Genomic DNA, 47,180 nt, shown 5'->3' on the forward strand with positions numbered 1-47,180 from the left:
AGGGCGGGCTGCGGGAAGCGACCGAGCGCGGTGGACGTCCACGCGTCCGCGCGTCCGAGGAAATGCTCCTCGGCGTCGTGGCGGCGATCGCGGTCCACGTGCGCGTTGCCGTCCTGCCAGCGCTGCCACGCGGCCTCCGTGGCGCGCGTCAGTGCGGTTCCGGTGCCGAGGGGCTGCCAGCCCGCTGCGGTCCGCGCCCACGCCTCGCAGTCGCCCGCGCGGACGACCTCCACCCGGCCGTCCGGGAAGACGTCCGCGGCGGTCACGCAGGTCTGGGCCTGGTCACGGGAGCGGGCGACCGCGGGATCGTGCAAGTGGCGGTTCGCCGCCAGCACCCCGTCGGTCAGCCCGCTCCCCGCGCGTTGGAGGGCGACGCGCGTGACGGCCGCCGCATACATCGGACCGGGCACACCGACCACCTCGTGGCAGCGCCGGGTCGGCGTTACGCCGTCGAGCACCGCGACGCGCAGGCGCGCCGCGGAGGGGTCGGGCCACACGAGCTGCGCGTCCTGGGACGCGTCGGAGCCCGAGGGTTGCTCCCAGGTCTCGACGAGCCAGCCCATGCTGGTCGTGACGGTCCGATGTAGTCGCGACGTCATCGCGGTGAGCTTCGTCTTCGCTGCCGCGCTCGCCGCCCGCCCGGACGGGCTGCGTGGTCCGTCCGTTGGAGCGGTCTCGGCGCCGGTGGAAGGATGCGGCGGGGCGGATCGATTTGTAGCTAATCAGCCGCCGGCGCAGGGGGGTTGACATCGTCGACGTAGAGGTCGACGGAGAGCTCGGCGCCTTCGACCAGGTCGTACCTGGACAGGTCGGTCAAGCCGGTTTCGATCAGGACGTCCTCGCAGAGGAATGTGTTGCCGGTGCACGCGCGGCTGTCGCGGGTGAGGATCTCGTAGGCCGAGTCGGCGTAGATCTCGGGCCGCCGTGAGCGCCGCATGGCTTCGTCGCCGCCGAGCAGGTTCTGCACCGCCGCGGTCGCGACGAGCGTCCGAGGCCAGAGCGCATTCGAAGCGATGCCGGCCTCGCGGAGCTCTTCCGCCCAGCCGAGAGCCAGCAGCGACATCCCGTACTTGGCCAGTGTGTACGCGATGTGGCCGCCGAGCCACTTGCGGTCCAGGGTGAGCGGCGGTGAGAGCGTGAGGATGTGCGGGTTGGCGGCGTGGCGCAGATGCGGCAGGCAGGCCTTGGTGAGGACGAACGACCCTCGCACGTTGATCTGGTGCATGAGATCGAAGCCCTTGACCTCGAGCTGCTCGGTCCGCGCGAGATTGATCGCCGAGGCGTTGTTGACCACGATGTCGATGCCACCGAACCGCTCCACGGCCTGGGTGACCGCCATCTCCACTGCCGCCTCGTCACGGATGTCCCCGACGATCGGCAGGGCCGCTCCGCCGGCGGCTTCGATCTGCTCGGCGGCCGTGTAGATCGTTCCCTCCAGCCTGGGGTGCGGTTCGGCCGTCTTCGCGACGAGCGCGACGTTCGCGCCATCGCGCGCCGCGCGCACGGCGATGGCGAGGCCAATGCCGCGGCTTGCGCCCGAGATGAACATGGTCTTGCCGTCGAGCGTCATGGCGCTGCTTTCGGACCGCGATCCGCCGCGCTGTCACTCAACAGGGAGCGCGGCACCCTGGTGGTGCGTGCACGCAGCCATTCGCCGAGCGCTTTTGCCTGCGAGTCCAGCCGCAGCGTCGACGTCGCGCCGGACCCGAGGAGTCCGCGGACGAGGAAGTTGACCGCGCCGAGGTTGGGAAGCTCATAGCGCGAGATCGCCAGGTCGCGCGTCTCGGGCAGAAGCCGTCGCAGCTCATCGACGGTGAGGGCCGATTGCAGCCACTCCCACGCTTGACGGTCGCGCACCCAGACGCCGAGGTTCGCGTCGCCGCCCTTGTCCCCGGAGCGCGCGTGCACGATCTCGCCGAGCGGCGCGAAGACAAGGTCCTCGGGCGGTGGAGCTCCCAGCGCCGGCGCGGGCGACGAAGCGTTCTGCCGGGATATCTCGCCGGCCGCCGGCGGGGCGATCGTCTCCGTCGTGCCGTCGGCGTGGTGGACCGTGTGGGCGAGCGCCGCCTGGTCGAGCAGCGCTGGCCGGTAGACGCCGAACGCCGACCCGGGCTGCGGAGGGTCGAGGGCGTAGAGCCCCGGGTAGCTGGAGAGCGCCAGCTCGATCATCCGCGACGAGAACGCGCGCCCGGCGGCCTCCTTCGTCCCCTGAACCGCGATCCTGAGAAGCTGGGTGCCTGAGTTCTGGCTCTCGGGATCGCGCCGGGCCTCGCCGATACGGTCGATCGTCAATGCGGAAAGCCCGTCGACCTCAGCGACGGAGCGGCGTAGGGAACGTTCGACGAGGGCCGCCTTCGCGTCGAGGTCGGGACCCGTCAGCGCGAGGATCATGCTGTTCTGCCATCCCCCGACCGCGGTGATCGCGACCTTGGCCGTCGCGGGTGGCGCCGAACCTCGCACGCCGCGGATCTGGACCCGGTCGTCGCCGAGGTCGGTCAGCTCGGCGGTGTCGAGATGCGCGACCACGTCGGGATTGACATAGGCCGGCTCACCGATCTCGTAGATCAGCTGCGCGGTGACGGTGTCCGTGGTGACGGCTCCGCCGGTGCCCTGGTGCTTGGTGATGACCGACGATCCGTCGACGGCGATCTCGGCAATCGGGAAGCCTGGCTGGACGAGGTCGGCGATGGCGCGGAACCCGGAGAAGTTGCCGCCGGTCGCCTGCGGCCCGCATTCGATGACGTGCCCTGCACAGACGGCGCCGGCGAGGGCGTCGTGGTCGTGGGGGCTCCATCCCCACCACCAGGCGGCGGGGCCGATGACGAGCGCGGCGTCGGCGATGCGCCCGGTGATCACGATGTCAGCACCTTGCTCGAGCGCGCGCGCGATGCCGAACCCGCCCAGGTACGCGTTGGCCGTCAGCGGCGCGTGTGGCCACGACGACAGCGGCTCACCGCTCGTCAGGTGCGGCAGCGAGTGGCCGGATCGCTGGAGGGCGTCGAGGCGGTCGAACACGTCGTCGCCTTCGATGTGGGAGACCCGGAGGTCGTAGCCGTGGCGTGCGATCAGCTCGCGGGTGGCGACGGCCAGCCCGGCGGGGTTGAGTCCGCCCGCATTGACGACGAGCCGGATCCCGTTCGCGACGAGGGGCTCGAGGGCCGCGTCGAGGTGCTGTAGGAACGTGGTCGCGTAGCCCTTGCTGCTGTCCTTGGCGCGCGCCTTGCCGAGGATCAGCATCGTCACTTCGGCGAGGTAGTCGCCGGTGAGGACGTCGATCCCACCGGCGCGGGCCATGTCGGCCATGGCCGAGGCGCGGTCGCCGTAGAAGCCGGAGCAGTTCCCGATGTGGATGGGGCGCTCTCCGGTCATGCTCGCTCCGCCGCGGTCTTCGTCACGCGCACCGTTCCTTCGAAGCCCACCTCGCTGGACGGCTGCTCCTCGATGAGCTCGAGGGTCATGCCGTCGTCTTCGACGGTCCTCACGCGGGCGGTGTAGACCAGTTCGACCGGCGCGTAGATGGGCCTGCGCAGCCGGTAGGCGACGTTCGCGACCTGCCACTCCGGGCCGAGGCCCTCGGTGACGCAGCGCAAGGCGAGCGCCGCCCGGAGGTGGGAGTGCAGCGCGACGCCGGCGTGCCCCTCCTCGCGCGCGTAGCGCGCGTCGAAGTGGATACGGTGGGGATTCCAGGTCACGGCGCTGTACCGGAACAGCTGCAGGGGTGTCGCCGTGTGCCTGAGCCGAGGCAGCACGTCGCCGACTTCGAACGTCGTGGACATCACGACTCCTCCAAGGGGTCGAGCAACACGACGGTGCGCCGGTTGCGGTTGAGAACGGCGCCCTCGGCCGACATGAAGCTGTTCACCGTGGTGACGAACACGCAGGTGCCGGCACGCGTCTGCTTGGGCGTTATCGACTCGAGGGTCGTCTCGAGCACGATCGTCGTGCCGGCGACCGCTGGGTTGTGGAGCTCCATCTCTTCGCCGGCACCCATCACGCGGAGTCCATCTCCGAGAGGGATCTCACCGTCGTGGGGCGTTCCGTCGGACCCGAGCTCGGCCTCGGGGGTGCCGACACCCCATTCGACCATCGCGGCGAGCAGGTTCGGCGGAGCCACGACATCCGCGTAACCCGCCGACCGCGCAGCCGCGGCGTCGTAGTGGCATGGATCGGCGGCGCCGATGGTCAGCGCGTAACGGCCGATCGTCACGGCGTCCAGCGTGCCGAGGCTGCGCCGCGAAAGGACGGCGCCGGTCCGCGGCTGCGTCTCGGCGTAATATGCCGCCAGGGGCGTGCCGGCTTCAGGAGTGAAGGACATGCTCGGGCTCCGTGTCGGCTCCGTCTGCGGGACTTTCGTGGCCGGCGAGCTCGGCGAGGATCGCCTCGGTCGACTGGCCCAGCGGCGGGGCGGCGCGCAGCGGTCCCACCGGCGAGTCGCTGAGCCTCAGCGCGCACCCGGGGACCGGCACCCGTCCGCGCGCGGCGTGCTCGACGTAGCGGATCATGCCGCGTTCGACCAGGTGCTCGTCCTTGTCGATCTCCCGGATCGACTTGACCGGCGCGGAGGGAACCCCTGCGGCCTGGAGGTCCCGGACGAGCTCGCCGCGCGTCCGGGTTCTGGTGTGGGCGGACACCTCCTCGTCGACCGCGTCGATGTTGGCGACCCTGTCCTTCGCGGTGCGGAACCTGGGATCGTCGATCAGCTCGGGCCGGCCCAGTGCGGTGGCCAGGCCGCGCCAGTGCCGCTCGGACATGCAGATGATCGCCAGCCAGCCATCGCTGGTGTCGTAGATGTTGTACGGCGCCACGGCCATCCCGGTGTGCCGGTTCCCGGTGCGCTCCGGCAGCTCTCGAGCGGGGTTGTTGTGCAGGCCGCCCAGGCTCGAGGCCAGCATCGGATAGACGGTGTCGTGCATCGAGACCTCGACGATCTGCCCCCGGCCGGTGCGCTCGCGCTGGAACAGGGCCGCGGTGATCGCCGCGAACAGGTGGATCCCGCCGGAGAAGTCCACGAACGCGGCGCCGGACTTGGTCGGCGGCCCGTCGGGCTGCCCGGTGGCCGCGGCGGCGCCGGACATCGCCTGCACGGTGATGTCCATGGCCGACATGTGGGCGTACGGGCCGGTGGTCCCGTAGCCCTTGCCGGAGGCCACGACCAGGCGCGGGTTGTGCTCGAGAAGTCGCGCCGGGCCGAGCTGCAGGCGCTCCATGACGCCCGGCGCGAAGTTCTCGATGAGCACGTCGGCGGTCTCGACTAGGTCGAGCAGCGCCTGATGACCGGCCTCGGACTTGAGGTCGAGCATCACGCTGCGCTTGTTGGAGTTGAGCATCACGAACTCGTGCGACTCGATCGGATCGTGCGCGCGGAAGCGCAGGGGCTCACCGCCGGGAGGCTCGACCTTGATGACCTCGGCGCCCATCTGCGCGAACAGGAGCCCGCAGTACGGGCCGAGGTAGACCTGGCCCAGTTCGAGGACCCGGAGGCCGTGAAATGCCGCCGTCATGAGTGCTCACTCCTTCCAGGTCAGGAGTTGGCGACAGCGGCGGCACCGCCGGCGAAGATGTACGGAACCGGGCCGGTGTCCTGCTCGACGGACAACTTCTCGGTGATGTACTGGATGGCGGTGGCGTCGTTGATCGAGACGAGCTTGCCGTCCTCGTCGAAGTTGATCTGCGCGCCTTCCATCCACAGCAGCACGACGGTGTCCTCGGTGTTGTCCTCGGGGCAGAAGAACGTGTGCACCGAGCCGCCCGGCTCGTAGAGATAGGAGCCCGCCACCTGCGGCTGGTCGGAGTACTCGCGGTACTCCCAGCGGCCACTGAACGTGTACACCTCGGCCGTCCCGGTGTGGTAGTGGATCGGCAGCTCGCAGCCGGGCGCCATGGTGGCCATGAGGACCGCCTGCCCGTGGTCGGGATCCAGGCGCAGCGGCTTGATGTGGATGCCGGGCGCGATGGCGTCCTCGAGGAGCGGGATGTCGTTGACGTTGACGGTCAGCAGGTCGTCCTGGGGCTGCGCGACGAGCGGCAGCGGGGCGCCGCTGCTGGTGGTCTTGGGGCCGGGGGAAGGGATTGCGGTCATGGTGGAAACCTTTCTCCTGCATACGTAGATATGGATTAGAAAACGGATATACGTACGCTGCTGGCAAGGTAGTGGCCATGTCGTCGCTTGTCAAGACCATCCGGGCTCGTCGCCGCTGGTTGCTAGCGTCGACCACATGCCCGCGCGTCCGCACCGCACCGTCGACCGAGTGGTCCAGATCCTCGACACCGTGTCGTTGAGCCCGCGCGGCGTGACCCTTGCGGAGCTGGCAGGCGTCCTCAACGCGGCGAAGAGCTCCGTACAGGAGCTCACCAATGGGCTTCTCGCGCGCGGTTACCTCATCGAGGAGGAGCATCGGTTCCACCTCGGGCCAGGGCCGTTCATCCTCGCCGGGCGCGCCAACAAGCTGGCTGCGCTGTCGCTCGATCACCAGTTCGTGGTCGAGCTCGCCGAGGCCCTCGGTTGCACCGTCCTCGTGGGGGTACGCGTCGGGGACGCCATCGTCTTCGTCGACCACGTGGGCGAAGAGTCACCCAGCCTCACGTTCGTCGCGCGTGCCCAAGCCCGCCGCCCCCTCTACACGAGCGCCGCCGGCAAGACCCTGCTCGCCAACGTCCCCGACGACGAGATGTACCGCCTCCTCGACCTCGCCGGCCCCGAGCAGGCCGGTGAGGTGCGCCAGTTCCTCGCCGAGCTCCCCGAGATCCGTGCGCGCCGGCTGGCCTTCAACCGCGGCGTCACGCTCGCGGACGCGTTCGCCGTGGCGACACCCCTGCTGGCGGCGGACGCCGCTCTGATCGCGTCGATTACCGCGGGCGTCGGCCCCGAAGCGGCGGATCGACTCGACGAGCTCGGCGAACAGCTCAGGAACGCCGTCGCCGCTCTCGGCCCCAGGTACGGCCTGGGCCTTCGTCGAGCAGGCTAAGGGGGCCGCGCGGGCGCTCGGACGCGCTCGCCGAGTGCACGGTCGTCGCCGCCTAACGTCTCAGATGCGCTTCGGGCTCGTTGAGCTGCGGGCGTCGCAGCAGCGACGCTTCGACGAGCGAGCGCTGCGACCGCCGGCCGGCGACGGGCCGTCCGGTCCGGAACGCGCCGTTCGGAACGATCTCGACGACATGAGGAAACTGGAAGCGGCGATTCATCTCTCTACCTCGTGTGGTGCGGGGGACGAGACGATCGTCCGCCCGCGACCGGTGATTCGTCGTCACCTGCCTTCGATGATCGTGGCCGAGTCGTGCGGTCGGTGTGACGATCGCTCACACCGGGCGCGGCGATGCTGCGTGGCCACTCGAACGAAGGAGAGCCATGCAAGCCGCATCCAAGCCACGGAACGTGGTCAGCCGCCAAAACGTCATCAGCCTCATCACCGGCCTCAGCGCCTGGCTCGGGGGCGTGGCGTTCTGCATCGGCTTCGGCGTCAACGCGCCCGTGTGGGTCGCGGGCATCGTGACCGTGCTCAGCATCGCGTTCGGCCGGATAGGCACACGGGCGCAGCGCAGCTCCGGCCGGCTCCGCGGACGCGGGGCGTCATCGCCCGCTACGGACTGACCCCGTCGTCCGAGGCCGACACCGCACGGCCGCGGTGCGACGCCCGATGCGTCGGCCGCGGCCATGCCGGCAACCAGTCGTCGAACTCGGCCGCCCGCAGGCCGTCAGCGCGACGCTGCTGCGGCAGCGGCGTTCCAGCGTTCCTCGATACGCGCGAAGCGCCAGACGGCGAGCGCGAGTATCCAGGTGATGAGGAAGAGGCCGACTATCGCGTAGCCGACGACGTTGAGGTCGAGGTTGGCCGCGAAGCCCCAGATGCCGCCGGTCAGCTTGAGCTTGTCGGCGAGCACGGAGAGCAGTTCCAGCCCGCCGATCAGCAGCGCGACGGCGACCGACAGGCCCGTGATCGTGAGGTTGAAGAAGATCTTGCGCACCGGCTGGGCGAACGCCCAGCCGTAGGCGAAGTTCATGAAGGCGCCGTCGATGGTGTCGAACAGCGACATGCCCGCGGCGAAGAGGATCGGCAAGCAGACGATCGCGTAGAAGGGCAGGCCGCCGGCGGCGGCCCCGCCGGCGAGGACGAGCAGCGCGACCTCGGTGGCGGTGTCGAACCCCAGGCCGAACAGGCAGCCCAGCGGGTACATGTGCCAGGGCTTCTTCACGGCGCGGGTGGCGCGCCCGTAGAAGCGGTTCATGACGCCGCGGTGGTTGAGCTGCTCCTCGAGTTCAGCCTCGTCGAAGTGGCCGTGGCGCATCCTGCGGAAGATTCCGAGGATGCTGACCAGGACGATGAGGTTGAGGATCCCGATCAGCAACAGGAACGAGCCCGAGACCACAGGTCCGAGGAGCCCGGTGGCCTTGTGGAGGGTCGAGCTGCGGTCCGCGACCGCGCCGTCGAGGCCGCGTACGCCGATGGTGACGAGCACGCCGAGCGCGAAGACGATCGAGGAGTGCCCGAGCGAGAAGAAGAACCCGACGCTGAGCGGTCGCTGGCCTTCGTTCATGAGCTTGCGCGTGGTGTTGTCGATCGCGGCGATGTGGTCGGCATCGAAGGCGTGGCGGAGGCCCAGCGTGTAGGCCGTGATCCCCACCCCGAGACCGAACACGCCGCCGGCACCGACGCGGTAGTGGTGCGGCACCACGACGACCAGCAGCAGGAAGAAGCCGACGACGTGCAGGCCGACGACGATCGCGGCGAGCACCGCCGCTCGCCGCCACTCCGCCGGCGTCAGCGACGCTTTGATGCGCCCCCAGCGTGAGCGGCAGATCGTCAGGGTCGAGAGCGCTTTCATTGCGAACACGCTCCCGCCGGCCGGTGTGAGTAGGCACCGCACCGGCGGTGTGATCGCCTCGCGCAGGCCGGCGGCGAATCACACCGGACGGGGGACGGTGGATCACACCGCCCGGGCGCACACTCGGGACACAAGGACCGGCAGCGCATGGCGCGCCGGTCGACTCACCACCTCGGGAGATCCAACCCTTATGAGTGCCCCAACTTCCTCGGGGAATCTGACCGGCGCTGACCTCAAGGACCACCTCCACGACATCCAGGACAACGTCGTGGAGCCGATCCTGATGAGGTACGGACGCCACATCTTCCTGAAATTCCACGATGGCGCCAACGCGCGCACATGGTTGCGAGCTCTGTACAAGCGCGTCAACGGGCGCTCACAAGAGCACCAGGCCAGAAAATTCACGGTTAACATCGGTTTCACCTACGAAGGGCTGAAGGCGCTCGGACTCTCTCAGCGTTCGCTGGACAGCTTCCCCGAGGCGTTCCGGGCCGGCATGCGAGGCCGTGCAGCTGAGGTCAGCGATGTCGGGCCGCATGCGCCGGAACACTGGGAGGGCGGCCTCGGCGGCCCCGACATCCACGCGATGGCCTGGATTCGCACCGACTCAGACAAGGGCCGCGAGGAGGCGATGCAGATCCTTCGCGCCGAGCTGGAGGCGGTCGGCGGCATCGAGATCCGGTTCGTCCAGGACACGAAGGCGCTCGCGCACGAGAACGGGATCGGGTCCGAGGGCCAGCACTTCGGTTATGCCGATCCGATCTCGCAGCCGGCGATCGAGGGAGGGCCTGCCCCGCACTATCCCGGCGATGGGGTGCTGGAGGCGGACAACACGTGGCGTCCGGTGAAGCCCGGCGAGTTCCTGCTGGGTTACGAGGACGAAGTCGGCCCGGAGGGTACGCAGGCGCCCGAGCCGCTGGAGCTGAGACTGAACGGAACCTATCTGGTCTTCCGCAAGCTCTATCAAGACGTCGCCGCGTTCCGGCGCTTCCTGGTGACGGCCGCGAGGTCGCTCTACGGCTCCGATGGGGAGTACCACCAGGAGCTCGTGGCCGCCAAGCTGCTCGGTCGCTGGCGCAGCGGATGTCCGCTGGATCTCTCGCCCGACGCCGACGATCCCGAGATCGCGGCGGATCCCGAGCGTCGCAATGACTTCACCTATGAGGGCGACGACGCGGGCCTGCGCTGTCCGCTTGGCGCGCACCTGCGGCGCAGCAATCCGCGCGCCACCCCGCTGACACACGCGACCGCGGTGAGGCGGCACCGGCTGCTCCGGCGCGGCGTCGAGTATGGCCCGCTGCTCCCGGACGGGGCGCTTGAGGACGACGGCGTCGACCGCGGGCTGATCAACATGTTCATCAACGCCGATATCGAACGGCAGTTCGAGTTCGTGCAGAACGAGTGGATGAAGGGCGGCGAGTTCATCGGCCTCGATCCGGACGAGCAGGACCCGCTCAATGGTGTCGGCGGCGAAGGCTCGATGCTGTCAGTCCCCGGGGCCAAGCGACCGTTCGTGTTCGATCTCCCCACTTTCGTCACCGTCAAGGGCGGGGAATACCTGTTCGTCCCGGGGCTGAACGCGCTCGACGGCTTGATCGAGCGGAGGTTCTGAACATGAGGTCAAATCCGTTGGAGGGAAGAGGCGCGGTGGTGACAGGCGCCGCATCCGGGATCGGCAACGCGATCGCGACGGCGTTCATCGCCGCCGGCGCGCGCGTGGTGCTCTGCGACGTCAATGCCGACGGGCTCGAGGCCGCCGCGCACGCGCTCGGCGATCATGCCATCGCGCGCATCGCGGACGTCTCGGACGAGCGTCAGGTCGAACGCGCGATGCGTGCGGCGCGTGACGCGTTCGGGTCGCTGGACATCGTGGTCAACGTCGCGGGCTTTGGCTTCATTTCACCACTCACCGAGCTGCCGGCCGAGAAGTGGAAGTCGGTCCACGCGGTGAGTCTGGACGGAGTCTTCTACGGCGTCAAGCACGGCGCCCGGCAGATGCTCGAGCAGGGCCGCCCCGGCGTCATCATCAATATCTCGTCGGTCAACGCACAGCAGCCGGGCGAGGGGCAGGTCGCCTACTGCGCGGCGAAGGCCGGGGTGGACATGGTGACCCGCTGCGGCGCACTGGAGCTCAGCGGTCGCGGTATCCGTGTCGTCGGAATAGCGCCAGGGCTCGTGGAGACACCGTTGACGCGCAATGAGCTGAATGACCCGGCCACGCGCGAGCTCTTCATGAGCATCATCCCGACGAATCGGGCGGTCAAACCCCAAGAGATCGCTGCTGCCGCCGTCTTCCTCGCGTCGGACGAAGCTGGTTCGATCACCGGTCACACGATCGCCATCGATGGCGGTTCGCTGACTCGGGGCTATCCGGCGCTGCTGACCGGCCTGCACAGTAAGTGAATCACACCGGACGGACGAGGGGATTTCACACCGTCCGGACGTACAACTCGACTCGCAAGAACCGGCCGCGATTGGAGCGTCGGTTAACCCACCACCAAAGGAGTACTAGTGTCGCAAATCGACGTGGCTGGACCCAGCTCGAGCGGCGACGCCTGGGGAATGCGCTACCCGGGCCTCACCATGCAGACGACCGGGCGCAACACCGTCAAGGAGTTCACCGGCATGTGGCCGCTGAAGGCCGACGCCGACCTCGAGGTGCTGCAGGCGGGATTGGTGCCGGGCGGCTGGACGCCGCCGGACTCGAATTTCGCGGAGGCGACCACGGCGCTGGGGCTGATCCGCACGGCGCGCTGGTTCGTGGCCAAGACCCAGGACTTCGATGGCTGGTCCCTGTTCTTCGTCACGCAGTTCGACGGCAGCCTGCCGAAGTACTTCGACGACTTCGTCCTGAACGGCAAGGTCAACCTGCTGAAGGTCTGGGGCCAGTGCGTCGGGTGCCCGGACGGCCCCGATACGACGGCGGCCGAGGTCGTGGAGTACATCGCACGCGGTCAGCTCAAGACCCTGGCCTGCTACGACTTCGTCCCGAACCTCAGCAACAGCCAGATCTTCAAGAACGCGGACTGGTACGAGAAGGCGCTGAAGTTCCAGCGTGCGGTCGCCAAGGGCGACGGCGACCTCGAGGCCAAGGTCGACGCCTACCTCAAGGAGCTGGCCGAGCCGTCTCCGTCCGTGCCCAGCGCCGCCGTCATCAATCCCGATGCGGCGCACGACTGGCAGTACGAGGACGTCGCGGAGTACCTGTCGAGCTAACCGTCGCGGCCGTTTCGGCGCACACACTCGACTCACATGGACCGGCCGCCTCAGGCGGCCGGTCGACTCTTGACCTAAAGGAAGCAAATGTCTGATCACTTCTCGGGGCCCCGGGCGCTCGCCGGCCCAGCGGGCGACATCACCGACATCTGGGTATTCCCCAGCCCGCAGCGGCCGGATCACCTGGTGCTGGCGATGGGCGTGCAGCCCGCCGCCACGCCCGGCGCACACTTCTCGGAGGCCATCACCTGCCGCTTCCGGCTGCGGCCGCTCACCATCTCGGGGGCATCCTTCCCCTTCGCGCCGGAGGCCGAGGAGCTCGTGATCGACTGCGGGTTCGACGCTCCCAGGCCCGCCGGCTCGAACGGCACCGTGGTGCAGGACGGGTGGTGCAAGGCCCCCTCCGGCGAGACCGTCCGGTTCGTCGTCGGCGATGCGCAGGGCGCGAGCGGCGACGGCGTGCGGGTCTACGCCGGCGAGCGGGCCGACCCGTTCTTCCTCGACGTGTCGGCGTGGCTCGAGTCGGTGCAGGCGGGACAGCTCAAGTTCAACGAGCGCGGGACGAACGCCGTGGCCGGCCTCAACCTCCTTGGGATCGTCGTCGAAATCGACACGCGACCGTGGGTCCAGGCCGGCCGCGGGCCGCTATTCGGCGTCGTCGCCGAGACGATCGCCGCCGGCCCGCTCCCCATCCGCATCGAGCGCTTCGGCCGCCCGGAGATCAAGAACTTCCTTCTGGCGCAGAAGGGCTTCGACAAGGTCAACCTGGAGATCGAGCTGCGCGACCTCTACAACCTCGAGGACGCATTCCACATGAGCGGCGACTACCGTCCCGCCTACGCGGCGCGGATCGACGCCAACCTCGCGGTCTACGATCGGCTGGACGGCAAGACGGATTGGGAGCTCGGTCCTGACGGGCGCCATCTCCTCACCGATCTGCTGCTCGACGACTACATGGTGGTGGACGTCAGCAAGCCGTTCGCCACCGACAGCTACTTCGAGATCGAGAACGCTGCGCTGGCCGGCCGTGCGCACCAGACGTGCGGGGGCCGGTGGCTCGACGACGACGCGATGGACACGATGTTCACGTTCATGCTCGGCGGCGTCGACGGCGCGCGGATCAGCGACGGCGTGGACGCGCCGTGGTCGCCGGCCTCGACCACGTTCCCCTACTTCGCGTCGCCGAACCCGAATCCGCCGGCGGGCGTGGCGGTGCCGGTCGCACCGGAGCACGTGGCCTGATGACCCTCGAACCGACCGTAGCCGACGTCGCCATCGTCGGCTACGGCCCGGTCGGGCAGGCGCTGAGCGCGCTGCTCGCGGGCCACGGCCATCGTGTCTGCGTGGTCGAGCGGCACACGCAGCTCTACGCGCTGCCGCGCGCGTTCCGGTTCGACGGCGAGGCCATGCGGATCTTCCAGCGGCTCGGCATCGCGGACGAGCTCCGCGAGGATCTCGGCGAGATCGACCATGTCGCCTGGATCGGGGCCGACGGTGAGCCGACCGTCGAGATCGACACGTCGTCTCCGCACCCCTCGGGCTGGCGCCGCGACTACCTCTTCTACCAGCCCGCGCTCGAGCGGGCCCTCGATCGCGCGGCGCGCTCGCAGCCGACGCTCGAGCTGCGCCGCGGGTGGGCCTGCGAGCGCGTCGTGCAGCACGACGATCGCGTCGCGCTCACGATCCGGCGCGGGTCCGAGCCGACGCCAGGCCACTGGGTGGCGAGCGACGAGACCGCGACGGTGCTCGCGCGCTATGTCATCGGCGCTGACGGCGCGCATTCCATCGTGCGGGACGCGTCCGGCATCGGGCAGGTCGACCTCGGGTTCTCCGAGGACTGGCTGGTGATGGACGTCCGGCCGCACGACATGGCAACGGTCGCCCACCTGCCGGTCGCGGCGGAGTATGGCGATCCGCGCCGGCCCCACATCTTCGTGCACAACGGCACCCGCTACGTGCGCTGGGAGTTCATGCTCCTTGACGGCGACGATCGCGCGGCCTACGCCTCCGATCCCGCGCTCGCCTGGGCCCTCATCGAGGACCACCTCACGCCCGACGAGGGCGAGCTGGTGCGCCAGACCGTCTACGAGTTCGGCTCGGCCGTGACCGAGACGATGCGCTCCGGCCGCGCCCTACTGGCCGGCGACTCGGCGCATCTCATGCCCCCGTTCATGGGCGAGGGTCTGTGCGCCGGCCTGCGCGACGCCGACAGCCTCGCGTGGCGGCTCGACCTGGTGCTGCGCGGCGTCGCCGGCGACGATCTGCTCGACAGCTACACACTCGAGCGCCGCTATCAGAACCGGACCTCGATCGGGGCCTCGATGCTGATGGGCATGCTCACGTCGACGCTCGACCCGAACGATGCGGCCGCGCGTGACCGGGCGTTCCGCAGCGGCGCCCAACCACCGGCGCGGGTGATGCCGGGCATCGGCCGCGACGGCTGCGTCGCCCCGTCGCCGATCGCTCTTCTGGCTGGGGAGCGTGCGGTCCAGGGCGTCGTGGAGGTCGCCGGGAGGACCGGCCGCTTCGATGACGTGGTGGGCCGCGGGTTCGTGTTGCTCATCGATGGGGGAGACCCGGACGAGGTGCTCGAGCCTCAGCTGATCGCCTACGTGACCGATGAGCTGGGCGGCGTCGTCGTGTCCCTGAACCCGTCGATCCCGCGCGGGGTCAAGGACGCCGACGGCGCGCTCACCGCCTGGCTGCACGAGAACCGCGTGGCCGCGGTGCTCATCCGCCCCGACGCCTACGTCTTCGGCGCGGCGCACCAGCCGGCGGGCGCCGCGGAGCTCGTCCGCGCGCTTCGACACGCCCTGAGTGGCCGCACCACCGGCGCGGCTGGACTCGAGCGAGCCGCTTGACCGCTCAGGGGCGGAATCGGTAGCCCACGCCGTGAACCGTCTCGAGCCACCGCGGCCGTGACGGGTCGCGCTCGAGGCGCAGGCGCAGCCGGCGGACATGCACCGTCACGGTGGAGGGGTCCACGCCGGCCGGGGCGCGCCAGACCTGGGCGATCAGCTCGTCGCGCGTGAAGACCTCGCCGGGGTGGCGCGCCAGAAACCGCAGGAGGTCGAACTCGCGCCGGCGCACGTCGACCACCCGCCCGGCGACCTCGACCCGCCGCCGGGCGATGTCGATCGTCAACTCGCCGTAGGACAGTGGCGGCTCCGGAGTCTCAGACGGTGCGCGGCAGCGCGCGTGGATCGCGCGCAGTCGCGCGGCGAGTTCCTCGAGCGCGAGCGGCTTGAGCATCTCGTCGTCGGCACCGGCGGCGAAGCCACTCAGCCGATCGGCTTCGCCGGCGGCGACGAGGATGCCGATCCGCGGGCCTGGCAGCGCGCGCACGCGCCGCACGACCTCGAGCCCCGACAGCTGGTTGAGCCGCGCATCGACGACGAGCAACTCCGGCTGGAAGGCGCTGATCGCCGCGAGCGCCTCGTGACCATCACGCGCCACGCCGGGCGTAAGCCCGAACTCCCGCAGGCCGAGGGCCAGCAGTTCGGCGAGCGGCGGCTCGTCGTCGACGATCAGGACACGCCGCTCGACGGGCTCCAACTCAGGCCGCCTCGGCGCGGTCCGGCCCGCCGCGGCGGCTCTCGTGCAGGGCCTGCAGGCGCAGCGCCGGGCTGGTGCCGGGCGGCAGGTCACGAGGACGCAGCCGGCGGTGCATCCGCTCGAGTGCCTCGCTCTCGAGTTGCTGCACGCGCGCCCGTGTGATCCCGAGCGCGAGCGCGATCGCGTCCGGAGACGCCGCGTCGCTCCCGCCCAGGCCGAAGCGGCGAACGATCACCTGTCGCTGTCGCGGCGAGAGCGCGTCGAGCAGCGCCTGGACCGATCGGCCGTCGCCGAGGGCCTCGAAGGGATCGTGAGCGTTGGCGTCCCGCAGCACATCGCGCAGCGGTGCGCCGCCGTCGGCGGCGGGCTCGTCGAGCGATGCGACCGGGGCGGCGATTTGGCGCAGATGCTCGACGTCGGCTCGCGTCATGTCGAGTGACGCGGCGAGCTCCGCGCTCGTCGGCGCTCGGCCGATCTGCGCCCGGAGATCGCGCTCGAGCCGCTGCAGGCGCCGTAGGCGGGCGTTGGCGTCAGCCGGCAGGCGCACGAGCCGCGACTTCTCGGCCACCGCGCGCGCCACGTACTGGCGGATCAGGAAGACGGCATAGGTCGAGAACCGGTTTCCGCGCCGGTGGTCGAACTTCTCCACGGCGCGGATCAGGCCGATCGTCCCCTCTTGGATCAGATCCGCGAGCGGTATGCCGGGATGGCGATAGCGCTTGGCCACGGATACGACGAGCAGGAGATTGGCCTCGATCATGTGCTCCCTGGCGCGCGCGTCGCCGCGTTCGATGCGGCGGGCGAGGTCGCGCTCCTCGGCGGCGGTCAACAGCCGCGTGCATGCGGCGCGGCGCAGGAACTGGCCGAGCCCGTCCCCATCGTGCGACTCAGCCATCGGCTGCGACCGGAGCGGGTTGGGGGCGGGGATGTACGCCGGCGGCGAAGGCCACGGCCGCGGCCTCGGCTCGCGTCCGGACGCCGAGCTTCTCGAGGATCTTCGCGACGTGAAACTTGACCGTGTGCATGCTGAGGGTCAGCTCCGAAGCGATCTCGCGGTTGCGGTGACCCACGGCGAGCAGCCGCAGGACCTCGAACTCGCGGTCGCCGAGGGTCCTGACGAGTGCGCTCGCGGACTCGTCGACGCCGGCGACGCTGCCGGCGTGCAGCCGCAGATGCGCTTGCAGGTGCGTGCCCCACTCGGCCACCGACTCGACGTGCAGCGATCCGCTGAGCGTCTCGGCGCGGCGGCGCAGCGCGGACAGGCCGCCACCCCCGACGCGCCGCGCGTCGAAGCCGCGACCGTCGTCGACGACCGAGACCGCGAGCTCGTCGCCGGTCACCGACCACGCGACGCGCACGCGCGTGGCGTGCGCATGTTCGAGCGCGTTCAGGAGGCCGGCATGCGTGATCCGCGACGCGGCCTCGAGCACGGTGTCGGCGACCACCCGCTGCGGCGGGCCGGCAAGCGTGCACTCGAGCTGGACCCCGGCCGTGCGGGCAAGCGGGCCGATCGCGCTCTCGACCAGGGCGAAAGCCTCGTCGACCCGTCGGGCCTGCTGCCACAGCGTCCGTCGCTCGCGCAGGTCGGCGAGTGCGCGCGACGCTCCGGCCTTGGCCCGATGGAGGCGCTCCGCGTGGTCGGATGCCGCGTCGTCGCGCAGAAGACCGAGAATCGTCTCCAGGTGCTGCGTGAAGTGGTCCGTCAACTCGCGTGTAAGCCGGTCCCGTTCGATGGCGATGGCGTGTGCGATCGATAGGGGCGCCGTGTCCGTCGCCGGTGGCGTCCGGCCCGCACGCGCGGCGACGACCCGGGCCAGGGCGTGCAGCACGCGCTCCGTGCCGGGCGCCAGGGGCGATTGACCCGGTCGAAGGACGACCGTAATCGTGACGCCCGACGAGGCCGCCACCCCGCTCGTCGCCACGACCGGGCGTCCGGGCGCAAGCGCCCGGACGGAATCGGCCGAAGACCAGCGGATCCCCGCGGGGAGCTCGAACATCGGGCTACTCCACTGCGAGAGCGGCTCGCTCGAGCCCTTCGCGGTGACCGCGACGGCGTCGTGGGGGGCGTGCTGGCGCAGCCAGCGATGAACGACCGATGCGCTCGTGTCGAGCTCGCAGCACGACAGCTCCGCGCTCGCCGCAAGCGCCGTGAAGTCACCGGCTCGCGCTGCCAAGGCTTCCCTCATGCCAGCACTGCACCAGCGCCGAGGGTGACCGTCCATCGCACCGTCTGCGTGATCGGCGCGGCTCCTGACCGCACGCGGACGGCGGCCGGAGGTCGGGGTATGGCAGACCCGACATCGCGTTGACCTGTACCGGTTCGCACCGCTCAGGGAAAACGGTATGTCCGAGGCTCGGGAGGCATGGGATCTTCGCTGGGTCCTCTTCGATCGGTGACCCGAACACACATGAACGCCCTCCCTCGCAGCCGCCAGCACACACGCAGTCCACACCTCCGCCTGATCCGAGGAGCCTCAGCCGCGGTAGCCGGCGGCGGCGCGGAGGTCGTGCCGCTGTTCCCCGGCGTCGACGCCTCGTCCGAGGCCGCCGGCGCGTGGGGGAGCGGCGGCGACGAGCCGCTCGTCGCCAGGCGGGACCTGTTCGAACGGCTCGCGCGAGCCGGCCGCGTGACGATCGTGTCGGCGCCGGCCGGGAGCGGGAAGACCTGGTTGGTGCGCTCGTGGGTCGCGGACGCGGGCCTGGCGGGGCGTACGGCGTGGGCGACCGTCGCACACGAAGAGCGCGACGGACAGCGGTTCTGGGCTTCCGTGGTCGATGCGCTCGACGGGGTCGCTGCGGGAGACCGGGGCCGCGCTCGAGGCGAACCGCGCGGCGAGGCGCTCATCGAGCGCCTCTTGCGCACAATGCAGCGAATCGACGAGCCCGCCGTCCTGGTCATCGACGATCTCCACGAGCTGCAGGCCGCCGACGCCCTCGCCGCGCTCGAGCGCTTCCTCGTGGATCCGCCCGCGCATCTGCGCGTGGTGCTGCTCTCGCGCGGCACGCCCCGGCTGCGGCTGCACCGCCTTCGGCTGGCCGGCACACTCACCGAGCTTCGGTGCTCGGACCTGCGCTTCTCGCTGCCCGCGACGCACGAGCTGCTGAAGGTCAGCGGCAGCGCGCTCTCGGACGCCGCCACAGCCGCGCTACACGAGCGCACCCAAGGCTGGGCCGCCGGGCTGCGGCTGGCGACGATCGGGCTGGCGGGACACCCCGATCCTGACCGCTACGCGGCCGAGTTCTGCGGCGCCGAGCGCACGGTGGCGGGGTTCCTGCACGCGGAGGTGTTCGACCGCCAGCCCCCGGAGGTCCGCGACCTGCTCCTGCGTACCGCGGTGCTGGACGGCGTCAACGGGCCGCTCGCCGACGCGCTCACCGGCCGCACGGGATCCCTGCGCATCCTGCACGACCTGGAGGAGGCCAATGCGTTCGTGACCGCGATCGACGTGGGGCGCTCGTGGTTCCGCTACCACCGTCTGTTCGCCGATTTTCTCCGGCTGGAGCTGCGGCGGCTGGACCCCGCCGTCGTCGGCTCCCTACACCGCGCGGCCGCGCATTGGTTTGAGCGTCACGGCGATGCGGTCGAGGCGATTCGCCATGCGCAGGCCGCCGGCGACTGGGCCTACGCCTCGCGCGTGCTCGCCGACCACCAGCTCGGCATGACGCTCGACGGGCGCGGCGACGAGGTTCGCGCGCTCCTGACCGCCTTTCCGCCCCACGCCGCTGACACCGACGCGGAACTCGCCCTCACCGGCGCCACCGCGTTCTACGCCGACGGTCTGTACGAGGAGACCGCCGCCAACCTCGCGAGTGCCGGGCGCCTTGCGGCGACGGTGCCCGCCGACCGGCGCGCCGCGTTCGACCTGACGCTGGCCGGGATGTCCCTTCGGCTCGCCTCCGCCCGCGGCGACGTCGCTGCGGTGCCGGTCGCTGCGCGCGCCGTCGAAGCCGCGTTGAAGGCCCAGTTCCCGAGCGGGCTCCGGCGCGCCCAGACACACCGGGCGGCTGCGCTCGTCAACCTCGGCGTCGCTGAACTGTGGTCGCTGGACCTGGCGCACGCGCGCGAGCACCTCGAACAGGCGCTCGATCTCGCCCGCCGGATCGCGCGCCCGTCGATCGAGATCGCGTGCCTGTCCTTTCTCGCGCTCATCGGCGGGCTCGAGGGCCGGCCGGCCTCGGTTGGCCGTCCGCTGGTCGAGCAGGCCGCCGCGGTGGCCGAGACCTGCACGGACGGCACGCTCCCGAGTCCCCCCGCGGCGTACGCGGTTGGCGGCAGCACCTTCGTCTGGCTCGGCCGCCTGATCGAGGCCGAGCAGTGGCTCGAGCGCGCCCTCGCGGGCGAGCGGTCGCCGGGGGTGGAGCTGCTCGTCAAGCACGCGACGGCGCTCCTGCGGCTCGGACAGGGCCGGGTCGACGACGCGCTCACCGCGCTGCGCGAGGCGCAGCGGTTGCAGACGCACCTCGTGACGGCGCACCCGTATGCGCTTGAGGTGCGCGGCCGGATGCTGCGGGCACAAGTGCAGCTGGGGGAGACCGCCGGGGTGCGCGCCGCGCTCGAGGAGCTGAGCGACGATGCGCGCGAACGGGCCGAGATCCGCATCGCAGCGGCGGCTCTCGAGCTCGCCGAGGATCGTGCTGAACAGGCGCTGGCCGTGCTCGGTCCGGTGCTCGACGGCTCGGCGCCGGCGCTGTGCGCGCCGGCGGCGGCGATCGAGGGCCTGCTGTTCGCCGCCGCCTCACACTGGGACCTTGGCGACGTGCGCGCCGCCGAGGCCTCGCTTGAGCGTGCGCTCTCGTTGGCCGAGCCCGAGGGCATGCTGCTGCCGTTCGCGCTCGCACCGGTGCGCGAGCTCCTCGAGCGCCACGGCGGTCACCGCACGGCTCACGCCACACTGCTCTCGAAGATCCTGGACCTGCTCGCGGGCGCCGCTCCGCGGCCGGAGGTCGTGCCGCTGCTCGAGTCGCTCAGCGACGCCGAGCTGCGAGTCGTGCGGTACCTGCCGGGCAACCTCAGGGGTCCGGAGATCGCCGCCGAGCTTTGCGTCTCGCCGAACACGATCCGAACGCACCTGCGCCACATCTACGCCAAGCTCGACGCCCACAGCCGCACGCAGGCGGTGGCTCGCGCCCGCCAGCTCGGCCTCCTGGCGCCCGCATGACCGGGTCGAGATGTTCGCCGTCGACGCCATGACCACGGTCGCGCTCGTGCTGGTCCTCGGGTGCGCGTTCGGAGTGCTCCTGCGCGTCATCTCGCGTTACCAGGGGCCCGACGATTCCCAGCCGGATTCCGACGACGGAGGCGGCGGAAGCGGGCGGCGGGAGCCTCCGAGACCGCGGGACGGCGGCGGCGGCGAGCCGCCGCCGTGGTGGCCCGAGTTCGAGCGCGAGTTCGCGGACCACGTCCGCGGCCTCGAGTTCGCGAGCGCGTCGGATCACTGAATCCGTTGCGGGCGTGGACGCCGAACGCCGTAGGATCGACAACGTGAGTGCGCCGAGAAGCTCGGGCGCCGGGCGAGAACGGGTACCGTCGCTGCTGGAGCGCCAGGACAGCGGGTACCTCTGGTTCCTCGAGAGCCTCGACGCGCTGCACCGCTCGCTCCAAGGCACGAGCGATCTCGGCGAGGCGCTCGACGCGGCGCTTGGTGTGGTCGTCGAGGTACTTGCCGGGGATCGCGCCTGGCTGCTCGAACTGCACGCGGGAGCGTGGACGCCGGTGATGGAGCGGACGCGACCGGAGTATCCGGGCGGGCTCGACCTCGGCGTGCGGCAGCCGTTCACACCGGAAGCGACGAGCGTGACCGAGCGCTTGCTCGACTCGGACTGGAGTGTGCAGATCGCCCCGGAGCACGTCTCGTCCCTCACGCTTGGAGCGGGGGTTACGCCGCCGCGCGCGGTCCTCGCGATGGCGATCTATCCCAAGGTCGGCGCATCCTGGATATTCGGTATGCACCAGTGCTCGCACGCACGCACGTGGACTGCGGAGGAGGAGCGTCTGTTCGTCGAGATCGGGCACCGGCTCGCGGACGCGCTCACCAGCCTCATCGCCTACCGGGACGTCCGCGAGAGCGCACGCAAGCTCGCTCAGGCCGGACATGTCGCGCGTCTGGGGTACTGGGAGCGCGACGTCGCGACGTTCGAGGTCAACTACTCCCAGGGCACCTACGAGATCTTCGGGCTCTCGCCGGGCGCGCACACGCTGGCGCCCGCGCAGCTCGCCGAGCGGCTGCATCCCGACGACCGGAAGATCATGGTCGAAGCCTACGAGCGGGCGGTCGCCGGAGGACCGCGCTACGACGTCGACTACCGCGTGCTGCACCCCGGTGCAGAGATCCGCTACGTCCATAGCGAGGCGGACATCACCTGGGACGCTGACGGCCGGCCGCTGCGCATGTTCGGCGTGATGCAGGACATCACCGAGCGCAAGCAGGCCGAGGAGCGCCTGATCCGCTACCGCGACTCGCTCGAGCGGCTCGCCCGAGAGCAGGAGGCGCTACGGCGTGTCGCGACGCTCGTGGCGCGCGCCACCTCTCCGGAGGAGATCTTCGCCAGCGTGACCCGGGAGGTGGGGCGCCTCCTGGGAGTGGACCTCGCCGTTCTCGGCCGCTACGACGCCGCCACGGAGACGATCGTGGCCGGATGGACTGCGAACGGCGACTTCGACGCGACCGGGAGATCGACGGCGCTCGGCGGCAGGAACGTCTCGACGATCGTCCATGACACGCGCCGCCCTGTGCGGTTCGAGGACTACGGTGAGGCGACGGGCGAGATCGCTGAGGTGAGGCGCGCGTGGGGCGTGCGCGCGATCGTGGGCGTTCCGATCATCGTCGAAGGCGAGATCCGCGGCGTGATGGCCGTCGCGTCGCGGACGGACAGCCCGCTGCCGCCAGACGCCGAGGAGCGTCTCGCGAGCTTCACGGAGCTGCTCGCCACCGCATATGCCAACGCCGAGGCGCGCGCAGCGCTGCGGCACGTCGCCGACGAGCAGGCGACGCTGCGGCGGGTGGCCACGCGAGTGGCCCGCGGCGAGCCCCCCGAGGAGGTGTTCGCCGCGATCGCGAAGGAGGTCGCCGGCCTCTTCGCCACGGCCTCCAGCTCGGTCGTCCGGTTCCTACCGGAAGGTGTCGCCGAGGCCGTCGGAAGCTGGACCGGCGACCGTATCTCGATCCTGGGGGCGCGAACGAGCCTGAGCGGCCACAACATCTCCGCTCTGGTGTTTGCGAGCGGACGGCCGGCGAGGATCGACCGGTACCAGGAGGAGACGGACCCGACCGCCGCCGGGCGCCGGATCGAGACCCGGTGCGCGGTCGGCGTCCCGATCACCGTGAACGGCCGGCTGTGGGGGACGCTGGCTGTCGGCACGGCCGGCGAGCAATCGCTGCCCGCCGATGTGGAGCACAGGCTCGCGAGCTTCGGCGATCTCGCGGCGACAGCGATCGCCAACGCGGAGGCGCGCGAGGCGCTGGGCCGCGTGGCGGATGAGCAGGCGGCGCTACGCCGGGTCGCGACGCTCGTCGCGCGCGGGACGGGACCCGATCTCGTGTTCGCCGCCGTCGCCGAGGAGGTCGGGACGCTCCTCCCGGCAGCCGAGCTTGCGCTGGTCGGCCGGTACCTGCCGGACGGCTCGATCGAGTACGTCGGGGCCTGGAGCGCCCTGGGAGGGGCCGAATGGCTCGGCACCCGGGTGAGAGTGGGAGGCCACAACGTCTCGACGCTTGTCTTTGAGACGAGGCAGCCCGGACGCGTCGACCACCTCGGCGAGGAGGCCAGCGAAGTCACCGAGCTCGCGCGTGCCAGCGGCGCCCGCTCGTCGGCCGGCGCCCCGATCGAGGTGGAGGGACGGCTCTGGGGCGCGATGATCGTCGCGTCGATCCACGAGGCGGTGCTTCCGCCGGACATCGAGCATGAGCTCGCCGCCTTCACGGAGCTGATCGCGACGGCGATCGCGAATGCCGAGGCGCGGGCCGAGCTGACGGCGTCGCGGGCCAGGCTCGTGACCAGCGCGGACGAGACGCGGCGGCGGATCGTCCGCGACCTGCACGACGGGGCGCAGAGCCGCCTGGTCCAGACGACCATCACGCTCGGGCTGGCCCGGCGCGCGCAGGACCATGACGACGGCGTCCAGGCGCGGGAGCTGATGGCCGAAGCACTCGACCAGGCGCAGCGGGCCAATCGAGAGCTGCGCGACCTGGTCCAGGGCATCCTTCCCTCCGACCTGGCCCGGTCGGGACTCGCGCCGGCGGTCGAAGAGCTGATCGACCGGGTGCGCGTACCCGTCACCCTCGACGTGACGGCCGAGCGGTTTCGCCCGGAGATCGAAGCCAACGCGTACTTTCTCGTCGCCGAGGCGCTCACGAACATCGCCAAGCACTCGGGCGCTGAGCAGGCGTCGGTGCGGGTCTGGGTGGAGGACGCGCTCGTGCACGTCGAGGTCCGCGACGACGGCTCCGGAGGGGCGCGCCCTGAAGGCGGCGGGCTGCGAGGGCTCGCAGACCGGATCGAGGCGCTCGGCGGCCGGCTGACGATCGACAGCCCGCGATCCGGCGGCACTCGTATCACCGCGGTGCTGCCGCAGTAGCCCGCGGCGTCAGCGGCCCCATATGCGCTCGTAGTTGGCGCGATAGCCGCCCGGAGGATCGAAGACATTGCTGTCCGGCACATTGTCTCTGGTGATCAGCCGCGGCGGCGCGACGTAAGCCGACGCGGGCTGCCCCGCCCGGGCGCGGTTGAGCTCGTCGACGAGCTGCCAGCCCTGCAGGTACAGCGGCTCGGCGATCGACGCTCGCTGGTAGTCCCCGGCGCGGATGCGCTCGAACTCTGATGCGTCGCCATCGCCGGCAGCGACGCCGAAGGGCGGGTCGCCGGGTCGGCGTCCGGCGCCGACCAGCCCGGCCCGCGCTCCGGCGATGTACGCGCCGTTGATCGCCAGCAGATAGCGGAAGCGGGCGCCATAGTGCTGCACGAATGCCGTGACGGCTGTAGGCATGTTCACCTGGGCTTCGGCGATCGGCATGTCGACCGTCTGCAGCTCTGCGCAGCGCCGGCAGGATCGCAGCTCCGCGCGCATCACGCGCGCCTTCCTCATGGCGATGGCGAACTCGGAGTCGGTGAAGATGACGGCGCCCGCGTTGCCGCCGGAGTCGGCGATCACGTAGCGCACTGCGAGCCGGGCCACCTCGTCGGGATCGGTCGTTACGTTCGTGAACAGGCGGTTGCGCGGGTCCGGCCCGGGGAGCGTCCCGGCATGCCAGCCCACAACGGGGATGTGGTGTTCATGCGCGCGCCGCATGAGCTTCCGTTGCTCGGACGCGTCGAAGCCGCCGAGGATGATGCCCCCCGGCTTGAGATCGATCGCGGTGCGCAGCGCGCTGCGGTGTCCGCCCTTGCTGGCTTGGCCATCGAGGATCCGCAACGGCCAGCCGATCGTGCGGGCCGCCTGCTGGACGCCGCGCGCGACGCCGGCGACGCCCCCGTTGGTCAGGTCGGCCGCGATGAACACCACGAGTCTTGGCCGCTGCGCGCGCGAACCGGTGGCCGGGCCGCGGTAATCCGCGATCGACGTCGTGGCGCGCTCCACGCCCTTCTGCGCCTGCTCTACCGTCGGGTCCGACGGCCCGCGGCTCTTCGACCCGAAGCAACCGGTGACCGTGGCGAGCGCGATCAACGCGACGAGAACTCGAACGTTTCCCAGTCGCATCTCAGGCGTGCACCTAAACCGCGCAACTCTGAGGGAGGATAATCGCCTGGATGCCCACGGCGCAACGCGGCCGGTTTCACCGGGCGGCCTCCGCTCGCATCGCCGCGCCGTTGGCCGTCGTCGCTGTCCTGAGCGTTGCGGGCGGCGTCGCGACGACGCGCGCGGCCGGCACCGACCGCCACCGAGCCGCGGAGCGCCGCGCCGAGCGCACGGGGCTGCAGGTGCGCAGCGCGCTCGACCGTGCGCGCACCTTCGCGGTCGCGCTCGGCAGCGCGATCGAAGACGAGCCCGTGCCGGACCGCCGGCGCTTCGCCACGCTCGAGGGCAACGCGACGGCCGCGGTCGGGCTGACTACGGCGCTGTGGATCGAGGCAGTCACGCGTCGCGACCGCCAGGCGTATGAGCGCCGGATCGGCAGCCGGATCATCACGCTGCCCGGCGCGCGCGGGCCGGCGGGGAGCGAGGCCTTCCTCCCAGCAACGTTCGTGACGGGCGTGCAGCTTCCCCGGGGCACGGACCTGTCCGGGCTGCAGGCGCTCGCCGCCACGCTCCGCGACCCCACGTCGGTCTTCGCGGGAACCGCGACCTCGATCGCCACGTTCGCCGGGCGCCGCGGGTTCTTCGTCGTCCAGGGCGGGCGCTTCGGTCGCGGCGCTGGAAGCAGGGGGTTCCTCGTGGTGTTCGTGCCTACGGGCTGGCTCGGGCTCTCGCTGACCGAGGATGTCCGCCGCGTCGCGATCAGCCTCGAGGGGCGCCGACTCGAAGGCGGACTGCGCGGCACGCCCGAGACCGGGACCGGCTTCGAGGCCCTGACGCGCCGCTGGCGGGTCGACGTCGATGCCGAGCCGGCCACGGCGGTGCAGGCGACGCTGCCGTGGGTGGCCGTGCTCTGGCTGCCGGCGACCGCGCTGATCGCGTACCTCGTCGGGCGCGCGATCGTGCGCCGGCGCCGCGCCGAGCGCCTGGTCGACGACGTGTTCGACATCTCCCTCGATCTGCTGTGCGTGGTGGGGCTCGACGGCTGGTTCAAGCGCGTGAACCCCGCCTTCGAGGCCACGCTCGGCTATACCGGCCGCGAGCTGCTCGCGCGCCGGCTGGTGCAGTTCGTGCACCCCGACGACCGCACGTCGATGCAGGTCGCGCTCGAAGCGGTCGAGACCGGGGCGCAGCCCGGCCACTTCGTGAATCGCTTCCTGCGCTCCGACGGTGCCGTCCGCTGGCTTCAGTGGTCGGCACGCGCGCTCCCGGAGCGCGGCCTCATCTACGCCGCGGCACGCGACGTCACGGACAACCGCATCCTGGCTGAGGAGCAGGCGGCGCTGCGGCGTGTCGCCACCCTCGTCGCCGAGGGCCACGATCCCGCGGAGCTGTTCGAGGCCGTCGCGGGCGAGGTGGGCCAGCTGCTCGCCGCCGACGCGACGCGGCTGCTGCGCTACGAGCACGGCGACAGCGCGGCCGTGGTCGCGGGTTACGGCCCATCCGATCCCGAACTGGACGTCGGCGCCCATCTGCCCTTCGAACGCGCCGAGTGCCTGCTCGAGGCAGGCGCGGCCTCTGCGGTGAGCGCCCCGATCGTCGTCTCCGGCCGGAACTGGGGCGTCATCGTCGCGGCGTTCAAGCAACCCGACGCTGTGCGTCCCGCCACAGAGGCACGGATGGCGCAGTTCACCGAGCTCGTGGCGACGGCGATCGCCAACGCGCAGAACGGCGCCGAGCTGACGGCGTCGAGGCGCCGGATCGCCGAGACGGCGGACGAGACGCGCCGGCGGATCGAGCGCGACCTGCACGACGGCGCTCAGCAGCGGCTGGTGCACACGATCCTGACCCTGAAGCTCGCCCGGAGCAAGCTCGAACAGGACGATGGGCGGACGGCGGAACTGGTAGGCGAAGGACTTGCGCACGCCGAACAGGCGATCGCCGAGATCCGCGAGCTGGCGCGAGGCATCCATCCGGCGATCCTGACCGATCGCGGCCTCGTCAAGGCGTTGCGGGCGCTCGTCCAGCGTTCGATCGTGCCCGTGACCCTTGAGGCGCACATCGATGGGCGCCTGCCCGAGCCCGTCGAGGTGACGGTGTACTACGTGGTCTCCGAAGCGCTCACGAACGTCGCCAAGCACGCACAGGCGACGCGAGTGCAGGTGACGCTCGAGGAACGCGGCAGCGAGCTGCTGCTGTGCATCAGCGACGACGGCATCGGTGGTGCCGACCCCTCGCGCGGCTCGGGCCTGGTGGGCCTCAAGGACCGTGTCGAGGCGTGGGGCGGCACGCTCACCGTGGTGAGTCACCCGGACGCGGGTACGCGGCTGGACATCGCGATCCCGCTGCGTGCGGCCGAGCCCGCCGTCCGCGGCTGAGCGTCACAGGCCGAAGCGCACGACCTTCCCGCTCACGTAGAGCGTCACATACAGATCGCCGTCCGGGCCGATCGCCGCGCCGAGCGGATCGTGCTTGACCGGAGAGCGCCACAACACGGTATGGCGGCCAGTGCGCAGATCCACGCGCACGACGTCGTTGCCGGTCGGGTTCTTCTCGAACGCCGAGCCGTTCTCGGCGACGTACGCGACGTCGCCGGCCGCCGCGATCCCGGTCGAGGCCGCATGGGGCGCGAAGCTCGCCATAGGCTCGCGCGTGCCCTTGCACTTGGGACCGCCCTGCCCGTAGCACGCGGGGTACCCGAAGTCGACCACGCGGCCAGCCGGGTCGAAGGCGTCGAGCTCTTCGCGCGGGCGGAACGGGCCGAGGTCGTTGCGTCCCGTGTCGGTCACGAGCAGGCGCCGGCCCGCGAACGCGAGCCCGTACTCGCTGTTCAGCCCCTTGGCCTCGACGACGGGGCTGTGATCGCCGGGCGCGAAGGAGAGGACGCGTCCCGCCGGCCCACCATTGTCGCTCACCGCTCCTGCCTTGACGAACAGGCGCCCGTCGGGCCCTTGCACGATCGAGCCCATGGTGTTCGCCCCGACGTGGATGCCGTCGATGGCGGTGCGCCGGCGCTGGAACGCAGAGCCTGTGAAGCCCGCGAGCACCGTCACCCGGCCGTTTCTGGCAGATGTGATGTGCGACACGTAGAGCCGGTTGCCGGCCCACGTCAGCCCGAGGGCCGCGGTGAGTCCGCCCGCGACATGACGCGGTTGCCCCTGACGGGGCACGTACCAGATTCCGTCCGACGCGCTCTTACCCCGTGAGCCCGAGCTGACCCACAGGCCGCCGCGGCTGTCGAAGGTGAGGTTCGTCGGGAACGGGACGGCGGCGACGACGGTGGGCGTACCGGCGCCACGGGCTGCCGCTTCGCCGCCCGAGGACGTGGAGCCGCCGTCCGTTGGCGGCGTGGCCGCCGGTGTCGACGAGCCGTGGCCGCCGCCGCACGCGGCGACGGCGGTGGCGACGACGGCGAGCGCGGACACGCGTCGCAGCCCGTCGCTCAGCGCGATATGGGCGGAGGAAATCATGGCTCCTCGGTTCCGTGGATAGAGACAGACTCTCTCCGCGTCACCAGAGCGCCGCCATACCGGCCGCCCTTACGGTTGCGTCCGGATTGCCGGACGGCCCGGTAAGGCTGGCACTACCTACCTAGTTCTCGCGGGCGCGGGCCGACCCGGTGGGTACGGTCGACATCCGCACGGGAATCCGGGCGAGCGCGATACAGCGCGGGCAGTGCTCGACCGTCAACCAGCGGACCCGCGGCCGGATGCTGAGCCCGCAGCGCGGGCAGACGAAGTCGACGGCGTCCTCGAGCATCCGTCAGGCCGCGACGGGCTCGGAGGCCGATTGGAGTCCGGCGGCGAAGGCGACCGCGGCCGCCTCGGCGCGGGTTCGGACGCCGAGCTTCTCGAAGAGGTTGCCCACGTGGAACTTGACGGTGTGCGGGCTGAGGAAGAGCTCGTCCGCGATCTCGCGGTTGCGGTGACCGACCGCCAGCAACCGCAGGATCGCGAGCTCGCGGTCGCGAAGGGTCCCGACCCGCGCGCTGGCCGACTCGTCGGCCGGCACGGCCGAGTCGGCGCGCAGGGGCAGGCTCGCGAGGATCCGCGTGCCCCAGGAGGGAGTGGATGCGACCTCGAACGATCCGCCGAGGAGCCCGGCGCGCCGGCGCATGGCATCGAGACCGCCGTGGGCGGCATGCTGAGGGTCGAAGCCACTGCCGTCGTCGACGACGGAGACCGCGAGCCGCTCGGCGTCGATGTGCCAATTGATGCGGGCGCGCCCGGCCCCCGCATGCTCGATGATGTTGAGCATGGCCGCGCGGGTGATCGAGGCGGCCGCATCGAGTACGCGGTTGGGAAGGATCTGCGCCTGCGGCGCGAGCAGCGCGCGGTCGAGCTGGATGCCGGCCGAGCGAGCGAGCTCACCGAGGTGGCTCTCGAGCGCCCCGAAGGCGTCGTCGACGCGGCGTGCCTGTCGCCAGACGGGGCGGCGGTGCTCGCGCAGCTCCACGAGCGCGCGTGAGGCGACGCTCGTCGCTGACTGCAGGCGGGCGCAGGCGTCGCCGCTCGTCTGGTCACCGAGGCGGTTGAGGATCGTGTGCAGGTACTGCGCGAAGTGGTCCGTGAGCTCCCGCGTGACGCGGTCGCGTTCACTGGCGACCGCATGCGCCACGGACACGGACGCCCTGTCGGTCTCAGACGGCAGGGAGCCGATGCGCGCGGCGACTACCCGCGCAAGCGCCGCGAGCGGGCCCTTCAGACGCCCGCCGCCAGGCGCACCATCCGCCGTCGGGACGACGAGGACCGTCACGCTCGAAGCGGCCGCGCCGCCGCTGGCGGCGACAACGGGCCGGGCGAGGGCGCTGGCCACGGTCGCCGCCGACCAGTCCAGGCCGGTGGGCACCGCGAACGCCGCGCTCGTCCAGAGCGAGAGCGCGGCCACCGAGCCGTTGACAGTGACCGCGATCGCATCGTGCTCGCAGCGCCGGCGCAGCCAGCGGTGCAGGATCGACGCGCTCTCCTCGAGCCTGCAGGCCGCGAGCTCAGCGCTGACATCGAGCGCCGGAAGGTCGTCGAAGTTCGTCGGCGTTGTCGGTTCGTCGGCCATGGCAGGAACTGAACCAGCGGTTCGCGTGAGCGGTCCATCGCATCGTTTGCGTGATCTCGAGCCGAACGACGATCGTGAGGACGCCGCGGCGACGCCGCTCGCCCCGGCCGTTACGTGTCGAGGGCGGCGAGCCAGCGCAGCGCGCGCAGCCCGGGCATGAAGCAGTACTCACCGCCGCGGTTGACGACGAACTGGGGCAGCTCGGTCAGGCGCCGGCGGATCGGCTGCTGGGGGATGGTGAACCGGCCGGTCCCATCGTTCGGCCCGGCAAACGGGTCCATCTCGGCGGGTGTGCCGAAGAAGGTGCCGTCGTTGATCCACTGGGTCTTGACGAACTCGAACTGCTGGGCGAGCCGCGCTTGAAGGCAGAAGAACAGGATGCCGCGATCGGCCCCGTCATCCTCCAGGACATCCTTGGGCAGCATCGGGCCGTAGCTCGAGCTCCGCCGGATCATCCGGTGATTGCGCGCTATGCCGCTGATGGCCGAGTCGCGAGGGTTCGTCCGACGGGCGTGGGCGCCGAGCGGGCACTTGAGCCCCCGAGCGTCGCCGTCCGCGGCGAAGAGGAAAGCGTTGTTCCGCCCCGGATCGGCCCCGAGCTCCGACTCGTCGCGCTCCGGGGCGAGCACCAGCGGCGCGCCGCTCGGCCAGCGGCCGACGAACTTGGCGGCCAGCAGTTCCTCATCGGCTGGGGTCTCGGCGCGGGAGCGTATGTACTGGCGGTATGCCGCCACGCGGGTCTGAAGCTTGCGGAAGACGACATAGGTGCCGTTGCGGCCGAGTACCTCGGGCTGTGGCATCGGGGGGAGTTCGCCGTTCTCGTTCGGGTAGCCCAGGATGAATTCGCCGGCCTTGAAGGGTTCCTCGCGCGGGTTGGTGCCGGGGATGCCACTCCCCTCGATGGCCGGGTGACTGATGCCGTCCTTGAACCCGAACGAGGTTCGCTCGTTCGGCAGCATGTAGGTGTCCTGCAGCCAGATCGGCGCGACGCCGGGTATCTCCCGCAGGGCGTCGCGGGCGCCGGCGAGCGTCGCCTCCAGGCTCTCGGCATCCGGGGCCAGCGCGTAGATCACCACGTGGACGTCGGGGCTCCCGAGCGGTGACTCCCAGTGCTCGGGCGCGCTCTCGCCGGTGTCCCCCAGCTCGGCCGCCCGCGCGGCCATACCCTGCTGGAACTCCTGCGGGAAGCCGGCGAGGGTGTCGTCGGGCACGCCCAGCGCCTTGAGGCCCTGGAAGCTGAGCGCCACGGAGGCCCAGGCACTCCGGTCCGGGTGCGGCGGGTCGCTCGCGGACGGGACGAAGTCAATGAGGCGGCGCAGCAGCTCCCGGCCGTCGCGCCGGTCGTCGATGCGCGCGAGAATCACGGCGCCGGCGTACCGGGTGGGGCGGGGATGCAGCACGGGGGCCTGGATGTCGTCCAGTTCCAAGGGGACGGCTGGCTGAGTGGTCATGGTCTGATCCTCGCTACTCGGTGCGACGCGGGCGAGCCCCGTGGAGCTCCCCCGCGTCCAGTGGTCAGTCGGCGGCGTGTTCCAGCAGCGGCCTGAGGGCCGGGTGCTGGAGCGCCTCGGCGGCGTCGGGGGTGTCCAGCACCTGCTGGAACGCCGTCTGAACCCGCAGCGCCTCTTGGATCTCCGGCACCGTGACCCCCGGGTACACCATGGCGAAGTTGGACGCTGTGACCTGGTTCGCGGTGAGGAACTCCTTGATCTCGTGCACACTGAGTCCCGCCCGGTCCTTCCCCTCGTCCGGGTACCCCTCGCAGTAGATGAGGAATTTGTCCCAGGCGTCGAGGACGTACGACGCCGCGAAATCCTCGATGTAGACGTCCCAGTCACCATCGAACGTCGTCGCAATCAGGAGGCGCGTCCCATTGTCGAACAGGACGTACCTGGCCGAATGCAGGGTGCCCACGTCGGCGATGGCCTTCGCGAGCTCGGCCTGCTCGGCCGGGGGCATGTTGAAGGCCTCGCGGATGGCCTGCTCGCGGCCCGGTTTGACCTTGAGAAAGACGCTCAACTCGCTGACCGGTCCGTCTTGCGCGCCCTTTCTCGGCGAACGGACGGCACGGCCGTCGTCACTCGTCGTGCTCATGATGATTCTCCTTTCTGTGGCTCAGCGACGGTCATGTCGCTCTTCCTTGTGTGGCTCGCTGCGACGGTGACGGCTGTTGGTGTGAGTCGCGCTCACACCGAGTGCGTGATCTTCCGCGACGGCGCGCGGACCCGCGCGCGCCGGTCCTCGGCGAATATCTCTACATCGGTGCGATCGACAACACAGCACTCAGCGCCGAAGCGGCAGTGTGATGGCCAGCCGCGTGCCGCCGCCGCGCGGGCTGTCGAGCTCGAGCCAGCCCCCGAGCGTCACGACGCGGTCGCGTAAGCCGAGCAGCCCGGTGCCATCGGGCCGTGCCCCTCCGACGCCGTCGTCGCGAACGTCGATTCGCAGGCTGCCGTCGTCGACGCGGGCGGCGATCTCGGCGCGCTGCGCGCCCGCGTGCTTCGCCACATTGGTCAGGGCCTCGGCGATCACGAAGTATGCGCTGGCCTCGATCTCGGGAGGGAAGCGCTGCTCGGGTACCGACACGTCCACCGGCACGCGGAGTGCGGCGACGATCGAGTCGACGCCGGCGGCCAGCCCGCCTCGGGTGAGGGCGTCGGGCAGCAGCCCGTGGGCCAGCTCGCGCAGCTCACGGTTGGCTCCCTTGGCGTGCTCGAGCGCTTCGGCGATCAGCTCCCCGGCGCCGGCCGGCTCCTCGCCGATGCTGCGCAGCGCGAGCTCGAGCGTCATGATCGTGTGGACGAAACGCTGCTGCGCGCCGTCGTGCAGATCGCGCACGACGCGCCGCCGCGCTTCGTCGCCGGCCGTCAGCAGACGCTGGCGGGAGGCCACCAGTTCGGCGCGCGCCTCGGCATTTGCAATCGCGGTGGCGACGAGCTCCGTGAAGTCCCCGATCCGCGCTTCCGTGTCGGGCGGAAACGGCTGGTCGTGCGTCGTGGATGCGGCGATCACGCCCCACAACCGGCCCTCGACCGTGATCGGGCAGCCGACGGAGGCGCGTATACCGAGCCGTTGCGCCTCAGCCGCGATCGGCCCTCTCGCGCCGGCGAACGAATCGACGCGCGCTGGCCGCCCGGTGTCCCGAACCTGGGCGGCGATGCTCGCGCCCTCGAGGGCGAAACGGGTCCCGACGGCCAGCTGCGCGCGGTCGTTCCGGGCCCACGCCGCGATCGCCGTGACGGCACGGCCGGCATCGAAGCGCTCCATCCGCGCGAGGTCGGCGTCGCACAGCAACCCGACCTCGCGCGCGACCGCTTCGAAGAGCTCGCCGGTGGACACCCCTTCGGCGACGAGGGTCGCGACGCGCCGGAGCGCGGCTTGTTCCCGGAGAAGCCTCCGCTGGATGGCATGAGCCTCCGCCGTCTCGCGGACGCGCATTTGGGCCTCGTTCGCGCGTGTTTGGGCACGGCGGGCCAACTCGCTGATGACGTACGCGGTGGCGAGCGCGATGAGCAGTTGCGCGATTGCTTCCGCGCGCGCGATCGCGAAGCTGTGAACGGGTGGCACGAAGAAGTACTCGAACGCGAGGTACGAGGCGACAGCGGCGACGGCCGCCGGCCCGAAGCCCCAGCCGATCGCGACCGGGACCACGGCGAACAGGTACAGGCCGGTCAGTGACCACGGGTCCAGGGACGGCGTCAGGGCGGTGATGACGAGCGTCACGGCCGTGGTCGCCAGCGCGCCGACCGCGACGCCGGTCGTCGTGCGCGCCAGGCGACCGGCTCCGCCGAGATCGGTGAAGGCCATGCGCGAAGTCTCCTTCACGAGCAGCATGTCGCTCAAGCGCCGAGGATTTCGGGGGTTGTCCTTACCTCGGCCTGGGACTCGCGGTGCGAACATTTCGCGTCCGTGCACGCAACCGTGCTCATCGTCGACGACGACGCGATCTTCCGGGCCATTGCCGCGCGGATGCTGACCGACGAAGGACTGACCGTCGTGGGCGAGGCTGCCGGCGTCGACCAGGGGCTCGCCGCGGCTCAGGCGCTGCGGCCGGACGCCGCGCTGGTCGACGTCAGGCTGCCGGATGGGGACGGGATCGCGTTGGCCGGCGAGCTGGCCAGCCTCCCGTGGTCGCCGCGCATCGTCGTCGTCTCGACCGAAGTCGGCGTCGCCGACGCCGAGCGGCCCGGCCCGAACGGCACGCAATTGCCGTTCGTGATCAAGGAGAATCTCGCGACCGCCCCGCTTCACGACCTGCTCTGCGGCGAGTAGTGTCCTCGGAGTGAGCGACGCGACAACGCAGCCGCTGCGGGTCGTCATCGGCGAGGACGACGTCCTCATGCGCGAAGGGATCGTCCGGCTGTTGACGGAGGCGGGCTTCGATGTGGTCGCGCAGGCCGGGGACGCTCCGGATCTGCTGCGTAAGGCCCTGGCGCACCGCCCGGATGTCGCGGTCGTCGACGTGCGGATGCCGCCCGGGCGGCGCGACGACGGGCTGCAGGCGGCGCTCGAGTTGCGCGCGCGGCGCCCGGAAATCGGGGTGCTTGTGCTCTCGCAGTACTACGAGGAGAGCTACGCGGTCGACCTGATCGGTGATAGCGCCGAGGGCGTCGGATACCTACTGAAGGAGCGCGTCGGCGACGTCGCCGTCTTCACGCAGGCGGTCAGCCGGGTCGCGGCCGGTGGAAGCGCCCTCGACCCCGAGGTCGTGGGCCGCATGCTGGGCCGGCGCCCGTCCGACAGCCCGCTCGATCGTCTCAGCCCCCGCGAACGCGAGGTCCTCGCCGCGTTGGCCGAGGGCAAGTCCAACCGCGGGATCGCCGAGACGCTGTGCGTCAGCGACGCCGCGGTGGAGAAGCACGTGCGCGGCATCTTCGGCAAGCTCGGCCTCGAGCCCGAGCCGACCGAGCACCGTCGCGTGCTGGCCGCAGTGACGTACCTGCGCAGCGAGTGAGGAGCTCGCCGACGTCTGGATGACCTGCGCCGCGAGGACGTTCTTCCGCGCTGAGAAGTGGTTCGAGCAGGTCGTGCCCCGGTAGGGGCGGTTCTTAGACGCCCGCTGCATCTGTGCTCTGACGATCACACCGACTTGGTGGCGGCAAATCACCTTGCCGGCTCGCAGCCTGTCCGCATGCCAGATGCAAACACCTTCGAGGAGGACTGCTCATGCGACTCGTTGTCGACCTGAACCGCTGCCAGGGGTACGCGCAGTGCGTCTTTCTCGCGCCCGACGTGTTCGAGCTGCGCGGGAACGAGGCGCTGCACTATGACCCCAACGCCGACGACGCGGAGCGCCTGCGCGTCCTGCGCGCGGCGGCCGCCTGCCCGGTGCAGGCCATCCAAGTGGAGCAGCTGGACGGGGCGGACGCGGGTGAGGCCGCATGAGCATCGACTCGACGCTCGTCGGCGCGCTCGAAGAGTTCAAGGCCGGCGGGCGGATCGTCATCGTCGGGGCCTCGCTGGCCGGCCTGCGCGCGGCCGAGGCCCTGCGCGAGAAGGGCTTCCGGGGCCAGCTGACGATCATCGGGGACGAGCCGTACGAGCCGTACGATCGGCCGCCGCTCTCCAAGCAGGTTCTGCTGGGGCACGCTCCGGCCGACCACACCAAGCTCCCGCGCCGGCGGGCGATCGACGCCGAGTGGCGGTTCGGGGTGGCGGCGACCGGACTCGATCGGGCCGCCAAGCACGTGCACCTGGCCAACGGTGAGCAGGTGCGGTACGACCTTCTGCTGATCGCCACCGGCGTCCGCGCCCGGCCCTGGTTCAACCCGGCGGAGGCCGCGCTGGACGGGGTGTTCTGCATCCGCACGCGCGACGACGCGACCGGGCTGCGCGAGGCGCTCGCGGCCGGCCCCCGGCGGGTCCTGATCGTCGGCGCCGGGTTCATCGGCTCGGAGGTGGCCTCGATCTGCCGCGAGCTCGACCTCGCGGTGACCGTCTGCGAGATGGCCGAGGCGCCGCTCGTCGGTGCGCTCGGCGGTGTGATCGGACGGATCGCCGCGGAGATGCAGCGCGACCACGGCGTGGACCTGCGCACCGGCGTCTCGGTGACCTCGCTCGTGGGCGACGCGAACGGCCGCCTGCAGAGCGCCATCCTGTCCGACGGGAGCACGATCGAGGTCGACGTGGCCGTGGTGTCGCTCGGCTCAAAGCGCAACGTCGAGTGGCTGGAGGGCTCCGGGCTCGCGGCCGGCGCGTTCGGCGTCGGATGCGACGCCGGCGGACGCGCCTTCGACATCAACGGCGTGGCGACCGACAGCATCTACGCAGTCGGGGACGTGGCGCGGGCGCCCCACGCGCTCTACGAGTACCAGTTCCTCGCGATGGAGCACTGGGACAACGCCGTGCTCGGCGCCGAGGTCGCGGCCCACAACATGGTCAGCCTCGAGCCCGACCGCCGTCCGCATCTGCTGCTTCCCGGCTTCTGGTCGGGCCAGTTCGGCGTCAACATCAAGTCGGTCGGCGTGCCGTCCTTCGGCGACGAGATCGTCTTCACGCAGGGCTCCGTCGAGAGCCGCTCCTTCGTGGCCGCCTACGGCCGCCGGGGCCGCACCGTGGCCGCGGTGACCTTCGACCAGGGCAAGTGGCTGGAGTACTACGCGGGCCTGATCGCGCAGTCGGCACCGTTCCCGCCGCCGGCGCCGGGTTGGGACCAGCCCGCCGAGATGACGCCGATCCCGGCCGAGTTCCCGGACCCGGGCGTCCCGACGGCGCTGCCCGAGGTCGTCCTGACCGGCCACGACCCGGCCGAGCGCAGGGTCGAGTTTCGCCCCCGTACGCGCTGACGCGCCCGTCCAACCACTCTGAAACAGGAAGAGACGAACATCATGGTTGAGGAAACCCCCTGGCAGCAGGCCCTGCGGTACGAGAACCGCCCCAATCCGTACCCGTTCTACGAGGAGCTGCGGAAGACCCCGGTCGCGCGGCAGCCTGACGGCAGCTATGTCGTCAGCACCTATCGAGAGCTCGTCCAGCTGCTCCACGACCCCCGGGTCAGCTCGGATCAGCGGAAGCTTCCGGTGCCCGTCGAGAACCCCTTCGTCGGGACGATCATCACCACGGACCCGCCCGAGCACGACGTCGATCGCCGCCGGATGATGCGGCACTTCGGCCCGCCCGAGTGTCCCCACATGATCGCCGGCTTCGAGCCCCAGATCCGCCGCATCTTCACCGGGCTCTTCGACGGCATGCAGGGCAAGACCCGGATCGACCTCGTCGACGAGTTCGCGTTCCCGGGGCCGGTGACCGTCATCTGCGAGGTCCTGGGCGTGCCGCTGGAGGACATCCCGAGCTTTCATGCCTGGATCGAGACAGCCCTGGATGGGCTGGACCTCGGCCCGGAGGCGACCACCGAGGAGCAACAGAGACGCGCAGCGGCGGTTCCCGCCGCGGTGACCCAACTGAGGCAGCACCTGGGCGACCTGCTCGACCAGTACCGCGAGCGGCCCGGACCGGGCGTGCTCTCTGGGATGGCCAACGACGACGGCCCGGAGGGGCCGCTGTCCCAGGAGGCGGCCATCGGCAACGCGATGCTCATGCTCTTCGCCGGGCACGAGACGACGGTCAACCTGATCGCCCACAGCGTGCTCTCCCTGCTGCGGCACCCCGATCAGCTCGAGACGCTGCGCCGCCGGCCCGGTCTGATCGTGCCCGGGATCGAGGAGCTGCTGCGCTTCGAGTCCTCGGTCCAGTTCTGGCCCACCCGCTCCGCGCTCGAGGACATCGAGATCGCCGGCACCACCATCCCCGCGGGCGCGCCGATCTTCGTGGCTTACGGCGCGGCGAACCGCGACCCGAAACGCTTCGAGAACCCCGACAAGCTCGACCTCGAGCGCCCGAACAACGAGCATGTCGGCTACAGCCAGGGCATCCACTACTGCTTCGGCGCCCCGCTCGCCCGGCTCGAGGTCCAGATCGGGGTCAGTGAGTTCATCCGCCGCGCGGAGAACCCGCGGCTCGTCGAGGATCCGCCGCCGTACCGCCGCAACCAGATCTTCCGCGGTCCGAAGCACCTGTGGTTGGACATCGACGGCGTCCGGGACTGAGGAAGATGACGATGCAAGCGTTCCAGATCGTCGAGCCGCACAAGGCGGAACTGCGCGAGGTGCCGGTGCCCGAGCCCGGGCCCGGGCAGGTCCTGGTGAAGGTCGGGGGAGCCGGCGCCTGCCACTCCGACCTGCATCTGATGGACGCGCCCCCGGACCGGCTGCCGGCGCTCCCGTTCACGCTCGGCCACGAGAACGCCGGCTGGGTCGAGAAGCTGGGGCCGGGCGCGACCGGGTTCGCACCGGGCGACCCCGTGCTCGTCTACGGCCCGTGGGGCTGCGGCACCTGCCCCAGCTGCCGGGTGGGCATGGAGAACTACTGCGAGAACAACGGTGGCATCGGTGGCGGCGGGCTGGATGGAAGCGATGGCGGGATGGCGCCGTACCTGCTCGTCCCGTCGACGCGCTTCCTGATCCCGCTGGGGACCCTCGATCCCCGCGACGCCGCCCCGCTCGCCGACGCCGCGCTCACCAGCTATCACGCCGTCAAGCGCTCGCTCCACCTGCTGGGCGCGGGGTCGACGGCGGTGGTGATCGGCGTGGGGGGCCTCGGTCAGATGGCGATCCAGATCCTACGAGCGGTCAGCTCGGCCACGACCGTCGTCGCCGTTGACACCGCTGCCGACAAGCTCGCGACAGCCAGGCGCATGGGGGCGGACGAGGCGCTGGTCTCGGGCGACGCGGCGGTCACCCGCATCAAGGACATGACGCGAGGGCAGGGCGCGCAGCTCGTGCTGGACATGGTCGGGGTGGACCCGACCCTGCGGATGGCGGCGCAGGTCGCCCGCGTGCGCGGCGACGTGACCATCGTCGGTCTCGGGGGCGGAGCCCTGCCGGTCAACTTCGCCAGCCCGCCGCACGAGTGTTCAGTCGCGTCACCGTACTGGGGCGCCATCGGCGAGCTCATGGACGTGGTCGCGCTCGCCCAGGCGGGCAAGATCGAGATGCTGGTGGAGCACTTCCCCCTCGAGCGCGCCGGCGAGGCGTACCAGCTCCTTCGCGAGGGGAAGATCCAGGGCCGCGCGGTCATCACCCCGAACGGCTGAGCTCGACCCGGGGTTGGCGGGAGTAAGCCGCTGATCACACGGTCGGTGCGACGAGCGTTCACACCGCTCCGCGGGAGGCTGCGGGGATGCCCGTCGACCACGTGATCAGGTTCCAGTCCGCACGCGACCGCGCGCGCGGCGCGCCCCGTACGGCGTTCGTCCTCTCCGGCGGAGCGAGCCTCGGCGCCGTCCAGGCCGGGATGTTGCGAGCGCTCTACGAGCGCGGGATCACGCCGGACATGCTCGTCGCGACGTCGGCCGGCGGGCTCAACGCGGCGTTCGTCGCGTCGCGCCCGCAGACCGTGGAGACGGCCAAGGAGCTCGCCGACGTCTGGCTGCGCCTGCGCCGCGAGGACGTCTTCCCCGTCCACATGCCCACGATCTTCGGCGCGTTGACCAAGCGGGGCGACCATTTCGTGCCCTGCAAGCCGTTGCGGCGCGTGGCGGGCACACATCTGGGGATCGCGCGCCTCGAGGACGCCGCCATCCCGCTGCATCTCGTCGCGTTCGACCTCCTCGGCGGGAGCGAGGTGCGCCTCTCGCGCGGCCCCGCGGTCGACGCTGTTCTCGCGTCGGCCGCGATCCCCGGCGTCCTGCCGCCGGTGCCGTGGGGTGACTGGTTGCTCGTCGACGGCGGGGTGGTCAACAACACGCCGATCTCGCACGCGGTCGAACTCGGCGCCGAGCGCGTCTTCGTCCTGCCCACGAGCGATCCCGACGAGCGTGGCCTCACGGCGTGGCCGCGTCGCCCGCTCGACGCCGCCGTGCAGGCGTGCAAGGTGCTGGTCGGCGCGCGGCTGAAGGCGGACCTGATCCGCTACGCGGCCGAGGCGGAGCTGATCGTGCTGCGCGCTCCCAACCGCGTGGGGGTGCAGCCGAGCGACTTCGATCAGGCCGAGCTGCTGATCGCGGACGGGCTGCGCGCCGCGCGCCGACAACTCGATGGTCTCGACCGTCGCACGGCGACCGCTGCCTGACCGCCGTGGGGGAGATCTTCTACGGAATCGACGCACTCACGCGAGAGCGTGTCGCTGCACTTCGTGCACAGGGACAGTTCTTCTGGCTCGACGTGTCGCTCGCCGACACGAGCAGTGACGATGTCATTGAGCTGGTTGAGCCCGCACGGCATGCTCTGTCTTCGCTGTCCCAGGGCGGCGCAACCCGGACGTCGCGCGCATTCATCGCCGACGATGTCTCGATCGCGTTCGCTCTCCAGTGCTATGTCGAGCTGAACGCGCAGACCGACCAGACCAGCTTCCGCTTGCGACCGCTCAAGGTCCACGTCGTCGTTACGGCCGACTACCTCGTGACGCTTCACGAGGAGCGCGTGTCGCTCCCGGCCGCGCTCTTGGACCGGACGCCGGGAGGCAGCGGCCCACACATCGTCCACGCCGTCCTCGATGCGATGCTCGCGAGCTCCTTCGACGCACTCGACGAAGTCGAGCTGACGCTCGACGCGCTCGCCGCGATGTGGACCGACGGCGACGAAACGCTCGTGCCGAGGGCGACGCTGCGCGAGGCGGCCGCCAGGCTGGCGACCATGCGTCGCAGCCTGACGGCCGAGGAGACCGTGCTCGCACGGGTCACCGTCGAAATCGGAGCGCTGCGCGGCTTCGACGGTTCTGACGGACCCTCCTTCGAGCAGCTCCGCGAGCACGTCAACCGCCTCCTGGCGTCGATCGACGCCGCGGCGAACGCCATGGGGATGCTGCTGGATCTGCAGCTCAACCAGCGGGCCTACCTGGTGAGTGTCGTGGCGACGATCTTCGTGCCGCTCACATTCCTCACGGGGTTCTTCGGCATGAACTTCGGGTGGATGGTTGACCACACCCGAAGCCCGAGCGCCTTCTGGCTGCTCGGTGTGGCCGTCCCCGTCGTCAGCGGTGCGCTGCTCTGGCGCCTACTGATGCGCCGAATGGTCACCGGCGGCGCACCGAGAGGGCGCTGACCTCCTGTGCCGCTACCTGCGCCGCTCATCGCCCTCGCGGCGACGCAACACGGACTCGCGCACGAGGCGCACCTGCATCTCGTGGCGGGCCTTCTGGGCGGCGATGTAGGACTGTCGGCTGATCTCGGTCACTGTCGGGGTCTGCATGTCGAGTGAGGACCTGCGAATTGTCCGCGCGAGCGCTGGCGGTGCCGTCGGCCGTCGACCGCGGCAATGTCCATCGAAAAGGGGTCAACTCCCTGGGCGTGGGTCGCGCGTGCGCGCCACTGCGTTGCCGGAGTTCTCGTCGCGCGGCGTGCTGTCTCTATCCGTCCTCTTCAGGCGGGAGTGCGGCGAGGATGAGTCCGCCGAGGATGGCGAGGTTCTTGGCGAAGTGGGCGCGCTGTTGGGCGCTCTGGGCGGGGTCGTCGAACGTCCAGAACGCGTGGCCCGCGAGCGTGGTCGGCACCAGCGACGCGGCGAGAACGCCGGCTGCGGCCCGCGGTGCCTTGCCGAAGGTCAAGAGCGTTGCCGCGACCAGTTGGGTGGCCGCGTTGGCGCGGACGGCGGTGACGTCGTCGGGAACGACCCGAACCGCTGACCGCAGCCTTTCGAGCGTGTCGTGAGCCACCTCGGCCCGAGGCTGGGGGTGCCGCAGCACGTCGACGCCGGCGATCAGAAACAGCGTGGCGATCATGCCGCGGCCCACTGTTCGGAGCACGCCCATGCTCACCACCCGCCCGTCGAGAGCGCGTTCGGGTCGTCACCAGCTGGACGAGCGCCGGGCCCGCAGCTGCCGGCACAGACGGCGAGGCGGCCGGTCAGCTGCTCGGCGAGATTGACGCTCATCACCGCTAGCGCCCGATCGCCCACGTCGGGCGGCCGGGGTCGGGCGTGGCGATCGGGAAGCCCGTGAGCACGAAGCGCGCGGGCGGCGGGGCGCCCCATTGGTTGAGGACGCCGGGAGCCATCGACCAGGTCTTGGGCTGGTAGCCGTCGGACATGTGGGCGAGCTCGGAGCAGCACTCGATCATCGCGCCGTCCTGGTCATGGAAGTAGAGGAAGTGGTTGTTGCCGGGGCCGTGCCGGCTCGGGCCCCAGATGCACTTGCGCCCGCGTGCGGCCTTGAGCCGGTCGGCGACGCGGCCGAGAGCGCCGAAGTCGCTCCACTGGTAGGCGTAATGATGGAGCTTCGAGTCCGGCGAGCGCTGCAGCGCGAGGCCGTGGTGGTCGTCGTCGCAGTGCCACCAGGAGGCGAGCAGGCCCATCCGGTCGCTGAAGCGGAAGCCGAGGCCGTCGGTGAGGAAGCGCTCCTCGGCGCGCGGCCTGACGACCTTGCAGGACAGGTGCTCGAGCTTGACCGGCCGGTCGCCGGGCGCGGGCGGGTCGATGGTTTCCATGCCGCAGAAGAGCTTGTAGACATGGCCGTTGGGCGATTGGACCTTGAGCGCGCGGTCGATGCCCGGCTCGCCGTCGTAGATGCCCCCGAGCGTCGTGCCGCCGGCGGCGGTCAGGCGCTTGGCGGCGCCGTCGAGCACGCTCGCGTCGGCGACCTCGAGCGCGAGATGTTCGTAGCCGCGGTTCGTGCGGTCCTCGATCAGGATCAGTTCGTGGTGGCGCTCGTTGCAGGTGAGGTAGCTGGCGCCGGCCACGCGCTCGGTCTCGACCATGCCGATGACCTGCTGCTGGAAGTCCACGGCCGCGTCGAGATCGGCGACGTGCAGGGCGATGTGTCCGATGCGGGTGACCATGTCAGGCGTACTCCTTGCGAAGGGTTCTCGATATCGGTGTGGCGGGTGCGAAGGCGCAGCAGTGCTCGTCGAGGAACGCCGCGATGGAACGTGACATGGCTCTACACCGGGACCGCTGTGGGATTGATGCGGTTGGTCAGCGTGCCGATGCCGTCGATCTCCAGCTCGACCGTCTGGCCGGGCTGGATCCAGCGATCCAGTTCGAGGCCGCAGCAGCCGGGCATCGTGCCCGTGGAGATGACGTCGCCGGCGTCGAGCTTCTCGCCCGCCGAGGCGTAGGCGAGCATCGCGCCGAGCGAGTGCCGCGGGTTGGCGGTGGTGCCCTCGCACCAGACCTCGCCGTCGACGCGCACGCGGCCGCGCATGGCCGTCCAGTCGGGGACCGCGTCGGCGGTCACCACATCGAAGCCGATCGAGTTGGCGAACGTCTTGGCCTTGATCACCGGCCCGAAGATGTTGCGGCGCGCGTCGTCGGCCTGCACGTCGCGAGCGCTCCAGTCGTTGAGGATGAACCACCCACCGACGGCGTCCAGCGCCTGCTCGGGCGTGGCGTCGGCCAGCGGCTTGGCCAGCACGCACGCGAGCTCGAGCTCGAAGTCCAGATAGCGCGTGTGGGAGGGCCACCACATGTCCTGGCCATCGGCCAACACCGAGGTGTGGTTGGCAACGTAGAAGGTCGGCGCTTCGCGGAACCGGTCGTTGGGCTTGAGCTTGGGAAACGCCCGGCCAGTGATCCGCTCATAGCCGAGCACGACCTTCGCCGCCGGCGCGGGGAAGAACTTCTTCAGCAACGCCCGGCTCGAGTTGATGACGTGGCTCTCCCAGAGCATGAACGCCCGCATCGAGCGCGGCCGGAACGGAAGCACGGCCTCCGCCGGGTCGACGGTCTCGGCGGTCGCCAGCGCGGCGTGGGCGCTCGCGACCGCGGCCTGGCCGCCGGCCAGAAACCGCAGCAGGTCGTCCTGCCCGGCAAGGCGGGCCCAGCGCCCGGAAGGCGTGTCTTCGGCGATCAGGCCGCCCGCTGTCATACGCAGTCTCATGTCACCCTCGAAGTGGGGTTGGAAGTGATCAAGATCGATTCGTCCTTGATTCGCCGGTTCTCGCTGCCGAGGTTGCGGGCCGTTGATGTGAGTCGCCCTCACACCGACTGCGTGATCCTCCGCGAGGGCGTCGCGGCTCGGACCGGACGCGGGAGTTGCACACCAGCTCGCGCTAGCCCGCGCACACTCCTCCACCCCTCAACCTCGACGAGACCGCCGTGGGCGCCTACGCCCGGTCCGGCGCCCGCCGGACGGCGAACGCGCGCGCGATCAGGGTGATGCCCTGCATCAGCCCCCAGAGACCGGCGCAGACGAGCAAGCTGTCGGCCTCGGGCGTGTACAGCCGGCCCACCGTCGAGACGGCGACGGCGCTCATGAGGACGCCGGCGGCCAGTCCGATCCACCACAGCGGATTGAGCCTGCGCTCCAGCAACGCCTCGACCATCCACCAGAGGCCTACGACGGCGAACAGGCAGCCGAGCATGTCGGCCGCGGCCGCGACGGTGTCGATCGGGGCGAAGAAGCAGAGGATCTCGGCCACGACGAACAGTACGCCGAAGGTGGCGGAGACCAGGCGAACCGCCGGCATCACCAACGTCTGGACGGCGGCGAAGCTGAACATGACTCCAACGACGGTCAATATCGAGGCTGCGTCGATCTGCAGGACGACCAGCGCCACGACCATCCACGAGATTCCGGCGACGAGCCACCGCCGCCAATCGCCGGTGAGCTCGCGGGTCCCCGCGCGCACGCGGGCAGGCCGCGCGGGACGGCCGGCGCGGGTCCTCGCGACAGGCTCGTGCCACGCGAAGTCACCCTGCCAGCGGAGGATGGGCGCCTCGTCCAGGCCAACGGCCGCGCGGCGCAGCGCCGGGACCTCGCGTCCGAGCGTCACCTCGCCGCGCGTCTCCGCGTACCTCACCCGTCTCGCGATCTCGTACAGGTCATCCGACAGCGTCATGCCCACTCCTCCACATCGGTTGTCGCCGCGGAGGGTGCGCGCCGGTGGGGTGAGCCGTCGCCACACCGTTTGCGTGATCGCGGTCGGCGATCCGGCGGCGCCTCACGTGGCGATGGACGACCCGGTCCGGTGCGCCGGCCGGGCGTGCGTGCGGCGGCGCTCGCGGTGCCGTCCCCGCTCCAGCTGCGCCAAGCGCGTCTTGACGCTGTCGATGGGGACGGCGAAGCCCACGCCGGTTGAGCTGTCGACGGAGCTGTCGCCCGTGGCGATCTGGTCGGCGATGCCGATCACGCGGGCGTGGGCGTCGAGGAGCGGTCCGCCCGAGTTGCCCGGGTTGATCGCGGCGTCAGTCTGTACGGCGTTCGGGACCGCGGCGCCGCTGGGCGCCTCGATCGTGCGGTGCAGGCCCGAGATCACGCCGGTGCTGAGGCTGCGCGGGACGCCGAAGGGGTCGCCGATCACGGCGACGGGGTCGCCGACCCGCAGGCCGGCCACGCTGCCGAGGGTGAGCGGGTGGAGCTCGAGCCCTGACGGGTCCACGTGCAGGACCGCGACGTCCATGTCCCCTTCGGTTCCGAGGACGGTCGCGCGCCGCGACGCGCCGCCGTCGAACGTCACCGTGATGTGGTGGCCGCCGGCGACGACGTGACCGGCGGTGAGGATGTCACCTCGCGTGTTGAGGAGGATGCCCGTCCCCGACTCGGTGCCCTCCGCCGCTTCGGGCAGACCGAACGGCCCCGCGGTCGTCGCGATCGTGTGCGCGTTCACGTCGACGATGCCGGGGTTCGCGCGCGCGTAGATCGCGGCGACGTCGAACTGCCCGGCCCCCTCGCCGGCGACGACGCGCTCGACGACCGTGCTGCGCCCGTCGCGCGCGCCGGCGGTGAGAAGGACCGCGACCAGCGTGATCAGCGCCAGAGCGGCGAGCGCGACCGCGGGTGTGACCGGCGCCCGGCGCCGGCCGTATGCCACGGCGCGGGCTTCCAGACGCCGCGACATCACGCTAGGCGCCGTTGTGAGACGGGTGGTCCCCGTCGCGTGCCGGGAGCGCGCCGCCGGACTCGCGGCGGCGCGCGTTGCGCAGTTCGAGCTTCTTGAACTCTGCATCGACGATGCGATCGCGGGCTACGCGAACGTGATACGGACGTGACATGGCGGCCTCCAGTCAGTGAATCGGGTGTGTGACGTGCCGTTACACAACCCCCTGTCCGGCGGCGGACTACGAGCGCGCGCTCGCCGCGGACTCGCGCCGTGGCAGCTTCGCCTTGAGTTCGTCCACCTTGGCGCGGACCTGCTCCTTGCTGCGCTCGACCCGCCCGCGGGCCAGTGCCTCGGTCGCAGCCCGCTGGGCATCGCGCTGCGCCTTCTCCGCGGCGGCGATCTCGGCCTCCACGTCGGCGACCGGCCGGCGGAGCACGCTGCCACCGAGCCGGGCCATAGCGGTGTCGACGACGTCCGGGGACTGCTCGGTGACGTCAGCCAGCAGCGCCGTGTGACGGGGGCGCACCGAGGTGGAGATCTCGCTGAGCGCGGACTCCGTGCGTTCGGCTTCGTCGAGGTCGAACAGGGAACCGACCAGCAGGCCGTACGTTCCGCCGATCAGGACGCCGAGCGGGCCGCCGAGGATGCCGAGCAGCACCCCGAGCGTCCCCCCGCTCGCCGCCCCGGCGTACTGGCCCGAGCCGGCGCGATCCTTGACGAGGATCTGGCCGTCGTCGTCGCGGACGACCACGGCGGCCGCCTCGATCCGGAGGCGGCCCTGGCCGTCGAGCTCCTTGAGCGCGCTCAGCGCCTCATACGCGTTGCTGTCGGAGTCGAACGACACGGAGATCACGTTGTCCGTGCTCGTCGCGTCGGCTCCGCCGTTCTGCTGTAGATCGCGATTGGTCATGACGGCAAGCCTGCGGGGTCGCAGGGTGAGCCATCGTCACATAATCTGGACGAATCGAGTGCCGTCACGCCAGCGACGCGACGACGGCCGAGGGCGCCCGGATGGACACGACGATCGCCTCGTCGGAGCCCTCGGGCGCCGGCTCGACCATGACGGTCGCGCCGGGCGTCAGCTCGGAGCGCAACACGAAGTCCGCGAGCGGATCC

At 70.9% G+C, this 47,180-nt stretch carries 45 protein-coding genes (1 of these 45 cut by a window edge); 19 read left to right on the forward strand and 26 right to left on the reverse strand.

The annotated features are described in order from the left end of the window. The 7 genes from OM076_RS20090 to OM076_RS20120 all read right to left on the reverse strand — a co-directional run. On the reverse strand, nt 1-563 hold the 5' portion of the coding sequence (locus tag OM076_RS20090) for a hypothetical protein (protein WP_270041842.1). Its footprint begins 226 nt before the window's first position; 563 of the gene's 789 nt are visible here — the first part of the coding sequence; its start codon is at nt 561-563; its stop codon lies beyond the left edge, outside the window. 155 nt (nt 564-718) lie between these two features. Continuing rightward, on the reverse strand, nt 719-1,570 hold the full coding sequence (locus OM076_RS20095) for an SDR family oxidoreductase (protein WP_270041843.1): 852 nt from the start codon (nt 1,568-1,570) through the stop codon (nt 719-721). Further along, nucleotides 1,567-3,369: an acyclic terpene utilization AtuA family protein gene (locus OM076_RS20100; protein WP_270041844.1), complete on the reverse strand. Its 1,803-nt coding sequence runs from the start codon at nt 3,367-3,369 to the stop codon at nt 1,567-1,569. Before OM076_RS20100 ends, OM076_RS20095 begins: the two co-directional genes overlap by 4 nt. Next, nucleotides 3,366-3,776 (reverse strand): hotdog family protein, encoded by a 411-nt coding sequence (locus OM076_RS20105; RefSeq protein WP_270041845.1) that lies wholly within the window; start codon nt 3,774-3,776, stop codon nt 3,366-3,368. The genes OM076_RS20100 and OM076_RS20105 overlap by 4 nt, the downstream gene beginning before the upstream one ends. Next, complete coding sequence (locus OM076_RS20110) at nt 3,776-4,315, reverse strand: FAS1-like dehydratase domain-containing protein (protein ID WP_270041846.1); 540 nt, start codon at nt 4,313-4,315, stop codon at nt 3,776-3,778. The genes OM076_RS20105 and OM076_RS20110 overlap by 1 nt, the downstream gene beginning before the upstream one ends. Next, the gene (locus OM076_RS20115; protein ID WP_270041847.1) at nt 4,299-5,501 is read right to left on the reverse strand and encodes a CaiB/BaiF CoA transferase family protein; all 1,203 of its coding nucleotides are present in this window, start codon (nt 5,499-5,501) and stop codon (nt 4,299-4,301) included. The genes OM076_RS20110 and OM076_RS20115 overlap by 17 nt, the downstream gene beginning before the upstream one ends. Before the next feature lie 20 nt (nt 5,502-5,521). After that, a complete protein-coding gene (locus tag OM076_RS20120; protein ID WP_270041848.1) occupies nt 5,522-6,079 on the reverse strand; it encodes a 2,4'-dihydroxyacetophenone dioxygenase family protein in 558 nt (185 codons plus the stop codon). Between the two features lie 136 nt (nt 6,080-6,215). On the opposite strand from OM076_RS20120, the gene OM076_RS20125 reads away from it, so the two are divergent. Together OM076_RS20125 and OM076_RS20130 are read left to right on the forward strand one after the other, a co-directional pair. Next, complete coding sequence (locus OM076_RS20125) at nt 6,216-6,965, forward strand: IclR family transcriptional regulator (RefSeq protein ID WP_270041849.1); 750 nt, start codon at nt 6,216-6,218, stop codon at nt 6,963-6,965. Nucleotides 6,966-7,345: 380 nt separating this feature from the next. Continuing rightward, nucleotides 7,346-7,588: a hypothetical protein gene (locus OM076_RS20130; RefSeq protein WP_270041850.1), complete on the forward strand. Its 243-nt coding sequence runs from the start codon at nt 7,346-7,348 to the stop codon at nt 7,586-7,588. A gap of 104 nt (nt 7,589-7,692) precedes the next feature. Here the strand turns inward: OM076_RS20130 and nicT are convergent, their stop codons facing one another. Next, nucleotides 7,693-8,820, reverse strand: coding sequence for a Nickel transporter NicT (nicT, locus tag OM076_RS20135; RefSeq protein WP_270041851.1), 1,128 nt, complete (start codon nt 8,818-8,820; stop codon nt 7,693-7,695). A 268-nt stretch (nt 8,821-9,088) separates the two neighbouring features. On the opposite strand from nicT, the gene OM076_RS20140 reads away from it, so the two are divergent. From OM076_RS20140 to OM076_RS20160, 5 genes are all read left to right on the forward strand, one after another. Then, nucleotides 9,089-10,432 (forward strand): Dyp-type peroxidase, encoded by a 1,344-nt coding sequence (locus OM076_RS20140; RefSeq protein ID WP_270041852.1) that lies wholly within the window; start codon nt 9,089-9,091, stop codon nt 10,430-10,432. A 2-nt stretch (nt 10,433-10,434) separates the two neighbouring features. After that, nucleotides 10,435-11,223: an SDR family NAD(P)-dependent oxidoreductase gene (locus OM076_RS20145; RefSeq protein ID WP_270041853.1), complete on the forward strand. Its 789-nt coding sequence runs from the start codon at nt 10,435-10,437 to the stop codon at nt 11,221-11,223. A 123-nt stretch (nt 11,224-11,346) separates the two neighbouring features. Continuing rightward, a complete protein-coding gene (locus OM076_RS20150; protein ID WP_270041854.1) occupies nt 11,347-12,036 on the forward strand; it encodes a hypothetical protein in 690 nt (229 codons plus the stop codon). A gap of 87 nt (nt 12,037-12,123) precedes the next feature. After that, nucleotides 12,124-13,278: a DUF4331 family protein gene (locus tag OM076_RS20155; protein WP_270041855.1), complete on the forward strand. Its 1,155-nt coding sequence runs from the start codon at nt 12,124-12,126 to the stop codon at nt 13,276-13,278. Continuing rightward, nucleotides 13,278-14,897 (forward strand): bifunctional 3-(3-hydroxy-phenyl)propionate/3-hydroxycinnamic acid hydroxylase, encoded by a 1,620-nt coding sequence (locus OM076_RS20160; protein WP_270041856.1) that lies wholly within the window; start codon nt 13,278-13,280, stop codon nt 14,895-14,897. Before OM076_RS20155 ends, OM076_RS20160 begins: the two co-directional genes overlap by 1 nt. Before the next feature lie 4 nt (nt 14,898-14,901). On the opposite strand, the gene OM076_RS20165 is transcribed toward OM076_RS20160, so the two are convergent. The 3 genes from OM076_RS20165 to OM076_RS20175 are packed head-to-tail and all read right to left on the reverse strand — an operon-like array spanning nt 14,902 to nt 17,765. Then, nucleotides 14,902-15,591, reverse strand: coding sequence for a response regulator transcription factor (locus OM076_RS20165; protein ID WP_270041857.1), 690 nt, complete (start codon nt 15,589-15,591; stop codon nt 14,902-14,904). Nucleotide 15,592: 1 nt separating this feature from the next. Beyond that, nucleotides 15,593-16,486: a sigma-70 family RNA polymerase sigma factor gene (locus OM076_RS20170; protein WP_270041858.1), complete on the reverse strand. Its 894-nt coding sequence runs from the start codon at nt 16,484-16,486 to the stop codon at nt 15,593-15,595. After that, complete coding sequence (locus OM076_RS20175) at nt 16,479-17,765, reverse strand: helix-turn-helix transcriptional regulator (protein ID WP_270041859.1); 1,287 nt, start codon at nt 17,763-17,765, stop codon at nt 16,479-16,481. The genes OM076_RS20170 and OM076_RS20175 overlap by 8 nt, the downstream gene beginning before the upstream one ends. 234 nt (nt 17,766-17,999) lie before the next feature. Between OM076_RS20175 and OM076_RS20180 the strand changes: the two genes are divergently transcribed. From OM076_RS20180 to OM076_RS20190, 3 genes are read left to right on the forward strand one after another with little or no spacing between them, the layout of a single operon-like run. Next, nucleotides 18,000-20,750 (forward strand): winged helix-turn-helix domain-containing protein, encoded by a 2,751-nt coding sequence (locus tag OM076_RS20180; protein ID WP_270041860.1) that lies wholly within the window; start codon nt 18,000-18,002, stop codon nt 20,748-20,750. 10 nt (nt 20,751-20,760) lie between these two features. Then, nucleotides 20,761-21,030, forward strand: a complete 270-nt coding sequence (locus OM076_RS20185) for a hypothetical protein (protein ID WP_270041861.1) — start codon at nt 20,761-20,763, stop codon at nt 21,028-21,030. A 43-nt stretch (nt 21,031-21,073) separates the two neighbouring features. Further along, nucleotides 21,074-24,166 (forward strand): GAF domain-containing protein, encoded by a 3,093-nt coding sequence (locus tag OM076_RS20190; protein ID WP_270041862.1) that lies wholly within the window; start codon nt 21,074-21,076, stop codon nt 24,164-24,166. Nucleotides 24,167-24,175: 9 nt separating this feature from the next. Here the strand turns inward: OM076_RS20190 and OM076_RS20195 are convergent, their stop codons facing one another. Then, nucleotides 24,176-25,252 carry a substrate-binding domain-containing protein gene (locus OM076_RS20195; protein WP_270041863.1) on the reverse strand — a complete coding sequence of 359 codons (1,077 nt, stop codon included), beginning with the start codon at nt 25,250-25,252 and terminating at the stop codon, nt 24,176-24,178. A gap of 83 nt (nt 25,253-25,335) precedes the next feature. On the opposite strand from OM076_RS20195, the gene OM076_RS20200 reads away from it, so the two are divergent. After that, a complete protein-coding gene (locus OM076_RS20200) occupies nt 25,336-27,639 on the forward strand; it encodes a sensor histidine kinase (RefSeq protein ID WP_270041864.1) in 2,304 nt (767 codons plus the stop codon). Between the two features lie 3 nt (nt 27,640-27,642). Here OM076_RS20200 and OM076_RS20205 read toward each other — a convergent pair whose 3' ends face one another. The 6 genes from OM076_RS20205 to OM076_RS20230 all read right to left on the reverse strand — a co-directional run bounded on the left by OM076_RS20205 (nt 27,643) and on the right by OM076_RS20230 (nt 34,213). Next, nucleotides 27,643-28,731, reverse strand: a complete 1,089-nt coding sequence (locus OM076_RS20205) for a PQQ-dependent sugar dehydrogenase family protein (protein WP_270041865.1) — start codon at nt 28,729-28,731, stop codon at nt 27,643-27,645. A gap of 121 nt (nt 28,732-28,852) precedes the next feature. Further along, nucleotides 28,853-29,020: a hypothetical protein gene (locus OM076_RS20210; protein WP_270041866.1), complete on the reverse strand. Its 168-nt coding sequence runs from the start codon at nt 29,018-29,020 to the stop codon at nt 28,853-28,855. 3 nt (nt 29,021-29,023) lie between these two features. Beyond that, the gene (locus tag OM076_RS20215; protein ID WP_270041867.1) at nt 29,024-30,313 is read right to left on the reverse strand and encodes a LuxR C-terminal-related transcriptional regulator; all 1,290 of its coding nucleotides are present in this window, start codon (nt 30,311-30,313) and stop codon (nt 29,024-29,026) included. 110 nt (nt 30,314-30,423) lie between these two features. After that, entirely contained in the window at nt 30,424-31,764 is a 1,341-nt protein-coding gene (locus tag OM076_RS20220; protein ID WP_270041868.1) for a Dyp-type peroxidase, read from the reverse strand. 64 nt (nt 31,765-31,828) lie between these two features. Further along, on the reverse strand, nt 31,829-32,407 hold the full coding sequence (locus tag OM076_RS20225; protein ID WP_270041869.1) for a hypothetical protein: 579 nt from the start codon (nt 32,405-32,407) through the stop codon (nt 31,829-31,831). Nucleotides 32,408-32,596: 189 nt separating this feature from the next. Beyond that, complete coding sequence (locus OM076_RS20230; RefSeq protein ID WP_372518063.1) at nt 32,597-34,213, reverse strand: sensor histidine kinase; 1,617 nt, start codon at nt 34,211-34,213, stop codon at nt 32,597-32,599. 69 nt (nt 34,214-34,282) lie between these two features. On the opposite strand from OM076_RS20230, the gene OM076_RS46905 reads away from it, so the two are divergent. The 8 genes from OM076_RS46905 to OM076_RS20265 all read left to right on the forward strand — a co-directional run bounded on the left by OM076_RS46905 (nt 34,283) and on the right by OM076_RS20265 (nt 41,352). Next, on the forward strand, nt 34,283-34,585 hold the full coding sequence (locus OM076_RS46905) for a response regulator (RefSeq protein WP_372518064.1): 303 nt from the start codon (nt 34,283-34,285) through the stop codon (nt 34,583-34,585). A gap of 67 nt (nt 34,586-34,652) precedes the next feature. Further along, the gene (locus OM076_RS20235) at nt 34,653-35,267 is read left to right on the forward strand and encodes a response regulator (protein WP_372518065.1); all 615 of its coding nucleotides are present in this window, start codon (nt 34,653-34,655) and stop codon (nt 35,265-35,267) included. Between the two features lie 212 nt (nt 35,268-35,479). Beyond that, entirely contained in the window at nt 35,480-35,698 is a 219-nt protein-coding gene (locus OM076_RS20240; RefSeq protein WP_270041871.1) for a ferredoxin, read from the forward strand. Then, entirely contained in the window at nt 35,695-37,098 is a 1,404-nt protein-coding gene (locus tag OM076_RS20245) for an NAD(P)/FAD-dependent oxidoreductase (protein ID WP_270041872.1), read from the forward strand. The genes OM076_RS20240 and OM076_RS20245 overlap by 4 nt, the downstream gene beginning before the upstream one ends. 42 nt (nt 37,099-37,140) lie before the next feature. After that, nucleotides 37,141-38,358 carry a cytochrome P450 gene (locus OM076_RS20250; protein WP_270041873.1) on the forward strand — a complete coding sequence of 406 codons (1,218 nt, stop codon included), beginning with the start codon at nt 37,141-37,143 and terminating at the stop codon, nt 38,356-38,358. A gap of 11 nt (nt 38,359-38,369) precedes the next feature. Then, complete coding sequence (locus tag OM076_RS20255; protein ID WP_270041874.1) at nt 38,370-39,404, forward strand: NAD(P)-dependent alcohol dehydrogenase; 1,035 nt, start codon at nt 38,370-38,372, stop codon at nt 39,402-39,404. Between the two features lie 86 nt (nt 39,405-39,490). Beyond that, nucleotides 39,491-40,381: a patatin-like phospholipase family protein gene (locus tag OM076_RS20260; RefSeq protein ID WP_270041875.1), complete on the forward strand. Its 891-nt coding sequence runs from the start codon at nt 39,491-39,493 to the stop codon at nt 40,379-40,381. A 5-nt stretch (nt 40,382-40,386) separates the two neighbouring features. Continuing rightward, the gene (locus OM076_RS20265; protein WP_372518060.1) at nt 40,387-41,352 is read left to right on the forward strand and encodes a CorA family divalent cation transporter; all 966 of its coding nucleotides are present in this window, start codon (nt 40,387-40,389) and stop codon (nt 41,350-41,352) included. 12 nt (nt 41,353-41,364) lie between these two features. On the opposite strand, the gene OM076_RS20270 is transcribed toward OM076_RS20265, so the two are convergent. From OM076_RS20270 to OM076_RS20305, 8 genes are all read right to left on the reverse strand, one after another. Next, nucleotides 41,365-41,499 (reverse strand): hypothetical protein, encoded by a 135-nt coding sequence (locus OM076_RS20270; protein WP_270041877.1) that lies wholly within the window; start codon nt 41,497-41,499, stop codon nt 41,365-41,367. Nucleotides 41,500-41,656: 157 nt separating this feature from the next. After that, complete coding sequence (locus tag OM076_RS20275; RefSeq protein WP_270041878.1) at nt 41,657-42,058, reverse strand: DoxX family membrane protein; 402 nt, start codon at nt 42,056-42,058, stop codon at nt 41,657-41,659. Nucleotides 42,059-42,185: 127 nt separating this feature from the next. Beyond that, a complete protein-coding gene (locus OM076_RS20280) occupies nt 42,186-43,082 on the reverse strand; it encodes a VOC family protein (protein ID WP_270041879.1) in 897 nt (298 codons plus the stop codon). Between the two features lie 101 nt (nt 43,083-43,183). Continuing rightward, a complete protein-coding gene (locus tag OM076_RS20285; protein ID WP_270041880.1) occupies nt 43,184-44,122 on the reverse strand; it encodes a fumarylacetoacetate hydrolase family protein in 939 nt (312 codons plus the stop codon). Between the two features lie 226 nt (nt 44,123-44,348). Next, on the reverse strand, nt 44,349-45,083 hold the full coding sequence (locus OM076_RS20290) for a hypothetical protein (RefSeq protein ID WP_270041881.1): 735 nt from the start codon (nt 45,081-45,083) through the stop codon (nt 44,349-44,351). 102 nt (nt 45,084-45,185) lie between these two features. Next, on the reverse strand, nt 45,186-46,082 hold the full coding sequence (locus OM076_RS20295; RefSeq protein WP_270041882.1) for a S1C family serine protease: 897 nt from the start codon (nt 46,080-46,082) through the stop codon (nt 45,186-45,188). 4 nt (nt 46,083-46,086) lie between these two features. Then, nucleotides 46,087-46,236 carry a hypothetical protein gene (locus OM076_RS20300; RefSeq protein WP_270041883.1) on the reverse strand — a complete coding sequence of 50 codons (150 nt, stop codon included), beginning with the start codon at nt 46,234-46,236 and terminating at the stop codon, nt 46,087-46,089. Nucleotides 46,237-46,302: 66 nt separating this feature from the next. Next, a complete protein-coding gene (locus tag OM076_RS20305) occupies nt 46,303-46,974 on the reverse strand; it encodes a DUF1269 domain-containing protein (RefSeq protein WP_270041884.1) in 672 nt (223 codons plus the stop codon). Between the last annotated feature and the right edge of the window lie 206 nt (nt 46,975-47,180).

The sequence above is a fragment of the Solirubrobacter ginsenosidimutans genome (genome assembly GCF_027587205.1).

Bases quoted from the DNA above. Each gene is read 5' to 3' on its own strand.
- OM076_RS20115 (WP_270041847.1), bottom strand. From the start codon at position 5,501: ATGACGGCGGCATTTCACGGCCTCCGGGTCCTCGAACTGGGCCAGGTC.
- OM076_RS20200 (WP_270041864.1), top strand. From the start codon at position 25,336: ATGCCCACGGCGCAACGCGGCCGGTTTCACCGGGCGGCCTCCGCTCGC.
- OM076_RS20110 (WP_270041846.1), bottom strand. From the start codon at position 4,315: ATGTCCTTCACTCCTGAAGCCGGCACGCCCCTGGCGGCATATTACGCC.
- OM076_RS20255 (WP_270041874.1), top strand. From the start codon at position 38,370: ATGCAAGCGTTCCAGATCGTCGAGCCGCACAAGGCGGAACTGCGCGAG.
- OM076_RS20215 (WP_270041867.1), bottom strand. From the start codon at position 30,313: ATGGCCGACGAACCGACAACGCCGACGAACTTCGACGACCTTCCGGCG.
- OM076_RS20130 (WP_270041850.1), top strand. From the start codon at position 7,346: ATGCAAGCCGCATCCAAGCCACGGAACGTGGTCAGCCGCCAAAACGTC.
- OM076_RS20170 (WP_270041858.1), bottom strand. From the start codon at position 16,486: ATGGCTGAGTCGCACGATGGGGACGGGCTCGGCCAGTTCCTGCGCCGC.
- nicT (WP_270041851.1), bottom strand. From the start codon at position 8,820: ATGAAAGCGCTCTCGACCCTGACGATCTGCCGCTCACGCTGGGGGCGC.
- OM076_RS20235 (WP_372518065.1), top strand. From the start codon at position 34,653: ATGCGCGAAGGGATCGTCCGGCTGTTGACGGAGGCGGGCTTCGATGTG.
- OM076_RS20300 (WP_270041883.1), bottom strand. From the start codon at position 46,236: ATGTCACGTCCGTATCACGTTCGCGTAGCCCGCGATCGCATCGTCGAT.
- OM076_RS20285 (WP_270041880.1), bottom strand. From the start codon at position 44,122: ATGAGACTGCGTATGACAGCGGGCGGCCTGATCGCCGAAGACACGCCT.
- OM076_RS20245 (WP_270041872.1), top strand. From the start codon at position 35,695: ATGAGCATCGACTCGACGCTCGTCGGCGCGCTCGAAGAGTTCAAGGCC.
- OM076_RS20125 (WP_270041849.1), top strand. From the start codon at position 6,216: ATGCCCGCGCGTCCGCACCGCACCGTCGACCGAGTGGTCCAGATCCTC.
- OM076_RS20120 (WP_270041848.1), bottom strand. From the start codon at position 6,079: ATGACCGCAATCCCTTCCCCCGGCCCCAAGACCACCAGCAGCGGCGCC.
- OM076_RS20250 (WP_270041873.1), top strand. From the start codon at position 37,141: ATGGTTGAGGAAACCCCCTGGCAGCAGGCCCTGCGGTACGAGAACCGC.
- OM076_RS20100 (WP_270041844.1), bottom strand. From the start codon at position 3,369: ATGACCGGAGAGCGCCCCATCCACATCGGGAACTGCTCCGGCTTCTAC.
- OM076_RS20295 (WP_270041882.1), bottom strand. From the start codon at position 46,082: ATGTCGCGGCGTCTGGAAGCCCGCGCCGTGGCATACGGCCGGCGCCGG.
- OM076_RS20210 (WP_270041866.1), bottom strand. From the start codon at position 29,020: ATGCTCGAGGACGCCGTCGACTTCGTCTGCCCGCGCTGCGGGCTCAGC.
- OM076_RS20220 (WP_270041868.1), bottom strand. From the start codon at position 31,764: ATGACCACTCAGCCAGCCGTCCCCTTGGAACTGGACGACATCCAGGCC.
- OM076_RS20205 (WP_270041865.1), bottom strand. From the start codon at position 28,731: ATGATTTCCTCCGCCCATATCGCGCTGAGCGACGGGCTGCGACGCGTG.
- OM076_RS20095 (WP_270041843.1), bottom strand. From the start codon at position 1,570: ATGACGCTCGACGGCAAGACCATGTTCATCTCGGGCGCAAGCCGCGGC.
- OM076_RS20155 (WP_270041855.1), top strand. From the start codon at position 12,124: ATGTCTGATCACTTCTCGGGGCCCCGGGCGCTCGCCGGCCCAGCGGGC.
- OM076_RS20280 (WP_270041879.1), bottom strand. From the start codon at position 43,082: ATGGTCACCCGCATCGGACACATCGCCCTGCACGTCGCCGATCTCGAC.
- OM076_RS20305 (WP_270041884.1), bottom strand. From the start codon at position 46,974: ATGACCAATCGCGATCTACAGCAGAACGGCGGAGCCGACGCGACGAGC.
- OM076_RS20290 (WP_270041881.1), bottom strand. From the start codon at position 45,083: ATGACGCTGTCGGATGACCTGTACGAGATCGCGAGACGGGTGAGGTAC.
- OM076_RS20260 (WP_270041875.1), top strand. From the start codon at position 39,491: ATGCCCGTCGACCACGTGATCAGGTTCCAGTCCGCACGCGACCGCGCG.
- OM076_RS46905 (WP_372518064.1), top strand. From the start codon at position 34,283: ATGCTGACCGACGAAGGACTGACCGTCGTGGGCGAGGCTGCCGGCGTC.
- OM076_RS20275 (WP_270041878.1), bottom strand. From the start codon at position 42,058: ATGGGCGTGCTCCGAACAGTGGGCCGCGGCATGATCGCCACGCTGTTT.
- OM076_RS20270 (WP_270041877.1), bottom strand. From the start codon at position 41,499: ATGCAGACCCCGACAGTGACCGAGATCAGCCGACAGTCCTACATCGCC.
- OM076_RS20240 (WP_270041871.1), top strand. From the start codon at position 35,480: ATGCGACTCGTTGTCGACCTGAACCGCTGCCAGGGGTACGCGCAGTGC.
- OM076_RS20145 (WP_270041853.1), top strand. From the start codon at position 10,435: ATGAGGTCAAATCCGTTGGAGGGAAGAGGCGCGGTGGTGACAGGCGCC.
- OM076_RS20105 (WP_270041845.1), bottom strand. From the start codon at position 3,776: ATGTCCACGACGTTCGAAGTCGGCGACGTGCTGCCTCGGCTCAGGCAC.
- OM076_RS20230 (WP_372518063.1), bottom strand. From the start codon at position 34,213: ATGTTCGCACCGCGAGTCCCAGGCCGAGGTAAGGACAACCCCCGAAAT.
- OM076_RS20185 (WP_270041861.1), top strand. From the start codon at position 20,761: ATGTTCGCCGTCGACGCCATGACCACGGTCGCGCTCGTGCTGGTCCTC.
- OM076_RS20225 (WP_270041869.1), bottom strand. From the start codon at position 32,407: ATGAGCACGACGAGTGACGACGGCCGTGCCGTCCGTTCGCCGAGAAAG.
- OM076_RS20180 (WP_270041860.1), top strand. From the start codon at position 18,000: ATGAACGCCCTCCCTCGCAGCCGCCAGCACACACGCAGTCCACACCTC.
- OM076_RS20160 (WP_270041856.1), top strand. From the start codon at position 13,278: ATGACCCTCGAACCGACCGTAGCCGACGTCGCCATCGTCGGCTACGGC.